Raw genomic sequence first — 56,357 nt, 5'->3', positions numbered from 1 at the left:
CAATGATGATCCGCGGTTTCGGTGGCACTATCGATTCGCTCAATCAAGCCGACTTTACATTCAGCCATTATAACTACGCAGATCTTTATTATGTCTATGCCGATACAGTGAATGAATCGCACACCACTGGCGGCGATTCCGGCGCAGCATGGACCATCAATAAGGACGGCAGTGAGGAAATCTTCGCCATCCATCGTGGCAGTGCAATGAACTCATCTACAAATGAACGCTCTACTTACGGTACTACCATTCAGTCAGTGCAAGACTTCATCACTGAAACCATTGACGGCTGGCATTACCCAACCCTCGTTGATACTGACGCAAATGGCAAAGCGACGATCACCATTCAATCACTGCATCGAGACGACGTTGTGGATACCGCTTGGGGTGACAATGTCACCATTGTCGGTGGCACCTGTTTGGATGGACTCATCAAACCCTTTGATAAATGTACGTATGACATCGAAAGTGACGGGACTCAAGGCGAGCTTTACTTAACCGATGACGAAGTCATTCACATCAACAAACCAATTGAAAATACAGGTGGTGACGGTGGTAACAATAACACTGATAACGATGATAGTGGTGGTTCTATGGGCTTTTGGCCTCTCCTTCTTCTAGGCATTGCGACTTTACGCCGCAAACGCTAATCTCGCCTTCATTCATTTTTGTGTTCAGGTCAGCCTTATCGCTGGCCTTTTGTTTTTACGTTGGCTCAACGCACTCTAGGGCTTATCCCTTAAAGGCTTGAGTCACTTATCCACTGAAAGCGGGCATAAGTTCGGGATAAATCATGAACAACACCACTGAAGCAACGCCTCAAACGGGGCCAATTGACCAACATTTCATTGCTGAGCACATCTATCAGCTCCTGGGAAACTGTCGAGAAGATCCCGATTTGAGCTGGCTTTACCCACTTATTAAAACGGCCATTGCGGAAGCGGCCTTGATCCACACTCACGGCAATCAACGTAAAGCAGCGAACGTACTTGGAATACATCGCTTCACGGTATCAGCGCATTACCGTGCTTATTCGAAATGGAAGGAAGGGCGAAGCCAATAAATTCTCTACTTATTCGTCAGTATATTTAGATGTTATCGGCATAAAGTCTCGAAAAGGGATAGAAAAAGCCATTAATAATCACGTATGATTGCCGTCGGGAGCTTTTGGTTGTCTACCAAAAGTTTGATCTCTGCTGGCGGTAGATAAACAAAAACCCCGAATGAACTATAAATTCAAACGAGGTTTTAGTGTATGTACTTCGCAATACAGATACTAGCCTCTTCACTGACTGGAGGCAAGCGATGCCGGATAAAAAATACGCTCTTTTAGGGCTTATCACCGTATGTATGACTGCGTTGTGCGCGCTATGGATGGTACGCGACTCACTGTGTGAGTTCGAATACCACAACGCAAATACAAACGTTCTGGCAACGCTCGCCTACGAAGTGAAGTAAGCTGGCCAGGAAGGGCGGTAACAGGAAGCCGCTCTTCCTGATTCAGTTTGCTAAGTATAACGTCCATAAGCTCCCATTACTTTTCTTGCCCGTTTCGTTCGACACACAAACTCTTAATCTCCAACTCTAAACACAAACCTTCTGCGCCAATTAAAGCGCTTTTGGCGCCTCTCTGCGCCCTAAATAAATTAAGGAACATCCCATGCTCTCCAGACTTAAAGAAGAGTGGTTAGCGTTAACGCTCATCATTTTTGTCATTTCTGTAACTTCTGCATTTTGCTACACCATTTTATTGGGCTTCACATTATCTATGTCTATTACGTATATGCCGACTTCAACATTTAATGAAGCGAACCGAATCGCACTCAGTTTGTTAATACCATCAGTATTATGGTTATCTAGATGGTCTTGGCGCTGGTGTGGACCGATGGACCTTCGTCCTCAAATAGTTTTCTCTCTGATCAGTTGGATCATACTTTCAATCGAGATGATTAATCTATTACAGATTGCGCATAACGCAGGTTTGAATGAATGGCATATCTCTATCCCCGCAACAATCTTACTTCTCCTTATCGATGGCATACACACGCTTTACAGAAAAAGAAGGTAGTTCAGCCGCCACAAACTGCGCATCGTCATTACGAATTACATTGAGGTCACTATGAATGCAGAGTTAATCATTGGAACCGCATTTCTATTTGTTGGGCACTTCACATATAAACAGGTTTACGTAAAAACCAAACGACTTTCGATACAAAGACACCTATTTGCTTTGCAATGTTCTTTGCGAGATGAATTAGTTCAACAAGAAGAGAATTTAGAAGAGGAAGAGATCAAAACCTTCCTGATGGTTGATAATGGGTTAAATCGGACTTATCAAACCCTCTCCAGCTCAATGCTGGCTCGACATCCCTTGAAAGCATCACATTCAGATAGCAACAGAAAGTCTCATTTTCTAAAACGTTTAGAACAAACACGTTCACCACAACTTACTTCCATCATTCAGAAGGCTGACGAACTGTTACGCCAAGAGTTCAACGTCGATACGCCATTCACAAGGATCATCGTCGATAGTAATGAATACTAACAAGGCGTCTTTGAGTTTTGCATTGAGGAAAAACCAATGTCGATCAAACAGAAGTTGCACCACCTTTTTGTGGAATTGTTCATCGATCCAAAAGAACAAAAGTCTAGGTCGTATCACGACCTAGACCCTAAGATTATCCCGTTAGTGAACGCATTAAATTCGCTTGAAAGCGTCACTACGATTGCTTCTTGCCAGGGACACGCTGCTGGATGGTTAGAAGCACCTTACGTTTATTTCAACGCCTCAGTTCCCATGGTTCAGAAAATCGTGACCATCATTAGACAAGCACACTTAAATGATAAGTTTCATCACGCTTGGAAAATCACAGGCGAGTTTAACGAACAAAATCAACTCACTTTCACGCTGTCATCGCCATACTATGACGAAAACTATCTTAAAAAGAGAGTCGTCGATTTAGCTTGGAATAGAAGAAAAGTAGACGAAGATATCCGCACACTAAGCGACTGTTTCGGAGAGATACGATGAAAACATGCTCCTTTATGTTGGGCGGACTATTATTGAGTTTAGCTTTAGGCTTATACATAACAGGCTATCGCCTTAATCTCACGCATTCATACCCCCTCGGCCTTTATCAGTTTTCCAAAACAAACCAATATCAGCAAGGGGATTTAGTGGTCTTCTGTCCGCCTCCTAGTGCGGTTATTGAGCAAGCGCTTAAACGCGAATACCTAAAATACGGCACCTGTAAAAGTGGCTCGACTCCGCTTATCAAAAAAATCATGGGCATATCGGGCGACCATCTCTCTTTTGATGGCGTTGTCAGAAAGAATGGAAAACCGCTCGCGCGTTTTCTCGTTCATTCTGCAGATAGCCATCATCGCAAGCTCCCACAGCTCAAGGCATTCACGCTCACCGACGATGAGTTTTTTATGATGTCGGACTACGCGCCCAAAAACAGTTTTGACAGCCGTTACTTTGGCGCCATTCAAAAAAACGCAATTCAAGGTAAGGCTGTCCCCATATTCACCTTCTAAGAGTCATCGCCTCATGATGGATATAGACCAATACTCGCATTGTATCTATCAAGTTCATCCAACCACGATAGAACAAGTCATTAAGAACGAATCCAACTTTCGGCCACTGGCCATTAACGTCAACGCCCTTCCCAACCAAAAGCCACCGCGCATTACCCAGCCTAAGACGAAACAGGAAGCTATCCAATTGGCCAACTATTACGTATCGCTCGGGCATTCGGTGGATTTGGGGTTGATGCAAATTAACTCAAAGAACCTGGCTCCTTTTGGGGTCAGCATTGCCGATATGTTCACTCCCTGTAAGAACATTCATGTCGGCTCCAGCATTTTGTTCCAGGGCTATCAGCGCGCCCTCAAAATCAATTCAAAACCAAGCATTGCGCTGCAAATCGCCCTGTCTTACTACAACACCGGCAGTCCGCATCGAGGATTTAGAAATGGGTATGTCAAAAAGTACGTGAAAAATGACATACCCAAGCGCGTATTGACGGCGCCATCCCGTATCCCCACGCAAGGGCTCTACGATTAAACATTATCAACCAATCCTAACCAGGCGCTCATAAGAGCGCCTTTTTTTACAGAGAACACAATGCAATACGTCCTACTACCCGCATCCAACGACCAATATTTTCTAGCCGATTGTAAGGAAATCATCGCGATCAAAGAAGGCGTCATCGATGCACCAGATTTTGATGAATCAAATCTGACCTATCGCCTGATGTACGGCGCCTATAAACCTCAAGCTCACGCGCATTACAGCAATGAAGAAGTCAGAGCACACATAACCGAAGCCATTGACCAATGGCTTATCCACATTGATGGCAAAAACGTCATTGGTCTGGGGATTGAAGGCATTGTGATTTCAGAAAGCGTCATCAAACGCCAATGCACTGAATTACAGCACCCAAGAGCGACTCAAGATGTCGCGTTCGCCGCCCTAGTCAAAGCACCGGCGTCTTTTGAAATTGACGACAAGCGTTATCAGACTCGCACCGCTTATCTGCGTTGGGATGGCATTGACGCCATCACAACGCTGCTGAATCGAAAAGGTTTATTTGCCTTCACCAGTGAAGACAAGCGATTCACACCAGAAGAGCCGTTAACAAAGAAAAACTGGCGTCTCTACATCGATCACTTACGAATGCTCAAAGAAACCCGTAGAGCGCAATAGGACATTAATAATCACTATTGAAAAACCAGATGAGGAAAAACTAATGAAAGATATAAATTCTAGTGCCGCACCAGTTATTACAACGCAAGAAGCAAGTGAGCAGAAAATCCAGTTAGAGCAAGACCAGGGGACACTCCAATTACAAGAGGACGTAAATTGGTGCATAGCTCAAATGGACCATCACTTTATTGCTAGGCCTTATTGGGAAGAGACCACTACCCCGTATTTCACTCGCGGTCATAACATTGATGAGCAGTACTGGAAGACTGTTAATCAGATTGCAACAAAGCAAATCACGAAAACATATCCAACGCTATTGTATTCAGAGGCTTACAGAGAATTCAATCGCATGGCTTTTTTTTCAGTAAACATCATTATAAGCTCGCTCGCCGATATAGGCATTAAAGACAAAATCAATCCTAATGCATTAGAAGAAATACTGAAAATCACGCACCAAGAACTATCAGCACGAGCCCCCCATTCATTATCTAGCCATGATAAATCATTAGAAAAAATACAACGCTGTCTCAACATTTTTTGTGATGCAACAGATACGCCACCGACGAATTTTGTGTATTATTCAAACAACATGAATAACCTCAGAATAGCGGAAGTAGACAAAACTGATGACAATTGCTCTGGAAAAAGACAGCAATGAAATCGTACATGGTAGCGCATTAAGAGCTTTAGATGACGAGCATATACAAAAAAATGATTACATTTGTCCAGATGACAAATGCCTTATGCCTGCAATACCCAGCTCTTATAAAGAAACCAACATACCAGCGTCACATTTTAAGTATAAAGAACATTCACCTGAATGCATTGTTACTTTGCAAAAGAACAGTTCTAAAAAATCGAAAGGTACGAGTAATGAGTATTATTACTCGTACATAGATGTATTAAAAGAACCTTCAGAACGTAAACCAAGATGTGGTATAGCAAAACAAGGGACGTCGAATAAAACAGAATCGACCCAACCCAATATCGAAAAAGGTAAAACCTCTCGATACCTTGAAGCTGTTATAGATTATTACTTAGATGAAACGGAAGAGGCAGCCAATCGAACCCTGAAATTACCAAAACATCCAAAAAAAACTTATAGAGCAACGTTTCAGCTCATTACTGATAACAAACAATATAATTCTGGTCATATTTTTTATAGTAAGCTTAAGTTCAATACGCGACTTGAAGATGCAGATGGGTGTATAACGCTTGCACTCTTGCCTAAAAATAATGGCGAACAATATCTATTAAAAATCAACACTTCAAAATGGAGTAATCAGAAAAAAAACGCATTCAATCTTGCTTGCAGCACAGCGTTTCAAAAAGCAAAAGAGCATTACATTAAGCAGAAAAAAGCCAAAAAGTATCCTACGGAACACCCTTATATATTTTTTGTTGCCCAGAACCCAATAATAAAGGCTAACGAATTTGAGGTAGAGCATTTTGAGTTTGTTTCATTACGATATCTTCCACAACTTCATCTTCCTTTCAATGATCGAGGGATAAAAAAAGTTTACCAAACCATTGAAGTTGCTGAAGTTGCTGAAGTTGCTGAAGTTGCTGAAGTTGCTGAAGTTGCTGAAGTTGCTGAAGTTGCTGAAGTTGCTGAAGTTGCTGAAGTTGCTGAAGTTGCTGTTCAACCAGCATCAACGCACCCCTTGCAGAAAGTCAAAACTTTTATGCGAAAAATCGGCAATTTTATTTTCAAATAAATCAAATTCCACATACTAAGCCCCTAGACTTCCAAGTCAGGGGCTTTTCTTTAAAGACAAAAAACTCAAAATCAACAGACTAATCATTAACACCATCACCACGTAGCCAAATCGAAAAGGTTTGTTTGCCTTCACCAGTGAAGACAAGCGATTCACACCAGAAGAGCCGTTAACGAAGAAAAACTGGCGTCTCAACATCGATCACTTACGAATGTTCAAAGAAGCCCGTAGAGCGCAATAGGTAAATAAAACCTTTGGCTTCTTCTCAATCAACACCTTCGAGTAAATGCTCATCCAACCAACGCTTTGATTGTGTTTTTTTTAACGACGTTCACACACTTAAATGAGATCAAAATAATGACAAATAAAAACCCCGATTATCCTCACCTTATCGAAACATTAGCCAAACAGGCACACCAAGGTTGCGGTTTAAGCTATGAACTTTTCAGTCGCCGCTTTCAATCTTCCATTGATAACCTCATCGAGCGTCTTCCAGAGGAAGAAAAGGGCTCTGTGATTGCTATTGCTGTTAAGCACGGTTACGAACGTGAGCAACCCGATGAAAATTGCAGGAACGACGACGAACGTTGCTGCTCCCATGGTATTGATATTGACTGCTGCCCAGCGGGGTGCGCGGATTATGACTGAGATGGTAAACCTGCCCGTTCAATTAACGGATGAAGAAGAGCAAGAACTTCAAGCATTCGAAACTCAACATCGCATCAAACGCCAAAAGGAAGAAGCGATAACCTTACGCGTTCAAGGATACGACGTCATGCGTCGAGCGCGTTTACCGCTGTATTTTCGCGCTCGTATTCGAGAGATGCGAGTAGGAGATACATTTCTAATGGGGTCGATTCGTCATATCTATGATGAAGAGGACACGGGCATGGATGATTACGAAGGTGTCGCCGAAGTTTACGTTGAACGAGAAGGCAAAGGGCTCTATCAACTTCGTTGTAACTGGAGTCTATTAAGCAAACCATCTCGCCCAATGACGTTTTCTCACGTCACGTTCAAATACGAAAAAGGCGGTGTATTTGCTTTCTTTGGCGAACACGCCAAAGAAGAACTACGCAGGATCTGTTTAATCAGTCGCTTCATTCAACGCCTCATCAAAAGTGCAGTCCCCGAAGACGTAGCTCCGTATAGTCAGCTAGGTATTCCTAACTTTCTGTGTGGCGTCAACATAGATAAAAATAACCTCACAACGCGCTTGTACTGGTCCAAAACACAAGAACGAAAAGTACGTTACAAATTCACCAACGAACAACTACCCAAGCCAATGATGGAGTGCATATTGAATATTGGGTTCTTAACGGGCGCCATTCCACTTGAGGATAAAGCAAAATGAAAGACCATCCTAAACACCTGTTTAGCATTAGCTTTGGCGATAAGGTTATATCAGAGCGTTATAACAATAACGTTATGGATGATCTGTATCGTCATCTCACAAACATCACCAAGATAAACATGACAACCTACCGAGCTGGATGTGCTATTGCAGAACTCATCATTCATTACGATAGCGAGAAAACATTTCTGCTAACGATATGGGAAAGTGAATTAAACTGCCCGCCATTATCTTCTGACGACATTCGTTTAGCTCATAAAGAGATCGCATTACCCGATATAGCGGACATCATGATATTCGTAACAACGTTGGCTCGTCATGCACATCTGTCCCCGCATTTACCATCGGATCAAAATTCAGCAGAAGTTCTCACTTACGTTTGATCCCGTATTTAATCCCGACCGTCTCGTCCTCACCATTTTTTCGAAGCAAAATGCAAAGGCAAAACACCAAGTAGTCACCTCGTCTTTGACTATAAGTCAATAGACTCATTATTAGCACCACAGTCTTCACAAGGTGCACCCAGCGCTTACCCACATATCCATCATGAGGAGGACTGGAAACCTTCAGGATCAATTTCCAGCCGATTGTGGAGATGTGGATAAGCGTATGAACCGTTAGGTTCAATTCATTGGTCTCTCTGACCGTTCAACATACACCCTGCACTTATCCAACTATCCATCATGAGGAAGACTGGAGACCTTTAGGACTTATCTCCAGCCGATTGTGGGGAGATGGGTAAGTGCGTGAGCCGTTAGGCTCAGACATCAACCAAAGGCAACACAAATTATGCAAGACATCATCAAGAAACTCAGCAACCCAAGACAAGCGAAAACGGTGCTCAAACACGCCAGTGTTGAGCAGCTTGAGCGCGTCTTAAATGTCATTACCGAGTTCAAAGAAGAGAAAGAACTGGAAGCTCAAATGCAAGCCGAGCGAGAGCAGCAAGAGCGCCTAGAGCTCGAAGCTCTGCGCGAGCAAATCATTAATAAGGGGCTTAACTTTGACAAGTTGTGTGACCTAATGAAGCCGAAAAAGAAACCTCGTAAGGCAAGCAAAAGCGACACCAACACGCCATCAAACACCTACGTTTATGGTGACAACAAGACGTGGAATGGCGTGGGCGAGGTGCCCGCGGAATTACAAAGTTTGCTCGATGAAGGCTTCGACCTTTCGGACTTTATCGCGCAGCCATAACTTCATTTTTTCACCTTAACACCGCCTTCTCCAAGCTCTCAATGCGCGGTTCACGCGCACCACTCATTGCGCCATTTCAATCCCCTAGGATTGTTAAATAGCGCAATGACGAACACGCAACATGACCATCCTTAAGGATGGGACGTGTTGTCCTTTCGTGAACGTCTCGTGTCAATTTTCCTTTCAAATTTCAATCCCAAAGGATTGTTAAAGAGAAAGGAAAATTCGATGCACGAGGAGTGAGCGCTTAAAAAAGCTCGCAAGCAAAAACGCGAAATGCGTCGCCGCCAAAGTGTGGATTCCGGCGTTCCACGCCCCACTTTGGCAAGACAAATTGAGCGAAACAGCGCGGGCTTTTTTGCTACGTGATGAGACTCAAGCTTCGCTTGAAAGCGAGTCCGTAGCCCTGGCTCCAAAAACATTCAATCGCGCGAGCGCCCCCTCTGCGGGGCTTGATTGATAATGATTTTTGGAGTGCGAAAGATGCACATCGAGAGCATCAAAGTCACTTTTCGCCCCAGCGAAAATGACTGAGACGGGGGAGCCGAAACAAACGCCCGCCCCAGCGAATAGGCGAGACCTCCCCAGAGGTCGGTTTGTTTTGGGGGCTTGCCCCCGAAAACCGTTGAGTAGGCGAGACCAAGCTCGTCTGGGTAGTTGAAAACGAGGCTTTTGAGCAAGCAAGGTACGCAGCGGCCAAAAGACGACAATTTTCACCTTTCAGAGGGGCTTGGTCTCGCGTAGCGAGGCGGTTTTCGGCCTTTAATTAGAAGGATCAGCACAGGGGCGTCCAGCCCCGAGCATGAGCATTCTAATTCATTGAAAAAGCGCAGCTTTTGAGATGATTATCCCTTTCGGGATAACCCCATGCCTTGGAGCGTTCAGCGTAAAGGCTTGGGCATCCATCGGCTACTCATATCGGCTACACCCTGTAGCCGATATGAGTAGCCGATAACTGTAGCCGATGATATTCAACTAAGGAGCATCAATATCATGTTTGATATGATCATCAATCCCATTTTAGATCTGTCTTTACTGGCACTCTCTCAACTGTATTTGCTGACGTTTTACTATGCCAGCGTACTCAGTTTTCTCTCCGGTTTGATCTCCCCAACGATCTACTTTGATAAACCGGAAAAAAACGAAAAAGGCTCCCTATTGCGACGCCTGTTTATCTTCGTTGCGATCTTACTTTTTTTGCTTGGGACACTCGCCAACGTCACCATCCCAACACTGATTGCTGTGGTGCAAACCGCCAGCTACGTACCCATTTCAGAATTGGTGTATCCGTTTATCTCGTACTTCTATATTCCGCTGTTCTTCGTTGGTGCGGGCACCCACATTGCCATTCGCCGAGTCGCGACACCACATCTGAACCAGCTTAAATCTAAGTTCACCAAACGCACACAAATGGCGCGTGATGAACGCACCGACGTGCGCACGGTAAAGCACTTTTTACCGGAAACGCTGGCGTACGATCCCGAAGACTACATTGATCTCAATAAAGGCGTGTTTGTCGGATTGGATCGCGTACATAAACCGCAATACATCCCACTGGCTGACTTCCAAAAACAGCACGCGGACATCATCGGCACCACAGGTGCCGGTAAAGGTGTCGCCTCAGGATTGATCTTGTATCAACTCATCCTTGCTGATGAAGGCGTGTTTGTGATGGACCCTAAAAATGATGAATGGGCACCGCATTTGATGAAGTACGCCTGTGAAAAAGCGGGCAAACCTTTCTACCTGATTGACCTGAATAAAAAAGTGCCTCAACTCGATCTCTTAGCGGATGCAACGCCGGAACAAATCGAAGAGATAATGGTGGCTGGATTCAGCCTTGCCGAGAAAGGCGACGTGGCTGATTTCTATCGTATCGACGACAGAAAAGCGGCCAGAGAAGCCCCAATGAAGGCAACGGAAGAAGAGCGTCAGTCATTCAAAGGACTGTTCAGTTCACTCTATGTTCAAGGTCTTGAAGACACCATCAAAGCGTTCTACGGCAAACTCGAAGAACTCTCGTTAGTCGAGTCCATTAATGCGGTTGGTGGCATGCGACTGCAAGATGTGTTCGACCATGGCGGCTGTTGTTACGTCATTGGCTCAATGCGTAATTCGAAGATATTGATCACGCAGAAGATGATCTTAATCCGTTTATTTCAGCTTGCTGAAATGCGCGATCGTGTAGCGGGTAAGCCGCGTCCCATTGCCATCTTCTTGGATGAATTGAAATACCACATTTCAAAACCAGCGATGGAAGGTTTGGGCGCCGCACGCGACAAAGGCGTGCACATGCTTCTTGCCCACCAATCGATTGCCGATTTAAAAGACTGTCCGGCCGATCTTAACGGTGATGCCGTGGTAGGTGCAGTGGTGGAAAACACCAAGTTCAAATTGGTGTATCGCTTACAAGATCCCGACACCGCCGAATGGGTGTCTAAAATGTCCGGCACCATCTTGGTGGATGACGAAACTCGCTATGTCGAATCCAGCAAAACGCTCAATGAAGTGGTCGATGATAAACGCAACATCAGAATGGCCGAGAGGCAATATGTCGATACCAACATGTTGCTCAACCTGCCCAACTTTGTGAGCTATATCTTCACAATGAATGACGTTCCCAAACCATCCTTGATTGCGCCGATCAAAGTACAAAAACAAACCCTCGTCACGTTTGATGAAACGCAAACTCATACCGCCAGTGACGATGAAAAAGTCGAAGAACAAACCGAAGCTCCAACTTCTGGTGAGCATCAAGAGGCCGAAGAAGAGAACAACATTGAAGCTGAAACCGAATCGATATCAGAAACAGAAACTCTCGACACTAATGAAGAATTTGATCTGGATGCGGTCACTCCTCTGCCCCCTAACAAGAACCCGACAGAGGCAATTCAATCACAAAAGGAAATAGAGGCAGCAGTTAAAACGTTAGAACAACAAATCGAAGGACTCAAAAAATGATAGTCAACACCAGACAATGGCACTCATGGCTTCGCTACATCAAACGAAAAATATTTCTCGGTTCACAACAAGAAGAAAAACGTGTCACGGTGCCTACAACCATTTTGGGTAACAGCCAAGAGTATGCATTAGAAGATATTGAACTGATGGGGATACCGGTTGTTGTCCACCCAATGGACGACAACTGGACGCCAAACAAGAAACCTCAACCTAAACAGGAGGCATTATCCAATGGAACTACGCACTAAACGACTGCTGTCTCTCTGGGATCATAAAACCTACACCAATCGAGCCCGTCCATTAGATAAACCTATTGACGGGCTTTTTGTTTATCAAAGTCTTTTTTCTGTGGAAGCCTTCGCATCACGACCCGCTCAAAACGTCACAACACAACTGGCGAAGGTCACTGCCGAAAGTTTGTTAGAAAAAATACGATCACTACGTGACGACATCAATCAACGACACCGAAACTTCATTAATAACATCGGCGAACTCGACATCAACACACACTCCACTCAAGCGTTCCAAGAGGCAGAAACAGAACAACGGTTATACACACCTGGCAGTGTCATGCTCATGAAAGTATTTATGGCCGCAGACCGTTATTTCGACACGCTTTACAAGGCAAGATTGAACGGCGAGCTCACCGAAACAGAATACGATCGACGACGCAATAAAATGGCGAAACAGATCACTCGAAACCTCAACCAAGTGAATGTTACCTGTCTTTCTTTTCATAAAGTGCGCAAAGAAGCGGAGGCTTCAATATGAGCCAATTGATCACCTCAAAGGCTGACCGCTACCAAAGACATTATGAAAAAATGGCGACTGTGATCCAATTCCTTAAAGAAGAGTCATACACAAACTTCGAAATTTTAATGCTGCTACTGGAGTACAAGGACAAAAATCCCTTATATCGGTTGCTCAATAAACTGGTAGGCCTTGGCTATATCCACAAACATGAGTTTGAATTTCAAACCGGTAAAATTTCAATCTGGGGGATCACCGATTTAGGACTGATACAAAACATTCAGAACATCAACGAAGATTTTCGTGCGTTCGATCCTTACCGCGTAAAATTCGGTACGCTGGAGCACAAGCTCATGAATCAAAAAGCACAGATTTATTTGCAGCGGAATGGCTGGACGAACTGGCGTAACGCCGATCAATATTCGTTTCGAAAAGAATATGATGTCGAACATCGCCCAGATGCCACCATCACAGCACCTAACGGATTTACCATCGCCATTGAAACAGAGCGCACTCTAAAAACGGTCTCTCGTTATCGCTCAATCCTTAAAAGCCACGTTCTCGCGCAAAAGAAAAAATACTGGAGCGCGGTGTTTTATGTGGTACTCAATGACGACATTCGCCAGCTATTAATCAAGCGCTTTGACCGCATTGAATACATTCCTTTCAGCGAATCCAAACACCCGTTTGAACATTACCGTTCAAAGCTCGTGCGTATCTTCACGCTCGACGAACTCAAAACCCTCACCCTTCAATAATTTCATCACTCACACCTCCCTATCGATGCGTCGCATCGAGGGACACTGACATCTGGAGAAAACATCATGCGCGTATTTATTGCAGAAAAGCCGTCGTTGGCGGCGGCTATCTTTAAAGGTCTCGGCGGTGACGTCAACACCGAGAAAAAAGACGGATACTATCAACATGGTCAAGAGGTGGTGACGTGGTGCGTTGGTCACTTACTTGCCCTGTGCGACCCAGAAGATTACAACATTGAACATAAAAAATGGGCCTTGTCGTACCTACCTTTGAGCACACACTACCCGCCAAGAATGAAGCCGCGTCAGGGGGCATCGAAGCAACTCAAAGTCGTGCTGAGCTGGATAGACAAAGCAGACAGCATTGTTCACGCAGGCGACCCCGACCCGGAAGGCTGTTTGTTGGTCGATGAGGTGCTGACCTATGCAAACAACACCAAGCCAGTGCAACGTGTCTTGATTGCCGATTTGAACGATAAGCCGGTGAAAGCGGCGCTGGCAAACTTACAGCCGAATGAACACTTCCAACCACTGACCCAAAAAGCGTTAGCTCGCGCTATCGCCGACCAAACCTTCGGTTATAACCTAACTCGCGCCTATACCCTTAAAGCGAGAGAGAAAGGTTTTGATGAAGTGCTCAATATTGGCCGAGTCATTACGGCTATGATTGGCATGATTAACGAGCGCACCTTGGCAAACCTCAATCACCAGAAAAGCTTTTACTACGAGTTATTTGGTCACTTTGATATGGGTGGCAACATCATCAAAGGCAAGCTCATTCCTGATGAAGCATTCGAGCTTGATGACAAAGGTCGTATGATTTCGTCACTGGAAGTCGCGGCGACCAAAGAAGCGGACACCGGAGCAAATGCGCATATCTCCAGCATTGAACAAAAGACGGAACACCGCCAACCACCAATGCCATTCAATCTGTCAAAGCTGCAAATTGAAGCGTCAAAGCGATGGGGCTATAAACCGAAAGACGTACTAGATACTTTGCAAGGGCTGTATGAGAAGCATAAGCTGCTGACCTATCCGCGCAGTGATAACCAGTACCTTTCCGATGCGCATCTGGAGAACCGCTCCAGTATCTTTGCGGCCATAACAGGGACACTGTCACATCTTGATACCGCCATTGAACACGCCGCGACGACCTCCAGTCACAAAGCCTTTAATGCCAGCAAAATAGAAGCGCACCACGCGATTGTCCCTACCGAGAAAAGCGGCGCGGGTATCGAGCTTAACGACCGTGAGCGAAACCTGTATGAATTGGTGGCCAAACGCTTTATTGCGTTGTTCTACCCTGGCTCCGTACGCGACAAAGTGGCGCTCGATGTGGACTGCACTGGCCGCTGCTACCGTGCCACCCAAACCACACTCAGCAAACAAGGGTGGGAAGTGCTGTTTAAAGGTGAACATCAAGACGAACCGAATCAAAACGCCCTAGACCTCACCTCGATGGTCAAAGGTACGCAAGGCTCGTGTACACAAGTGGATATGGAGCAGCGTGAAACCAAACCACCAAAATACTTTGATGACGCTAGCTTACTCAAAGCCATGACCCAAGCGGCCAAGTTCATTAAAGATCCGGAACTGCGCAAAACACTGGAGGCGAAAGACAAAGACACGGCCGGGGAAAACGGGTCCATCGGGACAGAAGCCACGCGAAGCGGCCATATTGAAAAGGTGGGTAAGCTGACACACCTTGTTCGCTTAGGCAAAGAGAAAGGCTACAAGAACCCGGTCTACAAAACGACGGAAGCGGGACAAGAGTTCTGCGCCCTCCTTCCTGATGAGATCGTACGGCCAGACATTTCCGCTATTTGGGAGGGCAGCTTAGATAAGATTTCGAAGCAGCAGCTCAATATTGAATCGTTCTTAAGTGACGTAAACAAGTATATCCATCTCCAAGTCGAGCACGTCAAAACACACGGTGTGCCTTTCGTGAAGCGCAGCGGCGTGACTTGCCCAACCTGCCAACAAGGCACGCTCATTAAACGCCCTGGCAAACATGGACCATTTCATGCCTGCAATCGCTACCCTGACTGTAAGACGACGTTCCCTGACGACAACGGTAAACCAAACTTCAACCCCAAGCCACGCCAGAGTGTTGTGCCAAGCACAGAAGAGTTCTGCAAACAGTGTGGCAATCCGCTTGTGCGAAGACCAGCCAAGAAAGAAGGATCATTTTGGTGGGGATGCAGTGGCTTTCCGAAATGTAAGGTGCGCTATTTTGACCAAAACGGCAAACCTGACCGTGATCGAGGCGAACTCTAACACTGAACAAACATCACAGCACGTGATGATGTTAACCTTCCTTCAAAGTGCTGATTTATCTTAGCGCCATGGAAGGTGCTAAGATAAATACACCACCTCCCCATTCAGTACGATAGAGCGTTATCCAAATGCGAGACAATCACGATCCTTGGGTGTGCTTAGAGGATGATGAAGATGACTATGTCCTCGAACGATTTGAGTTGCGAGTTCACGGTCGTAAACCACTCGTTCTCAATCGCCCCTCGTTTTCCAAACTCATGTTCGTCACCCAGCAGTATCTCCACACGTCACAGGAAACCACCAAGCGAATATTAAGAGCCACCATCTTAGAAAGTGCTGAGCCCTTCACGGCGGATGAACACTGCCGATTGGTCTCTGCACTCGAAAGGCACTTAGCTGACGTCCATGAATGAAAAAACCCGATAACATCATCATGTTATCGGGCTATTTGGTGTCATCAGTGTGTTTGTGTTTGGCGGTTTTACAACCATTCTTCAGCACATTCATGTGTTATCGCATCAGTGGTTTCAGTGATCGTGGCAGACTGAAACCCGCCGACGATGGGATTTAACGCTAAATTCGCTACTCTCTTCGCCTCATCAAAGCAAGGAAGCACTGCAACGTACTCCTTACCCCAACTCACTTCAAGCGTAACTCGGCAAGCACCTTTATACCCAACCGAAACATGAACTTCTGCATCAAGCCGGTGTTCATCGCCGTTCAATAATGAATTCATCAGCGCGCCCTCGTTAAAGAGCATTAGAAGTGATGCACTGGAATGTTAAACCAACACACCAATGCATCGTAGAACGCCGAAATAACAGGGTGTTCTGCGCGATAGTTTGCCTTCTCAAGCTCCGTTATTTCTAATTCCAAGTCTAATGCTAACTCTGGCACTTGAGCACAAACCCACTCAAGATGCATCGCTTCTTCTGATTGATCATTGTCCTCGTAAGGGGCAACAACCGCAGGGAAGCGCGTTTCGGCTTCTAACGTTCTCGCATACATCTTCTCGATGATCCGTCTCGCGATGTGTTGATCCCATAGCACGTAGTTTTCCAAACGTTGAAATGAAAAAAACACAGAAACCAGAGTGTTCGCTTCGATCTTCATTGCTTCATCGATGAGCGCTAACTTTGATTGATTTTGGTGAAACATAGTGTGTACCTCTAAAAAGAATCGTCATTGTAAGTTGCTTATTCTTCTGGCGTTGCCAGCCGAACTAGCAACGCCGCGGAGTACCCGCTATCTGTAAAGTATTACTGTGTAACAACACGTCACGACAGACGTGATTCAACGTGAGTGTATGGTTGAGCCCCTTTCTGGACGCCCTCCCAAATATCACGCCATACGTTAATAACCGAACCACAACTTAGGCAGTTCAACACCACACTGCCATCACGACCAACCATAATATGATTGTGTGTGGCGCTGTGGCATCGAGCGCATGGGTGCAAACCCGCAAAGCTGACACCGGCACTGGCAAGAGCGCAAAGATTCAGGACCAGCCCCTCTTCATGAAGCGGACTTTGTGTTTCAATCCAGGCTTCATTGACGCCGCACCAAATGTACAAGCGCCCCTCTTCTGTCAGTGACAAGTAGCTATGACGCGCTAAATGATAGTGCGTCGCCACCTTCGATGGGGTGTTTTCAAAGATTTGTTGGGTGTTCACGATAGCATCAAGTTTTAACATTAGACTTCTCCAATAAAGTAAAAAAGAGAAGCCCCACAGGACTTCTCCTGTGGTAAAAAGCGCTTAACGCTTCAATGGCTTAAACCATTAGTTAATCACGCGAGCAATGTTCTCCCACTCAGCGTGTTCTCTGGCGTAATCCATGAGCAAAACTTGATGCTCACTGAGGTTATCCAGCTCCGCTTTGTTGCCCTTTTGATAAGCAGACATGGCGCAGTTGCCCAACATAATTATCCAGATACAAATCCCGGCGGCTTCCTTAGAAAGCGATGCCGACGCACAGTTGTAATCATTATTGACAGCGACAGGCTCCCCCATTTCTGGATAAGCAAACTTCCCGCCATTGCTTAACGTCACAAACTCCCAGTAACCACCAGAATAATCCGGTAAAAACTGATCAGAAAAATGATACACAGCTTGCTCAACCGTGAGGTAGTTTGAGGTCATTGATGGATAAAAATTAGGGCGTTCCTGAGTGGGAACAATTGATGCAGTAATCATGACGATCACCTTTGAATTGATGGATTGACAACAAGCGAGGCTATCAATCATAATCTTGGGCTCTGGCACCACTCGATTATGAATGGTAGCACTGGCCAAGATTTACAACGTCTGATGCGTTGTGCTGCTAGTATAACGAAGTGTGAAAAAGCTCGTCAATCAATGACGGGCTTTTTTCTTATCAAAATCGGCTAACATGCCACTCAATTGAAGCTCTGTCCCTCCTTTTTCTAGGTGGTCTTGATAGCGACGCTGGGCATGAACCTTTTTCACGAGCAGTGCTTGACGCTCTTCGGGTGTGCGTCGAGGGAAATGGCTTTCGGTTTCATGTGCCAAGGCAAACTTGAAGTCCTCATTTTTGCTCAGCAAATAGAGGTCGAACATCATGTCATCGAATGAGCAGTAAACTTGGCTTTCAAAGTTCTCTCTTAGAGACAGGTTTGACTCCCCGTCATCGTAAAAAACAGCCCAGTTTTAATCGCTTCTATTTTTTTCATTGCGCCTCCATTTAAATGCATCCAAACGCATAGATTAACCGATCCAGATTGAACAAAAAAAAGCCCGATCATGCAATAACATGATCGGGCACTTTCGCTATGCCGCTTTAGAAATCTTCATTTCGTTCAGCGACATGAGGTATTGATGCGCTTTACTGGCTTGAGCGGCGGCTTTAAAAACATAACGCTTGTCGTTTTTCAACGCCTCCAACCAGTTTGCGATATAAGATTCGTGTTGAACGTCACCAACTATCCCCAAATCCGCCATGGTAAAAGCGGCCCCGAGTTCAGCGATTAATTCTTCAAAAGCGTAATCCTTGCTACCAAACCGCCCTTTGCTGTCACGATCTAAACGAGATTGATGTCCCGTCCAATGCGTCAACTCATGCATAATGGTGGCATAGAGATCGGCTGTCGAAACGAACCTTTCACGATCAGGGATGACAACTTCATCCGTAGATGGACGATAAAACGCTTTCTGTCCACCATAACGAATAGATACCCCCGTCTGCTGAATGAAGCGCTCAGCTTCATCAATCAATGCTATCTCATCACGTTCAGGGCGCGCCATGGCCACTTCATCGTCTTCAATACCATCAATTTGATCAACGTTAAAAACCTTAAAGGTTCGTAACATCGCGTAGGTATCTTGCTCGTCATTATCATCTTCGTGCCGGTTTTTCTTCTCCACGATTTTGAAAAAGAAAATCGCTGTCCCTTTTTCACCCTTTCTAACCTGGCCGCCAAGCGCTTTCGACTGCTTGTACGTCAGCCATTTGTTGGATGAAAAGCGGTTAAGCTGCGCACTCATCCAAAGTAACATGATATTCAACCCTTTATATTCGGTTTGACTCTGATAGTTACATGGAATGCCTGATGCGTGGGTCACATCCCAAGGGCATGACCAAGGTTTAACCCCTTGCTCTAGCGCCTCGATGACTTGATTGGTGATGTCTTGGTAAAAATCGTTTTTCATTGGTTTTGTAGCCATGTCGCTACTCCTTGAATGAGTAAATTGATAACAATTTGCTTATTCGGCTGGCAACGGCCAGTCGAACTGGCGTTGCCTGCGGAGTCGTTCCGCTACAGAAGGGGGTCACTTAGTCACATAAGAATGTCACCTTGATGACAGGCTTGTGACCTAAGTGGTAAGCGTCTCCAAAAAGTAACAGCCCCATAAAGGAGTAGTATTGGATGTCACTCTGACCAACCGTCTTTAGATTTTCATTGTGGATCACCGTATCACCGGCGTTGATGGTTTTGATGTGCACTTCTTCTAAGCGTATAGCGCTTGATTTTTGGAAGCTCGTACCCAGCTCTAGCATCAGACGTCTCCTTTAAAATAAAACAGGAGAAGCCCCCACAGGCCTTCTCCTGTGGTGATTACAACGCGCTGAGCGCTAATGAATGGATGTGATAAAGTGAGCAATGCTATCCCACTCTACGTGCTCGTTCGCGTATTCCATAAGTCGCGAATGATAATGGCTGAAATTGTCCATTTCGACAAAATGGTCTCGTTCAAGCGCCACCGTTGCACAGGTTCGTAATGTCACCAACCAAATACAAATGCCTGCCGCTTCTTGAGAAAACGCATGCCAGGTATCGTGATTCGGATCGTAGAAAGTGACGGGCGCCTCCATAACCGGATAGGCGAACCGACCACCGTTACTTAGTGTCAGAAATTGCCAATACCTTCCCCCCTTCCTGTAATACCCCTTTAGGTATAGTTCAGAGAAGCGGTGGATCGTTCTTTTCAAAAAACGAAATTGCTTTGTCGTGGATGGATAAAACGTTAAACGTTCTTGCTTGGGTATCATTGCGGCAGTAATCATGACGATCACCTTTGAATTGATGGATTGAAGACAAGCGAGGCCATCAATCATAATCTTGGGCTCTGGCACCACTCGATTATGAATGGTTGCCTTAGCCAAGATTTACAACGTCTGATGCGTTGCGTCTCCAGTATATCGGAGTATAAAAAAGCCCGTCAATTTAATGATGGGCTTTTTTGAGGGGAAAATCAGAAAGAGCGCTGCTGGTCTCTTCCTCAGAGCCTCCGTTTTCAATGTGCTCTTGATAGCGTCGTCGTGCATGAACTTTTTTGATGATGATGTCCTGCCGCTCTTCTGCCGTGCGTCGCGGAAAATGGCTGTCCGTTTCATGCGGTAAAGCGAATTTAAAATCATCATTTTGGCTAAGCACGAGCAAATCCGCCATGTAGTCTTGGTAAGAGGCGTACACCACGCTTTGAAATGACGCGATACATTCTCGGGTCTCTTGACCATCATCAAACATCCATTCATCCGTTATGATTGCTTCGATACGCTTCATGTCTCTTCCTCGTTGTTAGGGTTTCATATATTCCGTTGCCAGTTACTTAAGAGCCATCAGGAACTGGACGGCTCTTAAGTAACTGCCCATGTTCAATGATGATATGACCGCCCCCTCCTTTTAGGCTCAGTCGTCATTGCCCTCTTTATTTCTCGTCGGTGAATGTGCCGAAAACCGTAATTAAGGCATCAACAAACTCACCCGCTTTAACCTCCCCCAGAAAGCACGGCTTGAAATCGTCGGTTGCCATGTATTTTTTCTTGGCTGGCACATAAACCATCGAAGCAGGGTTCGCCGCTAAATAGTCTTGAAATACCTTGCTCACCTTTTGCCGACCTAAGCCCAGGTGACGGTAAATGTCTTTACTGGTAACGTGACCGTTTAGAAGTAGCTTGGCATCAATCAGCTTTAAAACGGCATCATCGAGCAATGGTTTAGACATGCAACTCCCTCTCTGCTCGCGCATTGGCTTGGCGTTTGATCTCTTGGGCTTTCATGACTTTAGCGCCCATGATGACGACTCTCAGAAAGCCTTGTTTGGACTCGGTTTTGTTCCAGTTATCGAGGTTCTGCCGGGTAGTACATGCGTACATCGCTAATTCATCAACGGTATTAAAGCCGGCCATTTTGCTCAGCTCTGACAACTTATAATCGGGTATAAAGCTCAAAGGATACCTCCATCATCGTAAGTAAAAATAATTTACCATTAAATACAAATCAGTAAAACATATTTACGCAACACAAGCAATCCGTATAAATAATTGACGAATCAATCACATTTAGAGTCCTTCGCGGCAGCTTGAACGGCTTTGAGAAATCGTCGAGAAACAAAACGATAGAGAGGGAAGTAGAAAGCTTTAAACAGACTACCGATTCACTGTCAAACCTCTCTTGATAATAAGGCATCACTCAAAAAAAAAGCCACCGTGAGAGCGGTGGCAGTAACAAAATTGACTTGTCGATTTTACACGTTGGAGTGTTGAGTAGTGCTATAAACAAATACTCGTCAGATGTATAAGGCAAATCGGAGTGAAGTAACTTGCCTTCGTTAAATACACTAACGCCCATCGCACCAAGTAGCAATGCTATTGCATATCATTTACAAAGCAATCGTGAGATATGTCGCTCCCCTCACTTTTTGAGGCTTTATTAATCACTGTTCCGTTATTAGCCATGTGACGACATGACATTACTTGCGCCTCACTCCCAAAGATACTTTCTTGATACAGATAAAGACCAGCACAGAGCATAACCGCATTGATAACCGCCAAACACAAGCAGCGTCAAAATAGTAATAGACAAACAAAAGGATAGAGAGGGGCGCTGAAAAGCTTTAGAATGGCGTTGGGTGCTCTTGGTGTTTCTGCCATGAGCATTTCACTTGAGCATATTTGCAAGTGGTAGAAAGAACAAAGCCCCGAATGAACTGTAAATTCAAACGAGGCGATGTACATGTACTTTGCAATACAAATACTAGCCTCTTCATCGAGTGGAGGCAATGAAAAATGCCAAAAAGTAAAACCGCCCTGATGGGCTTAGTGGTCATTTGCATCACAATACTGTGTGGACTTCTGATAGTCCGAGACTCGCTTTGCGAGGTTCGGTATAAAGGAGGCGGCACAGACTTTCTGGCACGCTTCGTTGTCTACGAAACACGTATGAAGTAGCTGGACAGGAAGAGGGGCAACCCTCTTCCTGATTCAGTATTGTAACGAGACAGGCCAACGAGCACCCATATTCTAAAAACTAATCCACAACGTTACCTTGGCTATGCAAATCAAACGAGACTTTGACTACTACCACAACCTTCACAACGTCATTACCCACGCCCTGCTTCATTTGCTGTGTCGGGTGTCCGTATCCACCCGCTTTGTACCAGTCGCGACACGCAATGACATTCTGATCAAATACCTCAAACCAAAGCTCAACGATAAGTCCTTATCGAATATCAAAAAAGACATCAAACTGATGCTCAGCGTAGCGAGAAAACAAGGGGGAAACTTAGAGATGCGATTACATGAACTGAACTCACAAGCAAATCGAACGAAACTTGTTGGCGCTGAAAAGCTGTATAACTTACTGGTTCATTTATATGACGCAGAAGGGATCGAGTCACGATTGTTTGAAGAAGGTAGCGAAGCGGAGCCTGGCATAATCTATATGCTTGAAGAACAAATCGAACACGGCTTTGATCAAGAGCACAAGCAAGTTACCCCACTATCATTATTAATCCAATTAGAGCGCGCGCCAGAGCTCATCGACTCCATCAATAATCACGGCCTGTTCCTTGCAGAAATGAAAGAGTGGAACATCGAGACGCATCAAGCGCATATTCTCGTGCACCCAGTTCACCATCATGTGTAATACTGCGACGAAATGTTGTATTGTTAAATGCAGACCAATTAATGGATATCGATTTTATGCCGAGTTATCACATCACGTACTTCAATGTAAAAGAAAGGAAAATTGATGAAGAAAACATCTTTATGAAAACCCTAGGGGGAGCAAAGCGATCTGCGCTTCACCATTCTCCTGACAATACTCACCACATTGAAATCAAAGACCTAATGGAAAAAACCTTAGCACGCTATAACGAAAGTGACGGCTGGAACGATACTTCCTCAGAAGAATAGCGCCAATAGTTTATTTTTTATCATAGTCTTAGCACCTACTGGAAGCATCTCGCTTAGACTTTACCCACTTTCGGCAAATGCTGTACTGACCTTCATGAGATAATGGAGATAAAAGACGATTTGGTCAACTTACCAAACCATGAACCAATTATCTCAGCTTAAGATAGTACAACTGGGAAGTCATTGCTTCTTTAAGCAGATCAACCAATATTTTCCAGCCATTGAACCAATAGAGCAAAGCATGGAGCAATAAAAAAACTCCACACGCCAATACAATTAACCCACATAAATACTCTAAATTTCTTCGATGTGGTGGTCATCCTATGCTTAATAAATGGGTAAGCGAGCCAGTACCCAAACAATCGAGTTCCAATTGCATAGGACATTTGATAATCCCAGCGCATGTAGCCTTTCTCGTCGTAATACTTATTTAAATTTTTCGCCAATTGTTTATCAATAAAGACAATTCTTTCGATATCACCTAGTGAGACCATTGCGCTCATAATCACACCAGGAATAGACCAAAGGACTAAATATCCACCGAAAGTCATACCTAAAACAATGGCAATCATCTCATACCAACTCATAACACTTCTTCTTCAATATACTCCGACAGTTCAACACTTTTCTCGTACAAGAAGTAAATACTATCACCAACAGTCTTTCCTATAGCCGAGCCCGCAATACCACCAATAGCGCCTCCAGCTACAAAAGCTCCAATAGCAGCAATTGCTAACACAGGAGCAGAGGTAACACCAACAACGCCTAGAACCAAAATAGTGCCAGTGGAAGCCATATTTCCACCCACTGTACCGCCACCAATACCACCAATAAATCCAACTACTTCACGAGTTGTTACTTTGCCACACTCTCCTGAGCTATCAACAGAACAAGCATCATAAATATTCTTGGCGCCACTCGCAGCGCCAAGTACCAATCCTACGTAACCGACTCCACGAGATGTAGCAATACCAATTGCCACATTTGCCATACGCTTGCCTAAATTAGGCACTATACCTTTTGCGATAATCTCATCGGCATTATGAATGATTGAGCGAGTTGACAGTTTGAGGTTGCGTTTAATCTGAGTATAAACAGGGATTTGAATGCTACGCTTGGATAACGCGGCAAAGCTACCATCTAACTTTTTAAATAGCGAAGCTCGCTCTGCGACAAAAGAACCGTAGTTAACACCACCAACGCGACTCGCCATCGCTACCTGTGATACGTAAAGGTGGTTAATTTCAAGAAGCACACCATTGATGTTTTTTAAATGCTGCTCGACACCAACCGCGATAGCACCAACCCCCATTGATGCGTAAGCATATAAGTCACTTGGAAGGCCGTCAGCTTCCAGTTTTTTCATTGCTTCTTCAGCGTAATAATCGAGTAACTCAAAATGGCGGTTAGCAGTAGCAACTTGCTCTTCAGTCAGCTTCGCTAATTCGGTGCTGGCCGCTTTTGCTTCTTCAATAAGAGCATCAAGTCTTTTCTTATCTGCTGTTGCTGTCGGCTCCATCGTTGGCAAAACAACGATTTCGCCTTGTAAGGCAGGCTCGTTGAGATGCTCATTTGATTTTTTGATTAAGTCTTGGATTTCTAAAGGAGTTTCAGAAGTAAACAATTCAGCCCAAAGACGTTGTTGAGGTATGGTCTCTTCCACCTGCATCCAAGCTAGGTCGAATCTCTTTTCTTGTTTTGGTGATTGTGCTTTTTCATACTCAACAACAGAAGCACTTAATGGTGTTAATTGTTCAAACACAGATCGAATTGGCTCTGGTTCTTTAAACTGATAACGGGCCGACTTTGCCGCATGAGCTGAAGCTTTAGCTGTTTGAGCATTCAAAGGAACTCTCAGCCCAAAGGGGAGATCACTTCTGATATCGCCAACACGATCCAAAACGCTATCAGTTCGCGGTAACCCTTGCACCACGAGAACATACATCCCACTAGATAATTCAAACGTAGAGTGAATTCCAAGTTTGCGACAATAAAAATCTAAAGCTTTAGGGTGAACAACAAACTCGATCTCATGTTGCTTAACGTTAAATAATGGTTTCGTTTTATAGATCATGTCTAACGTGCATCCAAAGTAGTAAAGAGGACTTGAGGAACTACATTATATGGAACTGAAAAAGTAACGCTCACCTAAATTCATAGGTATTAGAACGAAAACCATAGGTATTACGTTTGAACAATAAAGTCTGAGCGATTGATGGCACTTAATGAAAAATCTCGTTCATTTCTGGACGGGGTTTGAGTAATGACAGAGGTGGAGAGACTCGAACTCCTAAGCAGTCTGACTGGAGAAGATCAATTGCTATACTATTTTGAAACGACCTCTCACTTTTTCACCATCAAAAGGGCATTTACGTAGAGCCTCACCGCTATCTTTTGCTCTAAGGTCTGCAGACAGGGGATAAGCTTATAGGGTAACTAACTACCTAGAACACAGAAAACCAATGATGTGCTGATGGAGCAGGCATATAGAAGAGGCTGCCTTTGGCAGCCTCTGGGTGACAGGAAAAAACAACTGAAAGCCATCAACCCTTGTTAAATTATTTGAACTCGACCAAAAAGTAACGAATGTCTTGCTAACAACTAAAGCCCGTTTGTAACCAAAGTGTCAATCTCAAGCAATACGTTATCAATTGGTTTGTCTTCACCTTTCAATGCATGAGCATCTTTTGATAGTTCAGACAACTTAGCATGTACTGGATCATTCTCATCATATTGAGGAATGTTTACTGGAGGGCGAATTTTGAACGAACGGCTATCGCTAGAATTCTCCATATATGATTTAACACTTGGAGCGTTCAAAATAGCACATATAAAATGCGCCTCCGCTAGGCTGATGAAAGTCCCATCTTCACGCTGGGAAATACTAACTGCATGGTTCTGAAAAAGAGGCCTTTTCATCTCCCCCCATGGAGTCTCTAACTCGCTAATAACCGCAGCTTGCCATTTCGTATTGTCGCGAAAACATACAAAATGACTGCCATATGTATAAGCACCCACACGCGCTAGAGAATAAAATGCACTTATATTCTTTTCGCCTATGATCTTGTCATTATAATCGGTTTGTTGCTCCAGAGTTTTTTTGTTTTTCAAAAAATATTTCGCCAATAATGGGGATCTTTTTGTAAGTTCACTAGGAGGAAGCGCCTTTCTACTTCCCTCTTCATAAGGAAACGGTACATAGTAAGAGGTTTGTTTAACTGAGAAAGGTTCAATATCCACGCCTTTCACCAATGGATGGACAAACTCTTTCTCCAAAAGAACATTTTGCTTAACTATCTTATGTTTAGATCTTGTTCCCCCCTGGTAGTTGGTAAACTCTAGTTTACCAGAGGTGGTCTTAATGTAATCTAGCAAAAACAGTTCTTGGGGAAAGAATTCTACACCTTCTCTCCCTTTATAACTAGAAACCCCAACAATTGCTTTATACTTTTGAAGTTGCTCTTCATCCTCTGCATAACTAAATATATTATTTAGAGTATGTATCGTTCCTGCTAGCTTAGAGTTAACATCAAAACTAATTGCAACATTTTCATAACTGGTCTCTTGTGCATATGCACTCAAAGGAGGAGATCCTTTCTTTTTATTTATACAATGAACAGGCACTCCAGTCTCATAGTCAACAAACTTCCTTGAATAAACATAAGTGGAAAAATTAATTGTCACAGGTTTGAATGGATGTCCAGATTTACCCCAATCAAATAACTCCTGAAGATACAAATTACCTTTTGATGTCCAAAACTCCCTGAATCCTTCGTAGGTCTGCTGGAAAATTAAATTATGTGGCATTAGAAAAGAGAGAATACCTTCTTGTGCGAGCCAGTTTTCGGCCGCAACATTAGAAATCAAAGCACAGATATTCAGATTTATTCCACCTGTGACTCCATCCCCTGAAAAAAGATGTCTTTCCAAACAAAGCTCTTTAATTCTAGAGCGATATCCAGCAGGTAAATTCTTCCAGTCAATCCATGGAGGATTTCCTACAATTAAATCAAATTGTCCAATATTAGCAGTAGTTAAGAAGTTTGTAACAATCCTAGCCCAAATCCCATTCCACTCTTGATTTTCTAGTTCGATAAACTTCTCAGATAATGTCAAGATACTAGACTTAACTTCTTCAGTTTTATCTTCGTCATCACACAAATTAATTAAAGATTCATATACAGCATCTACATCTAAAGCTTTGATATGATATTCAATGTTAGACATTGTTTTTGAGAATAACGAAGAGTCAGAAACACATGACTTGGGAATAATTATTTCCAGAGGCCCCTTCAGAGTGTTAATAGTATATTTCAAACATTGAACACAATCCAATATGTACTCAGATGGAACATATGAGGAGTCCCCGAGATAAATCGGTATTTCAATATCCAAGTTATCTTCTAGCAAATCTGATATGTTAATAAAATAATTTATTCTTGCAGTTAGTACAGCTAAAGGGTTTAAGTCTATTCCCTTAACAGAACCAAGAACATTTTCTAATTTGTCTTCTTGTGAAGGCTTTGTTGCGTAATTCAGACGAGAAACCAAACCTCCTAAAGTTGAGCGACTGTTATACAATATACTGAGTTTCAGGCATACCAAGCCCTGTAAGTTTGTTCAGTGCTTTGATCATGGCGTAAGTCTCGCCAACCTGAGCGTTGTAATTTCTTAGACTTAATTTCCCACCTAGCAACTGTTTTACTCGGTACATTGCGGTCTCTGACAGAGAGCGCTTATGATAGCCATACCGCTTTTTCCACTTCTTGTTGGAGCCGTAGAGCTTCTGGCAACCTACCGCTAAGTTACGAGGATGCCCTTGTTCCCAGAAGGCTGCTCCTTCTCTTGGCGGGATGAGCGGAACAGCTCGCTTGATCCGTATGGCATCATGGCAATTCCTTGTGTCATAAGCGCCATCGCCTGATATCTCAATGATTTTACGACGTGTTTGCTTGAGTAAGTTGGGGAGCACTTCGGCATCAGTTACGTTAGATAAGCTCAGCTCTGCTGCGACTATTTCGTGGGTGCTTGTATCTACCGCGATATGCAGCTTACGCCAGACTCTTCGCTTCCCATCAGTTCCATGCTTCTTGACCTTCCATTCACCTTCGCCATAAACCTTGAGGCCAGTGGCATCAATGGCCAGATGTTGTATTGCTCCTCTGGTTTTGGTTTTAAATGAAACTTCAACTTCCTTAGCTCGGCGGCTTATACAGGTGTAGTGCGGGCAAACAAGCGGGATGTTAGCCAGCTTAAATACGGAGTCTAGAAAACCTTGCAGCGCTCTCAAGGGCATAGAGAAAACGCGTTTCACCATCAGTGCGGTAGTAATGGCTAAGTCGCTGAATCGGCGAGGTCTACCACGCTTGCCTTGTTTGTTTTGCTTCCACTCAGCTATCGCTTCCTCATCAATCCAAAAGGTCAGAGAACCACGGTTGATTAAGGATTTATTGTACTGCTTCCAGTTAGTTGTTTTGTAACGAGGTTTAGGCATGAGGCTACGACGATTGATGGGCGTAGCCGCTCAGATCGTAGTTTCTTGATTTAGTTCCATCGAATTACGCAACAAAGCCGTTGCTTACTTGAAATTTGGTAAAGACTATCCTGCTGGCGTTATTGTTTATAAGAATATGATTCCGGTGGTTGGTAGTGATCAACTTGTCAAATAAGCATTTAAATTATGAAGGTGATATATGAACGTATTAAAGGTTATAGATAAACATATTAAAAACGATTCAACGGAGCATGATAATTTAGTGACTTTTATTGATGTAAATAGAGAGGTGATACCAAACGCAGATAAGATAATTGATCTTTTGTGTCGCCATGAAACAGAAACAAAACGCTATCATGCAATGTTACGAACTGAAATTGTTGAACTACTAAAAAGAGGAAAATAAAATGAAATTTATAATTTTAATATTAGCATTTTTATTGTCCGCTTGTTCCACTCAGCCAGTGCTTCAAGCGTCCCATTCGAAAGATTTTTATCCGGCAATGGGACACTCTTTTGTTCCTTTGGATACCACAGATTTTGCATACGGCATTACTAATAATCATGGGGCAATCGTTGTTTCTGAGGACGGCGTTTATATGATAGTAGCAGCCCCGCAAGTCGGCTGTATGATGTGTGACGGCGAGTTTAGGTTATGGTTAAGCGTTAACGGAAAGTACGTTGAAAACTCAAATGTACTGCTTAACGTTGACGACTCAATTAAGGATGTAATCATTTCACAAGGCGCAATCCCTCTAAAAGCTGGCGATGTTGTGCAAGTAATGATGTATGGAGACAACGGAATTGGGCTTGAGGCAATCAACCGTGCAAACGAACCCTTAGTGCCAGCGATCATTTTTACCATGTATAAGGTAAGTAACTAATGAAATGGTTAATGCTTATTTTTATTGGTGGTTGCACCGTAAATTTTCAGGTTGAAACTACTTCTACAGCACAAAGTGGAAATGGTGAACTTGCGGAAGTCATTGAAACAAAAGAAACAAGCGAAACGGATGCCCAAGTCTTTCCTGTAAAATGAATTAGTTAACATATATTGATCATAAAAATGCATTCTTTTTTACAAAGTAACATTTCATTTATGTTTGTTTTCTTATTGATGCAACACGTTTAACTTAAACGTGTTGCATAATTTTGTGCAATTTAATAGGAGAACATCATGAGTAACAATATAAAACATGAAACTGACTATTCTCACGATTGGACTGTCGAACCAAACGGAGGCGTCACAGAAGTAGACAGCAAACATACACCTATCATCCCGGAAGTCGGTCGTAGTGTAGACATTGAGAATACGGGACGTGGGGAGCTTACCATTCAATACCAATGGGGTGCGCCATTTATGGCTGGCGGCTGGAAAGTGGCTAAATCACATGTGGTACAACGTGATGAAACTTACCATTTACAACGCCCTGATAATGCATTCTATCATCAGCGTATTGTTGTAATTAACAATGGCGCTAGTCGTGGTTTCTGTACAATCTATTACCACTAAGAAGGTGCTCACATGACTAACGAATACGTTGTAACAATGTCATCTTTGACGGAATTTAACCCTAACAATGCTCGTAAAAGTTATTTATTTGATAACTATGAAGTTGATCCTAACTATGCTTTCAAAGCAATGGTTTCATTTGGTCTTTCAAATATTCCTTACGCGGGTGGTTTTTTATCAACGTTATGGAATATCTTTTGGCCAAATACGCCAAATGAGCCAGATATTGAAAACATTTGGGAACAATTACGTGACAGAATCCAAGATTTAGTAGATGAATCGATTATAGATGCCATCAATGGAATATTGGATAGCAAAATCAAAGAGACACGCGATAAAATTCAAGACATTAATGAGACTATCGAAAACTTCGGTTATGCTGCGGCAAAAGATGATTACATTGGTTTAGTTACTCATTACTTGATTGGACTTGAAGAGAACTTTAAGCGCGAGCTAGACGGTGATGAATGGCTTGGTTATGCGATATTGCCTCTATTAGCAACAACTGTAAGTCTTCAAATTACTTACATGGCTTGTGGTCTGGATTATAAGGATGAATTCGGTTTCACCGATTCTGATGTGCATAAGCTAACACGTAATATTGATAAGCTTTATGATGATGTATCGTCTTACATTACAGAACTCGCTGCGTGGGCTGATAACGACTCTTACAATAATGCAAACCAAGATAACGTGTATGATGAAGTGATGGGTGCTCGTAGTTGGTGTACGGTTCACGGCTTTGAACATATGCTTATTTGGCAAAAAATCAAAGAGTTGAAAAAAGTTGATGTGTTTGTTCACAGTAATTTAATTTCATATTCACCTGCTGTTGGTTTTCCTAGTGGTAATTTCAACTATATTGCTACAGGTACGGAAGATGAAATACCTCAACCATTAAAACCAAATATGTTTGGGGAACGTCGAAATCGTATTGTAAAAATTGAATCATGGAACAGTATTGAAATACATTATTACAATCGCGTAGGTCGACTTAAACTAACTTATGAAAATGGGGAAGTGGTAGAACTAGGCAAGGCTCATAAATATGACGAGCATTACCAATCTATTGAGTTAAACGGCGCTTACATTAAATATGTTGATGTTATTGCCAATGGACCTGAAGCAATTGATCGAATCGTATTTCATTTTTCAGATGATCGAACATTTGTTGTTGGTGAAAACTCAGGCAAGCCAAGTGTGCGTTTGCAACTGGAAGGTCATTTTATTTGTGGCATGCTTGCGGATCAAGAAGGTTCTGACAAAGTTGCCGCGTTTAGCGTGGCTTATGAATTGTTTCATCCCGATGAATTTGGTACAGAAAAGTAGTAAATAGTAAAAACCGTCCATAAGGACGGTTTTTTTTATGCTTCAATATCGAACATGACATTAAGACCGTTAATTCTATGTCTTAGATTGCAACGCCTTGCTTTGAACTTATAACTTAGCGTATCACCGCCTCCAATATTTTTAGCTGTAACCACTAATTTAAATGCAGCGCCATTAAAGAAATTTCCTTGCAGCATGATGTTTTGCTTCTTTCTAGACGCCATATATTTTTGTAAATGTTGATTGTTCATATTCAATTTATAACCGCGTACGTTTGGAAGAAAGATTTCCTCTGTAGCGACTGTGAACGGCATTTCATCATCAAAATTACAATCATTCATATGACCATATCTTGATGAGTGCAAACGACCGAACTCAGTACCGAAATGAGTAGTGAACAAAGCGGGGAACTCAATATTTAAATTTTCCCCTCTTGCGCAAGCTTGGACCGCCGTTAAGATATATGTTGAATCAGCAAAAGCTTTACCACCTGATTCGACAAAATGAGCAATCAAATTTAGAATCGCAATTCTTGATTGGCTACTTGTAGATGAGTTGTAAGGTTCCCATACACAGGGATCAAATCCATCATTTACTAGTAGGACAACTTTTTTAACAAACTCTTTATCGTATGATTTCTTTGTTGCTTTTGGACTATTTGTATGGCTTTGTTGCGTAATTCGATGGAACTAAATCAAGAAACTACGATCTGAGCGGCTACGCCCATCAATCGTCGTAGCCTCATGCCTAAACCTCGTTACAAAACAACTAACTGGAAGCAGTACAATAAATCCTTAATCAACCGTGGTTCTCTGACCTTTTGGATTGATGAGGAAGCGATAGCTGAGTGGAAGCAAAACAAACAAGGCAAGCGTGGTAGACCTCGCCGATTCAGCGACTTAGCCATTACTACCGCACTGATGGTGAAACGCGTTTTCTCTATGCCCTTGAGAGCGCTGCAAGGTTTTCTAGACTCCGTATTTAAGCTGGCTAACATCCCGCTTGTTTGCCCGCACTACACCTGTATAAGCCGCCGAGCTAAGGAAGTTGAAGTTTCATTTAAAACCAAAACCAGAGGAGCAATACAACATCTGGCCATTGATGCCACTGGCCTCAAGGTTTATGGCGAAGGTGAATGGAAGGTCAAGAAGCATGGAACTGATGGGAAGCGAAGAGTCTGGCGTAAGCTGCATATCGCGGTAGATACAAGCACCCACGAAATAGTCGCAGCAGAGCTGAGCTTATCTAACGTAACTGATGCCGAAGTGCTCCCCAACTTACTCAAGCAAACACGTCGTAAAATCATTGAGATATCAGGCGATGGCGCTTATGACACAAGGAATTGCCATGATGCCATACGGATCAAGCGAGCTGTTCCGCTCATCCCGCCAAGAGAAGGAGCAGCCTTCTGGGAACAAGGGCATCCTCGTAACTTAGCGGTAGGTTGCCAGAAGCTCTACGGCTCCAACAAGAAGTGGAAAAAGCGGTATGGCTATCATAAGCGCTCTCTGTCAGAGACCGCAATGTACCGAGTAAAACAGTTGCTAGGTGGGAAATTAAGTCTAAGAAATTACAACGCTCAGGTTGGCGAGACTTACGCCATGATCAAAGCACTGAACAAACTTACAGGGCTTGGTATGCCTGAAACTCAGTATATTGTATAACAGTCGCTCAACTTTAGGAGGTTTGGTTTCTCGTCTGAATTACGCAACAAAGCCTCTTCTAACCTCAATGAAACTGCATTGATACCATCAGTTACAAAACCAAAGTAAGTACTTTGTTCTTTATTGTTTAATCCATTCAAATATTCAAATGTTTGAGAAATAGCATCATCAACATGAGCTTTACTCTTTAATTTTGATGGATGCTTGAACTCAATTACAACACTACCTATTCGACTGTCAATCCTGCCTTTTTTACTTTTTCGACCATTCGCAGTCATTTTTACAGTATCAATAGATTCTTCTTTGGACGGTTTAAACTCTAGACCTAGAACATTTTTTAGTAGCTCCAAATACACCGTATCAAAAGCATAAACGACGTCTGCTTCGCTCTTAGCCGACTTTGCAAGTGCTACTATTTTGGTGGCGGCCGTAGACAAAATGTCTTTGAATGTAGATGTTTGAAGTATGAACTCAGTGGTTTTAGACTTGAGTTCTGATAAGTTTTTTTGATCCATGCTTGAATATCGATGTTTAGGTAACTTTATCGTTGTATTTTACCATAGTTCAGTCCCAACGCTCAGCGAAAACGTCTTGTTGGGGTTTTGTGCCCATTTCAGCAGAAAGTCCAGACTTAGCTCTGAGGCTATGTCCTGTAAGGCCTAGCGAAATTATGATTCTTAATACCAACGATACTTTTGAGTAATTTTTGCACAAAAACCGTTATAACTTTGGAGTGCACCCTAAACTCACACTTTGCGGGAAGTCTTCTTCACTCATTTTGCGAAAACCGGCGGCATAGGCGCCTGAGCGAGCTACGCTCGAAAGCAAAGAGACTTAACCTTCACAGTGTGCTGACAATTCTGCATTACCCTAGTGGTCATGCACCTGCGATCACTCAGACAACTTTTCTCTCGGAATGGCACCTGAGCCATCTACCTCAGTAAACACATATTTGAAATCAGAGATGTCGTTGTCGCTAACGTCACCCGAATGCTCGCTTGTGGCTCAGCGAGCATGGGGTCACGCCTCTATAAGTGCAAAAACTCTGGCTGTACCTACTACACCAAATACCTCAATCAAAGCTGTAAGTCTCGAGCTTGCTGCAGTGGTGGCGTCAAATCCACCGAAAGGTGGATGGTTGCTTAATCGATTATTCAAATGCGCGTCCAACATTTTAACGACTTGGGCGAAACGGCAAGACTTAGTGTACCCAGAGCCAAAACCTCATCGAAAATCAGGATTGTTGCTTCCTACGTTGAAAGACCGGCGTTATCAGCTTCATATCCCCCACCTCTGTCACGCCTGCGTGGATCGCTGAATGACTGTAAAAAATGACAATAAAGATTGATCAATCTCAGAAACGTTTTGGGACAAAAATGGTTCAACAATATCTGCTGGGTATGTGGCTATCCAAACAATATTCTTGATAAAGGCTGGGAAATGGAAAATTCACTCTCCAAATACACCAAATTAGTACAGAAATTTATACAATTACAGTAACATGAATCCGTCATACTGGCAGCAAGGAGTTCATGTGAGCCAACAAGAAGAAAAATACCCGGCCAGCGCCATATCCTCCTGGAGCGGCTTTGTTTACCAAGGAAAAGTCGCACTATATCACTCACTTAAGCTTATTCTCGATGATGATTTGGACTTCGAACTTCAGCTAGACAGTAGCGACGACTTCGCTATTTATAAGGCAGGAAAGCTTCATTCTGCTCATCAAGTTAAAGCCAAGATTAGTAAATATCGCAGTGGCTATGCCAAGGCACTGGAACAGTCCACTTTAATCGAATATGACAAAGCAAAGGGGACTACTCGTTACTTTCATGTATCTGTCCCGCTAGAAAATACAGATGATCACATCGGTAATAACGGAGAAACAGTAAAATTCTACCGCTACGGGAACAACTTTCATTGTGGACTAGGTGAGATCGAAGGACTGACCAAAGCACTGATAAAAAATATATGTGAGAAACAGTCCATCACTGTCAGTGATAATCTCATAAATTTTAACTATTGCTTACTCTCAGAAAAAATAAGTACCAAGGCAATACACAATCACAAACTAAATCAAGAGGACGGTTTTTCAGAAAACAAAGCTGCTTACGAAGGCCGTATCGAGGCAAAAGATATCCTAGAGGAATTGCTGACCGAAAACCCCTATCAGAATCGCGACTACTATGCCGTTGAGTTGAAGGCCAGGCTTCAAACCTACCTAGAAGAACGGCTAGAGCAGGCGCTACCAACAATGAATGACACCACCTATGAAAGAGCCCGGCGTCTGTGCGAGCACATGCGCAATACACATATCAATGAATTAAAAAACTTATGCCAGATGATGAAGCCATCCGAGCGGTTTCAAGATATTCAGAAGAACGATATCAGGCGCTACACCAAGCTCATACAGGCTATTTCAGTGGAGCCCATATTCAACCATCTTCCTCATTACATCGACAGAGAAAATCGGTTCTACGTACCTACAGCGCTTGACGTAGATGCAAGTGAAGAGTGTGAGTCTGACATGAACCATGAAATGAAAAACAACGGTGACCTGCTGAGGCTACTTTTTGAGTACAACCATCTAATTGCCAGCAAAGCGGAAGCTTCATTCACCTTTGATACGAAATTCACAAACTCGGATGACTTCGACGACAAACGGGCCACTGAAAAGCTTGAAAGCAACATTACCAAGTCGCTATGTATTAGCGTGATTACTAAAGACGACGCGGAGGACCGACTGAATGATAAAGCAACTCATTGATGAAGCACTTGTTGATCATGGCTTTGTGAGTAAGCGTGAATTGGACAACACAAGCTTTTATATTCGCGATTCTGGATCTGCGATCAGATTCGCAGTCGTACATAATCTCGATGAACTCATTACACCAACCGAGCTGAACAGCCAGATCAATCAGCTTGCTCCTGAGGATTTTCTCAGAAACCCAAGCTTTAAGAAAAACTGTGACTTAATTTGTATTTATCGCCTTGACGTGCTGGCCGAGTTCAAGGAGCACGAAGAAGGAATTTTCAGTATTGAGGAAGACCCGCATTTTTATAAAAAATATGTCCTCTACTACAGTATTGCTGAAGAAAGCGCTCTCACTGATTTTACCTACGAAAAACTTGTATCCGTGATTTCTGACAAAAAGGAATTTATTGGTTACAAAGAAAATCCTCTAGTAGCTTCACAATATAGCTTCGCTGCCAAGACCTTTATCAAGCTTCCTTTCTTGGAGCTACCTATTCACCAAGGAAACCTCGTGTCCTTGAGGCAGCAAGCAATTGAGGCCGTCGCAGAAGCTGGCCGAAGTGATACGTATGCGACTATTCAACAAGTCACAAACGCAAATGCCGACGAGGTTATTAAGGAAATGATTAAAAATGAACTGGAAAATATCCAAGATTGAAGTCTCTAGCTTCAAAGCATTCAAGCATATCTACTTGGACCTTGGCGAGTCGGCGTTGCTAACTCTCGATGGCCCAAACGGTTATGGCAAAACAAGCATATTCGACGCCATCGAACTACTGCTTACCGGTCAGGTTAGTCGAATACAAAATCTATTCTCTACTTTACTAAGTAATCGCACAAAGAACTACGCAGACAATCTCTTCTGGAATAATCGCTCCGGCGAGAACGATCTCTGTATTAAAATTGAATTCACTAATGATGATCGTAAACTTGTTTTAGCTAGACATTGTCCAACGGTGATATTCAAGAAGCCAGCGAACAATCGTGCAGACAATTATGAAAATTTTAAGCTTTACGAACTACCGACATTCGAATCATTTGACTTCACAAAAGCAAATCTGCGCGACAACAATTTCCTTGACGAAGTTTTCGGTAAAAATTTCAGGGAAAACTTCTCCTTCCTTAACTATCTGGAGCAAGGACAAAACCGATTGTTGCATACTAGGGTAGACCAACGTAAGGATAAGCTAGGAAACCTCTTTAATATCAGCGATATCGAAGCCGAGATCGAAAGCTGCAACAACATATACAGTAAACTTACAAAGCACATCAACGATCCTGAGCGTAAGGCAAAAATCGAGTCACTAAAAGAAGAGATAGCCACCCTAAGAGACACATTACAGGCTGAGGCTGGGATCGTTGGGTACAAAAAGCTCTCGACGACTGATGTTCAGCCTGGATGGGACAAGGAGAACATCTTTTCGACGTATTCAGCGGTAGATCATGCTGCCTATCAAGAATCAGTTCGCAAAATTATTGCCCTTCTACCGCTCAAAGCCACAATAAAAACTAGGGTTCACAACGAGGTAATCGATGCCGACATCAAACGTAACGAAGAATCTCTGAGAAGCTTAGCTCAGTTCGGTAAAGACCTTAACAAGCTTGATGAGCTTGAAGCAATCAAGAAGGGGATTGATGAACTGGAGCGTTCAGCGGCTATCATCAAGCGCGGAGCCTCAATGATCAAGGTCGAAGAAGCTCAATCACTACCAAACTGGGCGGATGGGCGCCTTGAGTCGTTTGAGTTACAAATTGAATCCCGAAACAACCTCCGTGATAAAAGCAGTGCCAATGCGAACGCCATAGCCGAATTAGAACGCCTGAAAACACAGCTGATTGACGAACATAAGAAGTCCTATCCTGATGACCATTTGTGCCCTCTCTGTGGTACGGATTGGGAAGATCACAAATCAATGGTTGGTGCCATTGAAGCAAGAACTAAGCAGATCTCTGAATCACTGAGCAAGGACGGTAAGGAATTAGTTAACCTTATCGCTGCTATGGACGCTGAGCTGAAGCTCATCGACACCCATATCCAAAACAACTTGAAAGTTCTCAAGCCTACATTTGAACCAAATCTTCATGCAGAACTGACCAAAATTAAGCTTCGGCTCCCGGCAATAACCCTGCTAATGGAGAAGTTGAAAAGCGACAATCTTCAATTTACTGACACATTTACGGAAAGTAATGACGTAGTAAATGAGCGACTTGAAAAGCTCAAAGAGATTCTAAGGAATAAAAAACAGACTGAAGTCGATGCTTTAGCGCTGCCAGAAGACTGGCGAGAAACAACAATCAGTGCCTTCAAAGACCTAGAGGACTTCTACATAATAACGGCTGAAGACTTACGGGATAAAGAGCAGTACATATCGATTAAAGCCAACGAGGCGCAAAATGCCAGACTTCAAACCTGTATTTCCGCTCTTAAACTTATCGAAAAAGAAACCTTAGCGGCCCAAAAAGCACAAGAAAAAATAAAAAAGCTCCGCGATACACTGAAGGATACAGAACAAAGGTATACCGACCAGACAATTTCGGCTATTGAGCTCATATTCCATATCTACAGTGGCCGGCTGATCCAAAACTACCAGCGCGGTCTAGGCCTATTTATCGAGAGCCGAGACGGTACGCAGTTAAGGTTTCTGACTGCTGAGAAATCTGAACACGACGCAGTCATGTCCATGAGTTCTGGTCAGGTGTGTGCTCTTGGGCTTGCCTTCTTTCTTTCACTCAATAAAGTCTATGCCAAGGTACCTCTCATATTGATTGATGATCCTTCTCAATCTCTGGATGAAATCAACGTTGCTTCCTTAACCGACTTACTCCGTTGCGAACTTAAACATTGTCAGTTGATTGTCTCCTCACATGAGGATGATATCTCTGCCTATATGCGCTATAGGTTCGATAGAGCAGGCTTGAAAACAAGCTCACTCAACATGCAGTTATTGGCAAAAGAGGCTTTGTAAACGCTGCCTATAGCAAAGTAGCGACCTGAGTATCCGTGATGTTGAAGTGGATGAGTTGGCTGTTCTGAATAGGGAGTAAACAAAACAATGTGGCCTGGTTTTATTAGGTAAAGTATTCCAAAATCAGGTCTCTATTAATCGATGTTCTATCAGTCATAGCTTACTTTGGGGCAAAGGCGCACAACCAGTGTTCCACATTACTTAGACCGAGAGACTAGTTAGAATGTCTTCTGACTGTCGTTGTTAGAGATGTCGCAGGGAGGAATAACTGTGAAGGAATCAAACTTGTACTCATTTTGAACTTTACAGATTAGGCGTTACCCGTTGATTCATCAGTAAATACCCCCATATAGAATGTTATTAGTAGCGTAACTCGAGGGTAAATATTTTGGATGTTTCTCAGGTCAAAATGCCGTTCGCGATCAGCAATCAAACAGGGCATATTATCGGTATCGCCGAGGTTGAGCGTGGCGATGATTGTGATTGTCGATGCCTGTCTTGTGGAACACTGGTAACAGCAAGGCAAGGGAGTAGCAACCAGTGGCACTTCGGCCATCGAACCTGTGAGGTTAGTACCTCAAACGAGTGCCGATTTTCTCCCGTTACGGCGCTCGCACTGATTATTCGTCAAGAACTACCTCAGTTAGTACAATTTGATTTAGACGAATGGACATTTTCCGACACACTATGGGAGTTAGAGGTCATAAAGCATGGATTCCGCTGTGATGCTTATGCTAAAGACGCCGAAACTGGTATATCTGTCCTTGTAGAAATCCCATTTGCAGACGGCAAAATGAACGATGTAGATCAGATCCCGGAAGAAATAGACCTTGTATTACGTGTCGATACTCATTTAATGGCCAATGCGCTCTATGTTAATAAGCCCAAAGATAAGGTCTACCGCGCCGATGAAGTATTCTGTTTGTTGTTAGAGCATTGGGGCAAATGGGTTTCAATGGAGCGATGGCCAGAGCAAAAGTCAGATAATATTGCGCCCGAGGAAGTTACAGACAAATATGAAGCGATAGATAGAGATGAAGGTATAACTGCTTCACACCCGTTACAGAGCTCAACCAAACTATGTATTTACTGCGATGTAGAGCCAGGCTTTCATGCTAAAGGGTTACTTTGTAGGACCTGCGTTAGGCGCTACGTTGGGCCGCGATTCAACTCTATCTCAGAAATGGCCTCTCACTACAAAAAACTCAAGTAACCCTGTTCGAGTATCATACTGGCTACTCTATACATCCACATTCAGCGTTCTGCCTAAATTCGTATTTTGTTGCGAAGAATGTATGCCAACTATGTAGCGTCAATTAACCACCCTTGTTCAGCGACAATTAGAGGTTAAATTTTGCACAGTGGTTTGGTTCTAGATTAAACACAAAATAGAGATGAAACTCTTACTAAGCCAAAACCGATAGAGCCTTGCCCTGTCAAGGATGAGAGCGCAGCGAACACCCCGTAGGGGCTTCCTTTATAGGGCATGGGTCGAAGGACAATTTTAGGTAAGAGGAGCAAATCTAATTGTCGCTACATAGCCAACCAGCTCGTGCAGAGCAATTGTATGTATGTTAGGGTTGCGAGCGCTTGCGCTGGCCTATTAGTAGGCTAGCATTCTTCCTGACATTAACTTCCCATACTTGCATAGGAACGGAAAGCTCCTGCTCTTGCGCTAGACCTCGCGTTATGCAGATCTAGAGCTTGGCAAACCAGCTTGTAGTACTGAGGGTCAATAGCGGCCCCAAAACTCCATGACTCCTCACCATCGTGCATCGTCAAGTCCCCTGTTAGTGTCGGATATTTCGTCCACAGCTTATTAGCGCGAATCCATGCTGACAACTGTCCGCTAGTTGAGAACCCTTGGCTACGAGCAGCCACAATCAGAGCGTTAAGTTCAGAATCACGAGTCTCACGAGCTTTACGAAGAGCCTCTTGCAGAACAGCCTCACGTGCATGCTTTTCTGCTTTAGCCACTTCATAGAGCTTGATGTTCTCCGCCACTTGATTAATGAAATCGGCGTTACCTTCGCGAATATCTTGAGGGATCTCAGATAACTTGCTCCACATCTGCTTAACAGCCTCGCCTTTAGGGGTGATCTCTGTAGTGAACCAAAAGCATAGATCTTCTTGAAGCGTAGTAGTTTTCAGTACGGACTCAAACTGCTTAGCCTGTTTGATATGAAAGAACACTTCTTTAGACCCCATTATTACATAGTGAATGAATTTACATTCAGAGAAAATGAAGCCGAAGCCACGATCGTCTTTGTAGTTTTTGATCTTACCGAATTTAAGCTGCTGCATAATAATTGCGATTTTTCACGTGATAGAAGCCTCAACATATCAAAAGTGGAGGTTTATTGCTCTTGATAGTGCATTAACTGGCCTTCTAGTTTCGCATTCAGCTTCTGAACTTCACCAAGAGAAGCTTGCGTTTCTAGGAGTGCTTCGTTCTTCTTGTTTAGCTCCGAATTTAAGCTTTCAATGCGACTTTCAGCGCGAATATATGCAGCTTTCTCTTCATCGAACTTGCCTTGTAACTGCTCATTAGCAGCCTTTTGATTCGCGATCTGTTCGGTTAACGAACCCAGCTGCCCTTGCAACGAACCCAGCTCTTTCTCCGAATTTTTCAAATTTGCATTCAGTTCAGCCATTTCGTCGGACTTCTCTCCTAACTGCTTAACTAGTTGCTCAACTTGACCTTGTGCTTTCGCTTTATCTGATTCGGCATTATTAAGCTGCTGTTGCATTGATGTGATCTGTTTTTGCATCTCAGCTAAGCGTTCATCACGTTCAGAAACGGTATCAAGCGCCGCTTTCGTTTCACTCTTCGCGACATTCAATGCCGCATTGAGCTGGCTGTTCTCTTTGTGCTCTAGCTTTAACTGCTCTTGTAAGTCCGCATTCGCTTCGAGCGCATCTTCTAGCTGCTCAAACGCTTTATCTTGTTCTTGAATCGATTCTGCTTCGCGCTTTGCTGCATTCGCAGCACGTTCGTTTGCTTCTGCAATGGCTTGGTTAAGACGTTGCTCAACAGTGTAATGAGCGTGGTCGTTGATCTGATGAACAAGCTGTTCAACATCACCAAGCATTAATGACAAACGCTCAGCAATTTCCGGCGGTAACTCCTGATGAACAATGGTTTGCTCATTAGAGTCTGGAAGCATCGGCGCTAGGATTTCACCAGAATCCTCAAGTGCCTTAAACGCAGACATTAAGGCAGACGGACGGCCTGTACCAATCTTGTTGCGCAGTGACGTTCCGTTGATGTTTTTACCTTCAACCAAAAGCGCATTTGCCGCTTCTTTAACTTGCAGATCCGAAAAAGCTCTTTCTCTGGCCATGCTTCATTCCCCTGTCACTTTCAAAGTTTGTTTGTACGTTTGTTATTATACGAACAAACTAACGTACATACAAACAATCTGTACAAAATTAAAACAAACAGAAGCGCCCTACAGTCAAGGGTGCACAAAAGCGCAGAGGTTACCCTCTCATAGCCACGTAAAGAGCCAACCTTGGAGAAAAGTGATCATTTTAAGGATTAAGAGAGAAGATCGCGCCGAAATGAAATCGCATCACAAATGATTAACATTTGGACGAAAACTGTAATTTTCTTTCAGGTAGATAAAGGGAGAAATCAGGGAGGAAAAGAGTGACTTTTGCAATTCTGCTGTCATCGCTGCGTCGAAACAGGCAAAAGCCACTCTAAATTTAGCTATTTAACATATTACATCTAATCAACACCACGGAATACAATGCGGTAAATGTTTTTTACATTAGGTTTAAAAATGTCCGCCACTCTCCCCTTCCAGGTCCGCATGAGCGCTTATACTCTAGCGAGAGACAAAAGATTCAACGACGCTTCTCTGAACCGGTTGGAAAAAGTCGCGCTCGATGAGACTAGCGAGCAACCTGAGTTCATCATCAGTAGCGTTTTGGTTTAGTGTGTGTGGTTAATGCTACAATTCCCTTGCATTGAAACTCCCTTCTAGGGTTTTAGTTTCCCTCTAGGTAGGTTTGGCGATCGCATCGGGATGGGTTATCTAATAAGTTGATTACCATAAATAAGATAATTAGCTTATTTATGGTAATTAAACCATTTCCATAATTCTTCATCTGACATATTTTCACAACGTTCCGCAATAGCTCGAATGAAACTAGAGCGATCTAACGAAAAATCTTCATCTTTAGAATAAGAAATGACATTCAATCTTTTATGAATTTTATCCAATTGTTGAGCTTCAGACTTCGTCAAAGAGACAGTAACAGGCTCCCGCTTTTCTCCTTTTTGTTTTGGGCGTCCTACCGTGCGAGAAACTTTAGAATCAGCACCATCAACAAAGGCATCAGCTTCCTTCACTTTTTTTTCTTGAGCTTTTAAATTAGATCGAGAAAGCATCTAATATCTCCTTAGTTAAGCAACTAATCTCAGACTTTGCTTTATTGTCTTTCCATTCATGAACACCACATGCATGATGAAAAGCATCACGATGTGCTTTTCGGTCTGCAACAACTGTCCTCATCAAATGAAATTCAGGATATTCACTAAGCAACTGCTTTGCAGTTTGTCTTTCAGCATGAGTATTAGTCGGCGCCATATTAATAAAAACAGCAACTTCTAGAGCATCATTAAAATCACGAGCGGATTCAACTGTCTCAGCCATATGCTCTAACAGTTCCAAATCTGCATGACTAGCCTTAGTTGGCATGATCATGAGATCTGCAGCCAGCATTGCACTGCGCATTTCTCGACTATCACGACCAGCAGCATCAACAATAATGAAATCATAATTTTCAATTTCTCTTTGTAGCTGCTTAGTAATATTTCCATCTAAGCGAATACATGGAAACTCCTTTAAAGCTCCCCCAATCTCTATTCGCCTTTGATTCCAACGATAAAGAGTACCTTGCGGATCGGCATCAAGTAGTAAAATTCGACTAGTATCTTCTTGATATTTTTCATGAGCTAAAGCGACGGCAAGGTTGCAAGCCGTATTCGACTTACCAACACCACCCTTTTGATGACCTAGAAGGATAATTTTTTTCATACAGGACTCCATTGAATAACCACATCACAATCCTACTAATTGAAAACAAGAAAAACAAGAAAAACAAGAAAAACAATCAATTTATCATAATTATATTATTTTCATAAATAAGATAATTAATAAAAACAAAATAAATATAACAACCATTAGAGCTTAGGAAGCAAAGTGGTTTGAGGTCTAATAGAACGAAAACGTACGCTAGTAAGGTTAAGGTTCTGATATATATCAGATTAAAATCTGCAATCTCATACTGATTAAAGTATAGTGTTGGGATGTAAAGACGGGAATAAACAGAATGAAAGCACCAACATCCATACATGATGGATTGTTTAAGTCGTTCTTGACTGTGCCAGAGACAGCAAAAGACTTTCTCGATATTCACTTACCAGGACACATCAAACAAATCTGCAACCTCGATACGCTCCAGCTTCAATCAGGTTCATTTTTGGAAGATGAGTTAGTGCCGTATTATTCCGATGTGCTGTACTCAATGGAAACGGACAGTGGGGTAGGGTATGTGTACGCTTTGATAGAGCATCAAAGCAGCCCAGACAAACACATGGGCTTTCGATTGATGCGGTACGCTATTGCCGCGATGCAACAACACCTTGATGCAGGAAATGAGAAGTTACCTTTAGTCGTACCATTGCTGTTTTACCATGGAAAAACCAGTCCTTACCCATACAGCACGAATTGGTTGGATGAATTTGAAAAACCAGAGATAGCTCAGTTGCTTTATGGTCAATCTTTCCCTTTGGTGGATGTCACCGTGATACCGGATGATGACATCATTCGACATAAACGAGTGGCCTTGTTAGAGCTGGTACAGAAACATGTACGACAAAGAGATTTGTTGGATTTTACAGACACACTGGTTACACTGTTATTAGAGCGTTTAATAACCAGCAAACAGTTAGATAGTTTAGTGGAGTATTTGCTTAGAGTAGGGGAAACATCAAATCTGGAAGATTTAATGCGAACTTTAGCGAAGCAAGTTCCAGAGCATGAGGAACGGTTCATGACAGTAGCAGAACAATTAGAAGCGCGTGGCCGCGAACAAGGTTTAAAACAAGGTCTACAGCAAGGTAGACAAGAAGGCGAAAAATTAGGTCGCAAACAAGGTAGTCAAGAAACCCAACTAGCAATAGCAAAAAAAATGCTTTCAGCAGGCATTGATATTGCCTTAGTCGCCCAAACGACAGAACTTACTGAAGATGAGATCTCAAAACTCATCAACTAATGATTTAGTTTCATTCCGACATAATGGCGAAATGTTAATGACATTTCGTCATTTTTTTTAACCGCAAATTGTGACGCCGTAACCATTCATTTCATGAGTCGCTGTGCGACGAATACTAGAACGCGCTCACGAAGTGAGTAAGATGCGTCCTTCCCGAGCTATCAAAAGCTTTCTTTTATTCACAGTGATTCCGGTACAAAAATGGCCCTTTGCCTTGCTAGAATGCGCGAGCGTAGCGAGTAAGACTTTTCACGGAATTATACGTATATGCTCTATAGTTTCCTGTCGTATGACAAAAGAAATGTTCAGCGCAGCCAGCTAGATATTGGGACTTGTTTTATCGTAAGTAATCAAAGCTGGCTGTTGGGGCCCGTCAAAAGCATTTGTTTATTCTGAATTGTACTGCGATGTTAATTGCTTTTGATGGGAGGTTCCTTTGAGCGAAGCGATAGCTTTTTCTTAAATATTTATTCTTATATTTATTCCATATACGTAGTTTACATATTTATTCTCATAAGAACGGTATGTCTCTAGATGACCTTTTACAGGTAAAATTTACAGTGATATTCTATAGGTATCTTTTCTGTGAATACTATTTTTTAGGGTAAAATCGACCATTTGCGTTCACTGTGGGTGGTAACAACGATAGAAATGGGGTGAACACCAGCACAAAACTATGACTTAGATCACATTAAACCTTGTATAGACGTGCTGAATCCTCCGCTTGCGCGGATTCATTGATAAGAGTTAGTGTGGATTGAGGGAGACCTGGGGACTATAAGCCTCGAATACCCGCAAATTTGATTCAGCTACGAGCTCAAACTTATTTGCATTCAAATAGCGTTGTACGACGCCGTTTGCCATGTCTCTAAAACTAATCCAGGCATGACGAAGCCCATTTTTAATTTGACGCTTACGAGTCTCGATGATGGATTCAGCAATGTTTCTGTAACGAACCACTTTCAGATCATTGAAGAACACTTCAGAGAATTGCTTATACGCAGGAGCACCACGAACAGTGCCCTCAACATCACCAATAGGGATGTTAATGGGGTTTTGTGCCCATTTCAGCAGAAAGTCCAGACTTAGCTCTGAGGCTATGTCCTATAAGGTCTAGCGAAATTATAATTCCTAATATCAACGATACTTTGAGTGATTTTTGCACAAAAATCGTGATGACTTTGGAGTGCACTTCTAGATCACAGCCGTTATTAAGTCTAAAAACATCATATGTCATTACTTATTTGTCATCCTTACCAGTGTCATAACCTAAATGGCGTTAGCTATCTCTACTTTGATTCGTAAATTCATAGGTATTAACTGATTATTCTGTTGAAGCTGATTTACTGTAACGCCTTTGCGAATAAGGGATGAAGTAGGCACAATGGACTTATCGCAGAAATGGGCGCAAAACCCCATTATTAACAAATGGTAAGTGTTCATGCTGACTGCGTGACTAAGAAAAAATCAAAATGCTTATCGCGGATTCTGGTCTACTCCCCCTTATCATAGTTTTTCGTTCCATTGCACTTTAGCCCCCAATTTCGCCATTTAGGGGTCCGCTTGGAAAACGGAAAATATCCTACGTTAAGGCTTCTTGTACGACTTTAAATCCACAGGCCTTAATGACCTAAATCTTTTCGGTGATAACTTGGTATTGGTGCGCCATATGTAATCACCACTGAGGTTAATATGTTCCCAACCAAGTGGCGATAGGTGAGCAATCAGATCTCCATCCGCTTCGATACCTTTTCGTTTAAGGGCCTCTATAGCTCTTTCTATATACACCGTATTCCATAATGTAATTGCTGCTGTAAGTAGAGTCAGTCCACTTGCTCGATAGCTTTGATTCTCAAGTCTTCGATCTCTTATTTCCCCAAGCCGATGCATAAAAACAGCTCTAGCAAGAGCATTACGTGATTCACCCTTATTCAAACCAGCTTGTACTCTGCGGCGCAAAGCCGGATCTCGAAGCCAATCAAGCATGAACAACGTTCTTTCTAATCTGCCAATTTCTCTTAATGCTTTAGCTAATCCATTCTGTTTGGGGTAACTAGCCAGTTTTTTCATCATCAGAGAAGCGGTGACTGTCCCTTGCCTAATTGATGTGGCAAGACGCAATACCTCATCCCAATGTGGCTCGATATCTTTTGGTTTCAAACTTGTTGGAGAGATAATGGATTTAAGTCCTGGGTATTGCTCCGGCTTTCCTTCTATATACAAGCGCTTATCATGAAGATCTCTAATTCGTGGGGCAAAGGCAAATCCTAGTAGATGCATTAAAGCAAAGACATGCTCTGTGAAGCCTGCTGTATCGGTGTAATGCTCGGCTATTTCAAGGTCACTTTCGTGATAAAGCAATCCATCAAGCACATGCGTTGAGTCTCTGACTCTACTGATTACCTTCGTGAAAAAAGGACTGTATTGATCTGAAATATGAGTATAAATCTGGACACCAGGCTCTTGGCCGTATTTAAGATTAACTTGACCTGCATAACGCCCATGGTTACCTACTCGAAAGTTTTGCCCATCAGAAGACGACGTTGAACCATCTCCCCAAAAAGTAGCCAGCGGACATTTTTTCTGAGCGTTGACGAGCTCAGCTAACGCTGACGAATACGTTTCATCCCTTATATACCAAGCCTGTATGCCTTCCAATGATGTTTTAGTTGTGCCTGGGCAGGATTCCGCCATTTTTGACAAACCTAAGTTTATGCCATCAGCGAGAATTGTCGTCATTAACAACTTCTTGTTCCTTGGCTTTCCATGCCTATTTTTAAGGTGAGTGAAGTGGTCAGTAAAAGAAGTCCAACGGTCTACTTCATCTAGTATCTCAGTGATTTTAGGGTGTGGCAGCATGCCGTAAACTAAATCAGCATAGGACGATACCTCTGGAGGGACACTGTTATCAAGAGGAGTGACTTTTAACCCTCTATCTGATACCTCAACATCTGGTAATTCACCAATCATAGCTAGCGTGTTGACTTCCTTTAATCTGGATGAAAGCAAGGCTATTCTGGACTGATAATACTCATGGAAATTCGTTGATACCGATAAAGGCAGTTGTTCATTATCTCGAGCTTTTTCAAAGTCTTGATATGGGGTTAGATAATCATCAAAATTTTTATAACGTCTTGAACCACTTACCCATATATCACCTGAACGTAATGCGCCTTTAAGTTCATTTAGAACGCAGAATTCGTAATACTTTCGATCAACTCCGGAAGGTGTCATCACCAGTTTTCTCCAGTTTTCCGGAATGAAGTCCAGTGGAGCTGAAGCGGGAACTTTTCTGAGCTGCTTTCTGTACATGTGTGTGAGTACATCTAAAGCACTCTTTAGTTGCACTGCACAAGGAGCTGCACTGAAATGCAAAGTAGACAACATTCGTGGCGCATATTTTCTTAATGTGCTGTATTTATCTATGATTAAGTGGAGAGGATCATAATTGTCTCTTTTCGCTAGGCTTTGAGTTTCTTCAATACTGGTAACGAACGCTTCCCAAGGAAGAATGTCTTCAATAGCCTCGTAAGGATCTTGACCAGACTGTCGCGCATTCAATAGTGCTTCACCTACTGATATGTATTGGCGTAGTTTATTCCTGATAAGTTTGCCGGATTGTTGAAGCCGCTCTGCTTGTGAATATTTTGCCTTGCTGAAAATACTCCCTAGTATTCGTTCATGTAGCTCAATGATCTCATCAGTTAATGTAGCTCGGGCTTCTTCTAGTACACAGACTAATGTTGCATATCGCCGTTTAGCGGAGAACTTGGCCAGATCTCTGCTACTCATCTTTTTCCCTTCACGTGCCAATTTTAATAAGCGATTTTGATGAACGCTTCTTTCTATCCCTTTTGGTAAAGCTATATTCTGTATGGTCGTTAGTCGATCGATATGTCGTAAGACACTCTTTCCATTTGCTGTCCCTGGCGGCTGCAACAACCACGCTAACCGTGAAGGTCGTCCCCCTTCGGATACGAGAAGATTATCAAGCGCATCTCGATGTTTCTGAGTTAAAGAAGTAGTGAGAGAAGAAAATACCGCTTTATCGGCAAGAGTTGTGGTTTCAGCTAATGTGCGTTCAATAACTTCAATTGTGGGAAAAATTATATGGTTATTATGTAGCCATTCAAGCATCTCTTCAGCAAGAAGAAATGCACGTTCTGTTCGCATTGCGTGGGGTAGAAGATGATTGATACAATCCTGTTTTCTCTGCTTGTTAAAGGGATTCAAACCGAGATAACGATATAGCTCTGCTAAATGTTCCCAGCGAGTTTCTTCTCTTTCTGCGTATTTCCCCCAAAGGTCAGAAGACAAGGACAGTCTCATCGAAACTCTAGATGCAATGCCCCCATGGGGAGGGTGCTGAGTATCAGGAAGAAACCCAGGCCCACGCAAGTAACAAAGCATGATAGCAAAGCCAAATCGGTTTTCTGATTTACGATGCTTGTTTATCAAACTGATATCTTGGTCGCTAAGGAAGCTGATCCGAGTCAAGATAATATCGTCATCAGGTATCACTAGCAGGTTTTCTTTTTCCTCGATACTCAATATTTGTCGTCTCGGCATAACATCTTCCTAACTTATTGGAGCTTGATAGAAAATACATGTACGAAACTGTTCGGTTTCGTACCCCTACCATATAATATGTACTAAACTATACCAAAGTAATTTCGTACACCCTTTGTAATTAGTACTCCCTTTTCGTACAGGAAAATGAACTATGTCACGTGTTTTTGCCTATTGTCGAGTGTCCACTTTAGAGCAAACGATAGAAAACCAACGGCAAGAAATTCAAGCCGCAGGATTCCATATAGAGAAACGCCGTATCATGGAAGAAAGCATCAGCGGCTCTGTTGCGGCAAATGAACGTCCTGAGTTTTCTCGATTACTCGATCGATTAGAACCAGGCGATGTGCTTGTTGTGACCAAATTAGATAGATTGGGGCGCAATGCTATGGACATCCGAAAAACTGTCGAGCATTTAGAAGAATTAGGTGTCCGTATTCATTGCTTGGCTTTAGGGGGCGTAGATCTAACAAGCTCGGCTGGAAAGATGACGATGCAAGTTATTTCCGCTGTGGCTGAGTTTGAGAAAGATCTACTTGTTGAAAGGACTCATGCAGGAATAGCTCGTGCAAAATCTGAAGGTAAGCGGTTTGGTCGCCCTCCATCACTTAACAAAGAGCAACAACAGGAAGTTTGTTTACGAATAAAGAACGGAGAAAGTATTAGTTCTATCGCTCGTGTATTCAATACAACAAGGCAAACCGTTATGAGGGTTCGTACAGCCAATGCCCTAATTTAACTTTGATTAGGGCTCTTTATCAGCGTTTAATGTCTCGATTTTATGTACATCAAATGAATACCGGTGGGGGTTATCTTAGTCAAATCCCGACTGTACACATACCCATATTTTTCTAACAAGTCGATAGAGTGATATGTCCATCCAGCAGCAAACGCCACACCTGCTAATGCAAAATAAAGACTAATTTTGTTAGCTAACTGCATAGCTCTTTGAGAATAAAGCTCATTGATTTTTTTCCCGTATAGCAACGCTTTAGGTGTCATAAAAAGCACACACACTAAAACCCCAAAAACACCAACAGGAACCCACAAAGTAATAATGGAGACTTGCACAGTATCGGCTCGATTCAATAGATCAAGGTAATCCAGATAAACCCCATAAGAAGGATAAAGCCAACACAGCAACATTAATGAAATAAAAAACAAGCCAGCCAAACGGATTTTAGTTTTATATCGCACCTTCTAACCTTTCAACTATCGTTTGAGAAATTTTGTATTCGCCCCAAGCCCATTCAATTAGAACATATGTCGCTGTTACAGCAATTGCACCGATAATTATGGGTTGACCTAAGAAAGCAGCAGCAAATAAGGCGGCTTCACCAACTGCGCTCTGGAGCATAAATTTGAACATGTCAGAGCCAACATTGCCGAACCAATCCACTAGGTGATAATCATCCTTAAATATTAAATCGGTTGTGGCTATGCTGGCCGATACCACAAACGTTAAGGCTCCGGCTCCTTTAAAGTTTGCAGCCCTAGATTGAGGGCTAAAGCCAGCTTGCATCGACTTAAACGAGTTAAGCGGATATTTTTTCCCATCCATATTGATGCGTGTACCATTCACAAACGCATGTTTGAGCCATGATTTCACTGTATTGATACTCATAGCAAGAGCAGCAACGTTTTTACCAGCATCAAGCCAAACGTTATGCAAAATTTTATGAGCATCCTCAAGATCAACAATCATTACATGCTGATGGTTCTTCGCCATTTCTTCTTCAAGAGAGCATTGCAAACCAATAGAATCACTCAACGCCAGCTGAGAGGCTAAACCTTCCGTATGTACGGGGATCCCGTAGATTTCAGCAATACTTTTGCCTTCAGCGTATTGCGAGGAGTGTTTCTGAGCCTCTTGAGAAGCCAATAAACTGTCACTGACATACGCATTTTCCTGTTGCACCGCTCTCTTTTGGCGCAACTCTTCTGCATCACGCTCCGCTAATGCCGCCTTGACTCGCTCGATGCGCCTGTCCACGTCCGGTTCAATCACTTTTCGTCCACCTTGCCAAAGCCCAAGCGATTTGCCGTATTGTAGATGTTTCTCTCTAGTTGCCATATGTACTACTCTCACTCCACTGACAGAGAAGAGAATAACAGCTAAAGCGTCGGGGCAAAAACTTGCTCAAAAGTTATAAATGGGGTTTGAGGTCCAACGGAACGAAAGTGTACGTTTAGAGGGTTATCTATCTGTATTTAATGAAATTTATTATTACCTAGCGCCTTTTCTTTATATGCACTACTATTTATAATAATTGAATAGCTTGAGTGGGAATATGGACATACAAAAGGCATCGAAAGAACTTTTATCCAATGCTCGACTACTTCCTAGACATACATTCACATTGTTCCGTAATGACGTCAGTCAGATCGTAAACCAACTCGACTCCTTGGAACGTTACATACAAAGTAGCGAAAACGCCTCACCTGAAAATGATTCTATTCAACTTCGCTTATCGGAAGTTCATTTCATACTCAGCGAATGCCGATACCATCAATTTTGTACTATCGTCATTTACTTATTGATTATCGTTTCTTTTAGTGCATTCTTATTCTGGATTTAGGCCTTTTTAAACAAAGACTTAGTTTGAGTCACTTTCATTTAACACTTTATATACTGTCGAGCGTGCAATGCCCAGTTGCCGCGCAATGTCAGTCGCTCCTACGCCTTGAGTATACAAATCGTTGAGCCGTTTTCGATCTACTGTTCGTTTACGCCCAAACTTAATCCCTTTCAATTTCGCTTCTATTCGCCCTTCATTGGTTCGTTCTAGTATTCGGTGGCGGTCAGCTTGGGCAACTGCAGATAAGATGGTGACCACCATCTTTCCCATTTCACCTTCAGTACTGATCCCATCATCTAGAAACTTGATGGCAACACCCATCCCATCAAATAATTTGATCAAACTGATCATGTCTGCTGTGTCACGGCCTAGTCGGTCCAGCTTCTTGACCAAGAGAACATCACCTTCTTCCACTTTCATCTGAAGTAATTCAAGCCCCTTTCTCTCATTGTTGCTGCCGGATGCCTTGTCACTAAAAATTCGGCTCGGCTTCACGCCAGCACTTTTTAGAGCCTTGAGCTGAATATCGAGGGATTGTTGACTGGTCGATACACGAGCATACCCAAATAATCTCAAAATCGTCTCCTATATCGAATAGTGGACAATATGTGTCTACTATCTCACTTTGTCGATTAAATAGACACTTATAAGTATCTGTTTTATGGTGTCTGATAAATTATAACATTTCGGACAGTTGCGAGATTGTTAAATTTTCAGTTTGTAGGAAAAGAATATGCCAGTCGATTTTTTGACCGAGGAACAAAAGCAAAACTATGGGTGTTATGCCGCCGAGCCAAATGATGTTCAATTAGCTCGTTACTTCCATCTTGATGAGCGCGATCTGGCGTTTATCCAGCAACGTCGAGGAAAGCACAATCGTTTAGGGATAGCATTACAACTGACCACGGTTCGGTTTCTTGGAACATTCGTTACCGACTTAGAGCCGATTTACCCCAGTGTGAAACAGTTTGTCGCCAAACAAATTGGGATCCGTCATCCGCAAGTGATCATGCGTTACGCTCAGCGTCCCACCACTCACCGAGAACACACCTTTCTAATTAAAGAGCATTACGGCTATCGAGATTTTGGTCGTTTTCCTTGGTCTTTTCGCCTAAAGAGACAACTGTTCGCTCGAGCATGGTTGAGTAATGAACGTCCAGGACTCATGTTTGATTTTGCTACTGCCTGGCTACTTCAAAATAAGGTCTTGCTCCCAGGCGCCACAACATTAGTTCGCTTGATTAGTGAAGTTCGCGAGCGAGCACAGAAAAGACTCTGGAAGAAGTTGGCCGCACTTCCCAACCAATGGCAAAAGGCTCAGTTGCTGGCGCTATTGGAAGTGCCTGAAGGTCAACGCTTATCACAACTTGAATTACTAAGAAAAGGCCCAACCACCATTAGCGGTCCCTCCGTTCTGAGTGCACTCTCTCAATATTCAACCTTGCGTAGTTTAGAGATCTCTAAACTAAATTTTACAGATCTCCCTCTCATACAACTGCGTAACTTGGCTCGCTATGCGGGGATGGTTTCAGTGAAGTATATTTCTCGAATGCCAGAGGAGCGAAAGCTTGCAGTACTGACAGCTTTCGTCAAAGCGCAAGAAATTATTGCTTTGGATGACGCCATTGATGTACTCGACCTCTTGATCACTGATATTACACGCGAAGCCAAAAAAATCGGTCAAAAAAAGCGACTCAGAACCTTAAAAGACCTTGACCGAGCAGCCTTGTTGTTAGCAAGAGCTTGCTCTGTTTTGCTTGACGAAAAAACCGGTGACACGGAACTGAGAACGTCGATATTTAAGCGAGTTTCAGAAGAGAATCTGCTTGAGTCTGTTGAAAAAATCAATGAGCTCGCTCGCCCCCAGAACAATCATTTTTATGACGAAATGGTTGAGCAATATGGGCGCGTTAAACGCTTTTTACCGACGGTTCTAGAGGAGCTTCATTTCTCAGCGGTTGCCGCTGGGGAGAGTACACTGGAAAGCATTCATTACCTTGCCGAGCTGAAAAAGACAAAAAGACGTTTTCTCGACGATGCGCCTGAGCACATCGTTAAGACATCATGGAAAAGGCTTGTATATGACGGGGATGGTCGTATCCAACGCGCCGGTTACTCTTTGTGTTTCTTAGAGCGTCTGCAAGATTCACTCCGCCGCCGAGACGTCTGGGTGACAAAGAGTGACCGTTGGGGTAATCCTAGAGAAAAGCTCTTAAATGGTGAAGCGTGGCAAGCTCAACGAGTGCCCGTTTGTCGAGCTCTTGGCCATCCAACGAACGGTCATGAAGCTATGCGGCAGCTCGCGCGACAATTAGACGATACATGGAGAGAAGTCGCTGACAGATTTGATGAAAACACCGAAGTGAGTATTTGTACCAATGGTAAGCACCCATCATTGACCATTTCGAATTTAGATAAACTTGAAGAGTCTCTGTCATTAAAAACTCTGAATCGCCGAGTAAAGCAGTTGATCCCGCCAGTAGACTTAACGGAGTTATTACTCGAAGTTGATGCTTGGACAGGCTTTACACAGGAATTTACCCACGTTAGGGAGTCCGAGGCAAGAGCGCAGGGGTTACACATCAGTGTATGTGCGGTATTGATGGCTGAAGCTTGCAATATCGGTCTAGAACCATTGATCAAATCGAATGTGCCAGCCCTAACTCGGCACAGATTAAGTTGGGTTAAACAAAATTATTTTCGAGCAGAAACATTAACTAACGCGAATACTAGGTTAGTTAATTTCCATATAAAACAACCATTAACAAATGCTTGGGGTGACGGAAATGTTGCTTCCGCGGATGGAATGCGTTTAATTTCCTCAGCAAAAACAGTGAATGCAGGTCCGAACCGGAAATTCTTTGGTGCTGGACGTGGGATCACTTGGTACAACTTCATCTCAGATAAATATTCTGGTTTTCATGGCATCGTCGTGACAGGAACGTTACGAGACTCACTTTATGTATTGGAAGGAATACTGGAGCAGCAAACAGGGCTCAATCCCATTGAGATCATGACAGATACCGCCGGAGCGAGTGATATTATCTTTGGTTTATTCTGGTTGCTAGGGTTCCAGTTCTCCCCACGGTTGGCGGATGCGGGAGAAGCGGTATTCTGGCGAGTAGATAAGTCTGCTGACTACGGGCCGCTAGATGATCTAGCTCGAAGTTGTACGGATCTTTCAAAAGCTGAAGAGCAGTGGGATGAAATGATGCGAACCGCTGGCTCATTGAAGCTCGGCACTATTCGGGCATCCGAGCTGGTTCGGTCTTTGCTCAAGAGCAGCCGTCCATCAGGTTTAGCTCAAGGCATTATGGACGTTGGCAGAGTGAACAAAACCTTGTACTTGCTTAACTATATAGACGATGAAGATTATCGCCGTAGGATCTTAACACAGCTCAATAGAGGAGAAGGTCGGCACGCCGTCGCTAGAGCGGTTTGCTATGGTCAACGTGGAGAAATTAAAAAGCGCTATCGAGAGGGGCAAGAAGATCAGCTAGGTGCTTTAGGTATCGTTACCAATGCCATCGTGTTATGGAATACTCTCTATATGCAGGAAGCATTAGATTGGATGCGGTCCAATAATGAAGAAATTATAGAAGACGATATATCTCGGCTATCCCCACTAATATACAAACATATCAATATGTTAGGTCATTACACATTTACCTTGCCAGAAGACTTAGAGAAAGGAGAGTTAAGACCTTTAAACCTTAATAATAGTGATAAATATTGAGTCGATATGAGAAAGATAAATTACGTCTTATCAATAACTTAACCCTCTAAACGTACACTTTCGTTCCGTTGGACCTCAAACCCCT

The 56,357-nt window shown here is 43.1% G+C and carries 61 protein-coding genes and 1 pseudogene (1 of these 62 running past the window's edge); 37 read left to right on the top strand and 25 right to left on the bottom strand.

Annotation, left to right across the window (positions count from 1 at the left end; all coding sequences use genetic code 11):
* The 20 genes from ACLIIY_RS29020 to ACLIIY_RS28925 all read left to right on the top strand — a co-directional run.
* Window positions 1-650 carry the 3' portion of a trypsin-like serine protease gene (locus ACLIIY_RS29020; protein ID WP_025791776.1) on the top strand. The gene continues 388 nt to the left of window position 1, outside the view, so the window shows 650 of its 1,038 coding nt (coding positions 389-1,038); the start codon falls outside the window, past its left edge; the stop codon is at window positions 648-650.
* Between the two features lie 143 nt (window positions 651-793).
* On the top strand, window positions 794-1,063 hold the full coding sequence (locus ACLIIY_RS29015; protein ID WP_025789761.1) for a helix-turn-helix domain-containing protein: 270 nt from the start codon (window positions 794-796) through the stop codon (window positions 1,061-1,063).
* 242 nt (window positions 1,064-1,305) lie between these two features.
* Window positions 1,306-1,458 carry a Hok/Gef family protein gene (locus ACLIIY_RS29010; protein ID WP_024700485.1) on the top strand — a complete coding sequence of 51 codons (153 nt, stop codon included), beginning with the start codon at window positions 1,306-1,308 and terminating at the stop codon, window positions 1,456-1,458.
* A gap of 202 nt (window positions 1,459-1,660) precedes the next feature.
* Window positions 1,661-2,068: a hypothetical protein gene (locus ACLIIY_RS29005; protein WP_023624143.1), complete on the top strand. Its 408-nt coding sequence runs from the start codon at window positions 1,661-1,663 to the stop codon at window positions 2,066-2,068.
* A gap of 51 nt (window positions 2,069-2,119) precedes the next feature.
* Window positions 2,120-2,545 (top strand): hypothetical protein, encoded by a 426-nt coding sequence (locus tag ACLIIY_RS29000; protein WP_023624144.1) that lies wholly within the window; start codon window positions 2,120-2,122, stop codon window positions 2,543-2,545.
* A 36-nt stretch (window positions 2,546-2,581) separates the two neighbouring features.
* A complete protein-coding gene (locus ACLIIY_RS28995; RefSeq protein ID WP_023624145.1) occupies window positions 2,582-3,031 on the top strand; it encodes a hypothetical protein in 450 nt (149 codons plus the stop codon).
* The gene (traF, locus tag ACLIIY_RS28990; RefSeq protein ID WP_025789765.1) at window positions 3,028-3,540 is read left to right on the top strand and encodes a conjugative transfer signal peptidase TraF; all 513 of its coding nucleotides are present in this window, start codon (window positions 3,028-3,030) and stop codon (window positions 3,538-3,540) included. The genes ACLIIY_RS28995 and traF overlap by 4 nt, the downstream gene beginning before the upstream one ends.
* Window positions 3,541-3,553: 13 nt before the next feature.
* Window positions 3,554-4,069, top strand: coding sequence for a lytic transglycosylase domain-containing protein (locus ACLIIY_RS28985; protein WP_025791775.1), 516 nt, complete (start codon window positions 3,554-3,556; stop codon window positions 4,067-4,069).
* A gap of 60 nt (window positions 4,070-4,129) precedes the next feature.
* Window positions 4,130-4,711 (top strand): hypothetical protein, encoded by a 582-nt coding sequence (locus ACLIIY_RS28980; protein ID WP_025789782.1) that lies wholly within the window; start codon window positions 4,130-4,132, stop codon window positions 4,709-4,711.
* A gap of 43 nt (window positions 4,712-4,754) precedes the next feature.
* Window positions 4,755-5,369 carry a hypothetical protein gene (locus tag ACLIIY_RS28975; protein ID WP_023622665.1) on the top strand — a complete coding sequence of 205 codons (615 nt, stop codon included), beginning with the start codon at window positions 4,755-4,757 and terminating at the stop codon, window positions 5,367-5,369.
* Entirely contained in the window at window positions 5,338-6,429 is a 1,092-nt protein-coding gene (locus tag ACLIIY_RS28970; RefSeq protein ID WP_269656629.1) for a hypothetical protein, read from the top strand. The genes ACLIIY_RS28975 and ACLIIY_RS28970 overlap by 32 nt, the downstream gene beginning before the upstream one ends.
* Before the next feature lie 357 nt (window positions 6,430-6,786).
* A complete protein-coding gene (locus tag ACLIIY_RS28965; protein WP_023624622.1) occupies window positions 6,787-7,077 on the top strand; it encodes a hypothetical protein in 291 nt (96 codons plus the stop codon).
* Entirely contained in the window at window positions 7,070-7,783 is a 714-nt protein-coding gene (locus tag ACLIIY_RS28960; RefSeq protein WP_025791774.1) for a hypothetical protein, read from the top strand. The genes ACLIIY_RS28965 and ACLIIY_RS28960 overlap by 8 nt, the downstream gene beginning before the upstream one ends.
* The gene (locus ACLIIY_RS28955; protein ID WP_025789704.1) at window positions 7,780-8,166 is read left to right on the top strand and encodes a hypothetical protein; all 387 of its coding nucleotides are present in this window, start codon (window positions 7,780-7,782) and stop codon (window positions 8,164-8,166) included. Before ACLIIY_RS28960 ends, ACLIIY_RS28955 begins: the two co-directional genes overlap by 4 nt.
* 406 nt (window positions 8,167-8,572) lie before the next feature.
* A complete protein-coding gene (locus tag ACLIIY_RS28950; RefSeq protein WP_024700495.1) occupies window positions 8,573-8,980 on the top strand; it encodes an H-NS family histone-like protein in 408 nt (135 codons plus the stop codon).
* 993 nt (window positions 8,981-9,973) lie between these two features.
* Window positions 9,974-11,941 carry a type IV secretory system conjugative DNA transfer family protein gene (locus ACLIIY_RS28945; protein ID WP_032072614.1) on the top strand — a complete coding sequence of 656 codons (1,968 nt, stop codon included), beginning with the start codon at window positions 9,974-9,976 and terminating at the stop codon, window positions 11,939-11,941.
* Window positions 11,938-12,189 carry a hypothetical protein gene (locus ACLIIY_RS28940; RefSeq protein ID WP_025789706.1) on the top strand — a complete coding sequence of 84 codons (252 nt, stop codon included), beginning with the start codon at window positions 11,938-11,940 and terminating at the stop codon, window positions 12,187-12,189. Before ACLIIY_RS28945 ends, ACLIIY_RS28940 begins: the two co-directional genes overlap by 4 nt.
* Complete coding sequence (locus ACLIIY_RS28935) at window positions 12,173-12,712, top strand: hypothetical protein (protein WP_025789707.1); 540 nt, start codon at window positions 12,173-12,175, stop codon at window positions 12,710-12,712. The genes ACLIIY_RS28940 and ACLIIY_RS28935 overlap by 17 nt, the downstream gene beginning before the upstream one ends.
* Window positions 12,709-13,449, top strand: a complete 741-nt coding sequence (mobC, locus tag ACLIIY_RS28930; RefSeq protein WP_023623356.1) for a MobC family replication-relaxation protein — start codon at window positions 12,709-12,711, stop codon at window positions 13,447-13,449. Before ACLIIY_RS28935 ends, mobC begins: the two co-directional genes overlap by 4 nt.
* A 66-nt stretch (window positions 13,450-13,515) precedes the next feature.
* Entirely contained in the window at window positions 13,516-15,726 is a 2,211-nt protein-coding gene (locus ACLIIY_RS28925) for a DNA topoisomerase (RefSeq protein WP_025818807.1), read from the top strand.
* Window positions 15,727-16,207: 481 nt separating this feature from the next.
* Here the strand turns inward: ACLIIY_RS28925 and ACLIIY_RS28920 are convergent, their stop codons facing one another.
* The 11 genes from ACLIIY_RS28920 to ACLIIY_RS28870 all read right to left on the bottom strand — a co-directional run bounded on the left by ACLIIY_RS28920 (window position 16,208) and on the right by ACLIIY_RS28870 (window position 21,417).
* A complete protein-coding gene (locus ACLIIY_RS28920; protein ID WP_129148034.1) occupies window positions 16,208-16,462 on the bottom strand; it encodes a hypothetical protein in 255 nt (84 codons plus the stop codon).
* Between the two features lie 23 nt (window positions 16,463-16,485).
* On the bottom strand, window positions 16,486-16,884 hold the full coding sequence (locus tag ACLIIY_RS28915; protein WP_023623349.1) for a hypothetical protein: 399 nt from the start codon (window positions 16,882-16,884) through the stop codon (window positions 16,486-16,488).
* A gap of 119 nt (window positions 16,885-17,003) precedes the next feature.
* Window positions 17,004-17,420 (bottom strand): hypothetical protein, encoded by a 417-nt coding sequence (locus ACLIIY_RS28910; RefSeq protein ID WP_023623348.1) that lies wholly within the window; start codon window positions 17,418-17,420, stop codon window positions 17,004-17,006.
* 87 nt (window positions 17,421-17,507) lie between these two features.
* Window positions 17,508-17,921: an antirestriction protein gene (locus ACLIIY_RS28905; RefSeq protein WP_025789709.1), complete on the bottom strand. Its 414-nt coding sequence runs from the start codon at window positions 17,919-17,921 to the stop codon at window positions 17,508-17,510.
* A gap of 159 nt (window positions 17,922-18,080) precedes the next feature.
* Window positions 18,081-18,257, bottom strand: a complete 177-nt coding sequence (locus tag ACLIIY_RS28900) for a hypothetical protein (RefSeq protein ID WP_228521634.1) — start codon at window positions 18,255-18,257, stop codon at window positions 18,081-18,083.
* A 258-nt stretch (window positions 18,258-18,515) separates the two neighbouring features.
* Window positions 18,516-19,409, bottom strand: coding sequence for an ArdC family protein (locus tag ACLIIY_RS28895; RefSeq protein WP_023623345.1), 894 nt, complete (start codon window positions 19,407-19,409; stop codon window positions 18,516-18,518).
* A 109-nt stretch (window positions 19,410-19,518) separates the two neighbouring features.
* Window positions 19,519-19,743 carry a hypothetical protein gene (locus ACLIIY_RS28890; RefSeq protein ID WP_023623344.1) on the bottom strand — a complete coding sequence of 75 codons (225 nt, stop codon included), beginning with the start codon at window positions 19,741-19,743 and terminating at the stop codon, window positions 19,519-19,521.
* 75 nt (window positions 19,744-19,818) lie between these two features.
* Window positions 19,819-20,250, bottom strand: a complete 432-nt coding sequence (locus ACLIIY_RS28885; RefSeq protein ID WP_023623343.1) for an antirestriction protein — start codon at window positions 20,248-20,250, stop codon at window positions 19,819-19,821.
* A gap of 160 nt (window positions 20,251-20,410) precedes the next feature.
* Window positions 20,411-20,749, bottom strand: coding sequence for a hypothetical protein (locus tag ACLIIY_RS28880; RefSeq protein ID WP_023623342.1), 339 nt, complete (start codon window positions 20,747-20,749; stop codon window positions 20,411-20,413).
* Window positions 20,750-20,894: 145 nt separating this feature from the next.
* Complete coding sequence (locus tag ACLIIY_RS28875) at window positions 20,895-21,191, bottom strand: hypothetical protein (RefSeq protein WP_023623341.1); 297 nt, start codon at window positions 21,189-21,191, stop codon at window positions 20,895-20,897.
* Complete coding sequence (locus tag ACLIIY_RS28870) at window positions 21,184-21,417, bottom strand: hypothetical protein (RefSeq protein WP_023623340.1); 234 nt, start codon at window positions 21,415-21,417, stop codon at window positions 21,184-21,186. The genes ACLIIY_RS28875 and ACLIIY_RS28870 overlap by 8 nt, the downstream gene beginning before the upstream one ends.
* Window positions 21,418-22,254: 837 nt before the next feature.
* On the opposite strand from ACLIIY_RS28870, the gene ACLIIY_RS28865 reads away from it, so the two are divergent.
* The 3 genes from ACLIIY_RS28865 (at window position 22,255) to ACLIIY_RS28855 (ending at window position 23,382) form a co-directional block, all read left to right on the top strand.
* Complete coding sequence (locus ACLIIY_RS28865) at window positions 22,255-22,416, top strand: Hok/Gef family protein (RefSeq protein WP_077202352.1); 162 nt, start codon at window positions 22,255-22,257, stop codon at window positions 22,414-22,416.
* Between the two features lie 103 nt (window positions 22,417-22,519).
* Window positions 22,520-23,113: a DUF2913 family protein gene (locus tag ACLIIY_RS28860; protein ID WP_023623339.1), complete on the top strand. Its 594-nt coding sequence runs from the start codon at window positions 22,520-22,522 to the stop codon at window positions 23,111-23,113.
* A 41-nt stretch (window positions 23,114-23,154) separates the two neighbouring features.
* The gene (locus ACLIIY_RS28855) at window positions 23,155-23,382 is read left to right on the top strand and encodes a hypothetical protein (protein ID WP_023623338.1); all 228 of its coding nucleotides are present in this window, start codon (window positions 23,155-23,157) and stop codon (window positions 23,380-23,382) included.
* Between the two features lie 200 nt (window positions 23,383-23,582).
* Here ACLIIY_RS28855 and ACLIIY_RS28850 read toward each other — a convergent pair whose 3' ends face one another.
* From ACLIIY_RS28850 to ACLIIY_RS28835, 4 genes are all read right to left on the bottom strand, one after another.
* Window positions 23,583-23,969 (bottom strand): hypothetical protein, encoded by a 387-nt coding sequence (locus ACLIIY_RS28850; RefSeq protein WP_025789712.1) that lies wholly within the window; start codon window positions 23,967-23,969, stop codon window positions 23,583-23,585.
* Entirely contained in the window at window positions 23,966-25,456 is a 1,491-nt protein-coding gene (locus ACLIIY_RS28845) for a hypothetical protein (protein ID WP_025789713.1), read from the bottom strand. The genes ACLIIY_RS28850 and ACLIIY_RS28845 overlap by 4 nt, the downstream gene beginning before the upstream one ends.
* A gap of 527 nt (window positions 25,457-25,983) precedes the next feature.
* Window positions 25,984-27,963, bottom strand: a complete 1,980-nt coding sequence (locus ACLIIY_RS28840; RefSeq protein WP_032072606.1) for an Eco57I restriction-modification methylase domain-containing protein — start codon at window positions 27,961-27,963, stop codon at window positions 25,984-25,986.
* Window positions 27,956-28,876, bottom strand: a complete 921-nt coding sequence (locus tag ACLIIY_RS28835; protein WP_010446562.1) for an IS5-like element ISVa2 family transposase — start codon at window positions 28,874-28,876, stop codon at window positions 27,956-27,958. Before ACLIIY_RS28835 ends, ACLIIY_RS28840 begins: the two co-directional genes overlap by 8 nt.
* Before the next feature lie 199 nt (window positions 28,877-29,075).
* Here ACLIIY_RS28835 and ACLIIY_RS28830 point away from each other — a divergent pair, with 199 nt between their 5' ends.
* The 5 genes from ACLIIY_RS28830 (at window position 29,076) to ACLIIY_RS28810 (ending at window position 31,718) form a co-directional block, all read left to right on the top strand.
* Window positions 29,076-29,282 (top strand): hypothetical protein, encoded by a 207-nt coding sequence (locus ACLIIY_RS28830; protein ID WP_023622802.1) that lies wholly within the window; start codon window positions 29,076-29,078, stop codon window positions 29,280-29,282.
* 1 nt (window position 29,283) lies between these two features.
* The gene (locus ACLIIY_RS28825) at window positions 29,284-29,760 is read left to right on the top strand and encodes a hypothetical protein (protein ID WP_025789542.1); all 477 of its coding nucleotides are present in this window, start codon (window positions 29,284-29,286) and stop codon (window positions 29,758-29,760) included.
* Window positions 29,760-29,915, top strand: coding sequence for a hypothetical protein (locus tag ACLIIY_RS28820; protein WP_032072633.1), 156 nt, complete (start codon window positions 29,760-29,762; stop codon window positions 29,913-29,915). The genes ACLIIY_RS28825 and ACLIIY_RS28820 overlap by 1 nt, the downstream gene beginning before the upstream one ends.
* Before the next feature lie 138 nt (window positions 29,916-30,053).
* On the top strand, window positions 30,054-30,389 hold the full coding sequence (locus ACLIIY_RS28815) for a hypothetical protein (RefSeq protein WP_023622799.1): 336 nt from the start codon (window positions 30,054-30,056) through the stop codon (window positions 30,387-30,389).
* 12 nt (window positions 30,390-30,401) lie between these two features.
* A complete protein-coding gene (locus tag ACLIIY_RS28810) occupies window positions 30,402-31,718 on the top strand; it encodes an insecticidal delta-endotoxin Cry8Ea1 family protein (RefSeq protein WP_025789543.1) in 1,317 nt (438 codons plus the stop codon).
* Between the two features lie 35 nt (window positions 31,719-31,753).
* On the opposite strand, the gene ACLIIY_RS28805 is transcribed toward ACLIIY_RS28810, so the two are convergent.
* On the bottom strand, window positions 31,754-32,233 hold the full coding sequence (locus ACLIIY_RS28805) for a hypothetical protein (RefSeq protein ID WP_023622796.1): 480 nt from the start codon (window positions 32,231-32,233) through the stop codon (window positions 31,754-31,756).
* 228 nt (window positions 32,234-32,461) lie between these two features.
* On the opposite strand from ACLIIY_RS28805, the gene ACLIIY_RS28800 reads away from it, so the two are divergent.
* Window positions 32,462-33,382, top strand: coding sequence for an IS5-like element ISVa2 family transposase (locus ACLIIY_RS28800; protein ID WP_010446562.1), 921 nt, complete (start codon window positions 32,462-32,464; stop codon window positions 33,380-33,382).
* Here the strand turns inward: ACLIIY_RS28800 and ACLIIY_RS28795 are convergent.
* On the bottom strand, window positions 33,367-33,897 hold the full coding sequence (locus ACLIIY_RS28795) for a hypothetical protein (RefSeq protein ID WP_031856358.1): 531 nt from the start codon (window positions 33,895-33,897) through the stop codon (window positions 33,367-33,369). The genes ACLIIY_RS28800 and ACLIIY_RS28795 overlap by 16 nt on opposite strands.
* A 415-nt stretch (window positions 33,898-34,312) precedes the next feature.
* On the opposite strand from ACLIIY_RS28795, the pseudogene ACLIIY_RS28790 reads away from it, so the two are divergent.
* The 5 genes and pseudogenes from ACLIIY_RS28790 to ACLIIY_RS28770 all read left to right on the top strand — a co-directional run.
* Window positions 34,313-34,586 (top strand): annotated as a pseudogene (locus tag ACLIIY_RS28790) (transposase zinc-binding domain-containing protein); the annotation flags it as partial.
* A 330-nt stretch (window positions 34,587-34,916) separates the two neighbouring features.
* The gene (locus ACLIIY_RS28785) at window positions 34,917-36,146 is read left to right on the top strand and encodes an ABC-three component system protein (RefSeq protein ID WP_025788934.1); all 1,230 of its coding nucleotides are present in this window, start codon (window positions 34,917-34,919) and stop codon (window positions 36,144-36,146) included.
* Window positions 36,127-36,792: an ABC-three component system middle component 1 gene (locus ACLIIY_RS28780; protein WP_023624625.1), complete on the top strand. Its 666-nt coding sequence runs from the start codon at window positions 36,127-36,129 to the stop codon at window positions 36,790-36,792. Before ACLIIY_RS28785 ends, ACLIIY_RS28780 begins: the two co-directional genes overlap by 20 nt.
* On the top strand, window positions 36,767-39,100 hold the full coding sequence (locus ACLIIY_RS28775; protein ID WP_025788935.1) for an AAA family ATPase: 2,334 nt from the start codon (window positions 36,767-36,769) through the stop codon (window positions 39,098-39,100). Before ACLIIY_RS28780 ends, ACLIIY_RS28775 begins: the two co-directional genes overlap by 26 nt.
* 388 nt (window positions 39,101-39,488) lie before the next feature.
* Entirely contained in the window at window positions 39,489-40,313 is an 825-nt protein-coding gene (locus tag ACLIIY_RS28770) for a hypothetical protein (RefSeq protein ID WP_023624627.1), read from the top strand.
* A 416-nt stretch (window positions 40,314-40,729) separates the two neighbouring features.
* On the opposite strand, the gene ACLIIY_RS28765 is transcribed toward ACLIIY_RS28770, so the two are convergent.
* The 4 genes from ACLIIY_RS28765 to ACLIIY_RS28750 form a co-directional block, all read right to left on the bottom strand.
* Complete coding sequence (locus tag ACLIIY_RS28765) at window positions 40,730-41,404, bottom strand: cold-shock protein (RefSeq protein ID WP_023624628.1); 675 nt, start codon at window positions 41,402-41,404, stop codon at window positions 40,730-40,732.
* A gap of 53 nt (window positions 41,405-41,457) precedes the next feature.
* Window positions 41,458-42,444 (bottom strand): DNA-binding protein, encoded by a 987-nt coding sequence (locus ACLIIY_RS28760; RefSeq protein ID WP_023624629.1) that lies wholly within the window; start codon window positions 42,442-42,444, stop codon window positions 41,458-41,460.
* Window positions 42,445-43,178: 734 nt separating this feature from the next.
* Entirely contained in the window at window positions 43,179-43,499 is a 321-nt protein-coding gene (locus tag ACLIIY_RS28755; protein WP_025788937.1) for a hypothetical protein, read from the bottom strand.
* The gene (locus ACLIIY_RS28750) at window positions 43,483-44,148 is read right to left on the bottom strand and encodes an AAA family ATPase (protein WP_031419872.1); all 666 of its coding nucleotides are present in this window, start codon (window positions 44,146-44,148) and stop codon (window positions 43,483-43,485) included. The genes ACLIIY_RS28755 and ACLIIY_RS28750 overlap by 17 nt, the downstream gene beginning before the upstream one ends.
* A 295-nt stretch (window positions 44,149-44,443) precedes the next feature.
* Here ACLIIY_RS28750 and ACLIIY_RS28745 point away from each other — a divergent pair, with 295 nt between their 5' ends.
* Window positions 44,444-45,388 (top strand): Rpn family recombination-promoting nuclease/putative transposase, encoded by a 945-nt coding sequence (locus ACLIIY_RS28745; RefSeq protein WP_023624634.1) that lies wholly within the window; start codon window positions 44,444-44,446, stop codon window positions 45,386-45,388.
* Window positions 45,389-46,975: 1,587 nt separating this feature from the next.
* Here ACLIIY_RS28745 and ACLIIY_RS28740 read toward each other — a convergent pair.
* The gene (locus ACLIIY_RS28740; protein WP_024699795.1) at window positions 46,976-49,957 is read right to left on the bottom strand and encodes a Tn3 family transposase; all 2,982 of its coding nucleotides are present in this window, start codon (window positions 49,955-49,957) and stop codon (window positions 46,976-46,978) included.
* 154 nt (window positions 49,958-50,111) lie between these two features.
* Between ACLIIY_RS28740 and ACLIIY_RS28735 the strand changes: the two genes are divergently transcribed.
* Window positions 50,112-50,696 carry a recombinase family protein gene (locus tag ACLIIY_RS28735; protein ID WP_024699794.1) on the top strand — a complete coding sequence of 195 codons (585 nt, stop codon included), beginning with the start codon at window positions 50,112-50,114 and terminating at the stop codon, window positions 50,694-50,696.
* Window positions 50,697-50,722: 26 nt separating this feature from the next.
* Here ACLIIY_RS28735 and ACLIIY_RS28730 read toward each other — a convergent pair whose 3' ends face one another.
* From ACLIIY_RS28730 to ACLIIY_RS28720, 3 genes are all read right to left on the bottom strand, one after another.
* Window positions 50,723-51,154: a hypothetical protein gene (locus ACLIIY_RS28730; RefSeq protein WP_024699793.1), complete on the bottom strand. Its 432-nt coding sequence runs from the start codon at window positions 51,152-51,154 to the stop codon at window positions 50,723-50,725.
* Window positions 51,144-51,938 carry a hypothetical protein gene (locus tag ACLIIY_RS28725; protein ID WP_371807222.1) on the bottom strand — a complete coding sequence of 265 codons (795 nt, stop codon included), beginning with the start codon at window positions 51,936-51,938 and terminating at the stop codon, window positions 51,144-51,146. Before ACLIIY_RS28725 ends, ACLIIY_RS28730 begins: the two co-directional genes overlap by 11 nt.
* A gap of 616 nt (window positions 51,939-52,554) precedes the next feature.
* On the bottom strand, window positions 52,555-53,112 hold the full coding sequence (locus ACLIIY_RS28720) for a recombinase family protein (protein WP_031419876.1): 558 nt from the start codon (window positions 53,110-53,112) through the stop codon (window positions 52,555-52,557).
* A gap of 157 nt (window positions 53,113-53,269) precedes the next feature.
* Here ACLIIY_RS28720 and ACLIIY_RS28715 point away from each other — a divergent pair, with 157 nt between their 5' ends.
* Window positions 53,270-56,272 carry a Tn3 family transposase gene (locus tag ACLIIY_RS28715; RefSeq protein ID WP_085576793.1) on the top strand — a complete coding sequence of 1,001 codons (3,003 nt, stop codon included), beginning with the start codon at window positions 53,270-53,272 and terminating at the stop codon, window positions 56,270-56,272.
* Window positions 56,273-56,357 lie beyond the last annotated feature (85 nt).

The organism is Vibrio sp. K4 (assembly GCF_051122595.1).
Lineage (GTDB): Bacteria > Pseudomonadota > Gammaproteobacteria > Enterobacterales > Vibrionaceae > Vibrio > Vibrio owensii.
This window is presented reverse-complemented; position numbering and strand designations above follow the sequence as displayed.

What these genes read in the sequence shown, in the direction of transcription:
- ACLIIY_RS28925 (WP_025818807.1), top strand. Translation starts at nt 13,516, where the DNA reads ATGCGCGTATTTATTGCAGAAAAGCCGTCGTTGGCGGCGGCTATCTTT.
- ACLIIY_RS28945 (WP_032072614.1), top strand. Translation starts at nt 9,974, where the DNA reads ATGTTTGATATGATCATCAATCCCATTTTAGATCTGTCTTTACTGGCA.
- ACLIIY_RS28755 (WP_025788937.1), bottom strand. Translation starts at nt 43,499, where the DNA reads ATGCTTTCTCGATCTAATTTAAAAGCTCAAGAAAAAAAAGTGAAGGAA.
- ACLIIY_RS28895 (WP_023623345.1), bottom strand. Translation starts at nt 19,409, where the DNA reads ATGGCTACAAAACCAATGAAAAACGATTTTTACCAAGACATCACCAAT.
- ACLIIY_RS28905 (WP_025789709.1), bottom strand. Translation starts at nt 17,921, where the DNA reads ATGATTACTGCATCAATTGTTCCCACTCAGGAACGCCCTAATTTTTAT.
- ACLIIY_RS28915 (WP_023623349.1), bottom strand. Translation starts at nt 16,884, where the DNA reads ATGTTTCACCAAAATCAATCAAAGTTAGCGCTCATCGATGAAGCAATG.
- ACLIIY_RS28875 (WP_023623341.1), bottom strand. Translation starts at nt 21,191, where the DNA reads ATGTCTAAACCATTGCTCGATGATGCCGTTTTAAAGCTGATTGATGCC.
- ACLIIY_RS28940 (WP_025789706.1), top strand. Translation starts at nt 11,938, where the DNA reads ATGATAGTCAACACCAGACAATGGCACTCATGGCTTCGCTACATCAAA.
- ACLIIY_RS28885 (WP_023623343.1), bottom strand. Translation starts at nt 20,250, where the DNA reads ATGATTACTGCCGCAATGATACCCAAGCAAGAACGTTTAACGTTTTAT.
- ACLIIY_RS28815 (WP_023622799.1), top strand. Translation starts at nt 30,054, where the DNA reads ATGAGTAACAATATAAAACATGAAACTGACTATTCTCACGATTGGACT.
- ACLIIY_RS28820 (WP_032072633.1), top strand. Translation starts at nt 29,760, where the DNA reads ATGAAATGGTTAATGCTTATTTTTATTGGTGGTTGCACCGTAAATTTT.
- ACLIIY_RS28950 (WP_024700495.1), top strand. Translation starts at nt 8,573, where the DNA reads ATGCAAGACATCATCAAGAAACTCAGCAACCCAAGACAAGCGAAAACG.
- ACLIIY_RS28835 (WP_010446562.1), bottom strand. Translation starts at nt 28,876, where the DNA reads ATGCCTAAACCTCGTTACAAAACAACTAACTGGAAGCAGTACAATAAA.
- ACLIIY_RS28740 (WP_024699795.1), bottom strand. Translation starts at nt 49,957, where the DNA reads ATGCCGAGACGACAAATATTGAGTATCGAGGAAAAAGAAAACCTGCTA.
- ACLIIY_RS28910 (WP_023623348.1), bottom strand. Translation starts at nt 17,420, where the DNA reads ATGTTAAAACTTGATGCTATCGTGAACACCCAACAAATCTTTGAAAAC.
- mobC (WP_023623356.1), top strand. Translation starts at nt 12,709, where the DNA reads ATGAGCCAATTGATCACCTCAAAGGCTGACCGCTACCAAAGACATTAT.
- ACLIIY_RS28855 (WP_023623338.1), top strand. Translation starts at nt 23,155, where the DNA reads ATGGATATCGATTTTATGCCGAGTTATCACATCACGTACTTCAATGTA.
- ACLIIY_RS28860 (WP_023623339.1), top strand. Translation starts at nt 22,520, where the DNA reads ATGCAAATCAAACGAGACTTTGACTACTACCACAACCTTCACAACGTC.
- ACLIIY_RS28780 (WP_023624625.1), top strand. Translation starts at nt 36,127, where the DNA reads ATGATAAAGCAACTCATTGATGAAGCACTTGTTGATCATGGCTTTGTG.
- ACLIIY_RS28995 (WP_023624145.1), top strand. Translation starts at nt 2,582, where the DNA reads ATGTCGATCAAACAGAAGTTGCACCACCTTTTTGTGGAATTGTTCATC.
- ACLIIY_RS28715 (WP_085576793.1), top strand. Translation starts at nt 53,270, where the DNA reads ATGCCAGTCGATTTTTTGACCGAGGAACAAAAGCAAAACTATGGGTGT.
- ACLIIY_RS28845 (WP_025789713.1), bottom strand. Translation starts at nt 25,456, where the DNA reads ATGATCTATAAAACGAAACCATTATTTAACGTTAAGCAACATGAGATC.
- traF (WP_025789765.1), top strand. Translation starts at nt 3,028, where the DNA reads ATGAAAACATGCTCCTTTATGTTGGGCGGACTATTATTGAGTTTAGCT.
- ACLIIY_RS28955 (WP_025789704.1), top strand. Translation starts at nt 7,780, where the DNA reads ATGAAAGACCATCCTAAACACCTGTTTAGCATTAGCTTTGGCGATAAG.
- ACLIIY_RS28965 (WP_023624622.1), top strand. Translation starts at nt 6,787, where the DNA reads ATGACAAATAAAAACCCCGATTATCCTCACCTTATCGAAACATTAGCC.
- ACLIIY_RS28890 (WP_023623344.1), bottom strand. Translation starts at nt 19,743, where the DNA reads ATGCTAGAGCTGGGTACGAGCTTCCAAAAATCAAGCGCTATACGCTTA.
- ACLIIY_RS28735 (WP_024699794.1), top strand. Translation starts at nt 50,112, where the DNA reads ATGTCACGTGTTTTTGCCTATTGTCGAGTGTCCACTTTAGAGCAAACG.
- ACLIIY_RS29010 (WP_024700485.1), top strand. Translation starts at nt 1,306, where the DNA reads ATGCCGGATAAAAAATACGCTCTTTTAGGGCTTATCACCGTATGTATG.
- ACLIIY_RS28920 (WP_129148034.1), bottom strand. Translation starts at nt 16,462, where the DNA reads ATGAATTCATTATTGAACGGCGATGAACACCGGCTTGATGCAGAAGTT.
- ACLIIY_RS28810 (WP_025789543.1), top strand. Translation starts at nt 30,402, where the DNA reads ATGACTAACGAATACGTTGTAACAATGTCATCTTTGACGGAATTTAAC.
- ACLIIY_RS28880 (WP_023623342.1), bottom strand. Translation starts at nt 20,749, where the DNA reads ATGAAGCGTATCGAAGCAATCATAACGGATGAATGGATGTTTGATGAT.
- ACLIIY_RS28975 (WP_023622665.1), top strand. Translation starts at nt 4,755, where the DNA reads ATGAAAGATATAAATTCTAGTGCCGCACCAGTTATTACAACGCAAGAA.
- ACLIIY_RS28750 (WP_031419872.1), bottom strand. Translation starts at nt 44,148, where the DNA reads ATGAAAAAAATTATCCTTCTAGGTCATCAAAAGGGTGGTGTTGGTAAG.
- ACLIIY_RS28970 (WP_269656629.1), top strand. Translation starts at nt 5,338, where the DNA reads ATGACAATTGCTCTGGAAAAAGACAGCAATGAAATCGTACATGGTAGC.
- ACLIIY_RS29005 (WP_023624143.1), top strand. Translation starts at nt 1,661, where the DNA reads ATGCTCTCCAGACTTAAAGAAGAGTGGTTAGCGTTAACGCTCATCATT.
- ACLIIY_RS28865 (WP_077202352.1), top strand. Translation starts at nt 22,255, where the DNA reads ATGCCAAAAAGTAAAACCGCCCTGATGGGCTTAGTGGTCATTTGCATC.
- ACLIIY_RS28795 (WP_031856358.1), bottom strand. Translation starts at nt 33,897, where the DNA reads ATGGATCAAAAAAACTTATCAGAACTCAAGTCTAAAACCACTGAGTTC.
- ACLIIY_RS29015 (WP_025789761.1), top strand. Translation starts at nt 794, where the DNA reads ATGAACAACACCACTGAAGCAACGCCTCAAACGGGGCCAATTGACCAA.
- ACLIIY_RS28980 (WP_025789782.1), top strand. Translation starts at nt 4,130, where the DNA reads ATGCAATACGTCCTACTACCCGCATCCAACGACCAATATTTTCTAGCC.
- ACLIIY_RS28985 (WP_025791775.1), top strand. Translation starts at nt 3,554, where the DNA reads ATGATGGATATAGACCAATACTCGCATTGTATCTATCAAGTTCATCCA.
- ACLIIY_RS28745 (WP_023624634.1), top strand. Translation starts at nt 44,444, where the DNA reads ATGAAAGCACCAACATCCATACATGATGGATTGTTTAAGTCGTTCTTG.
- ACLIIY_RS28760 (WP_023624629.1), bottom strand. Translation starts at nt 42,444, where the DNA reads ATGGCCAGAGAAAGAGCTTTTTCGGATCTGCAAGTTAAAGAAGCGGCA.
- ACLIIY_RS28935 (WP_025789707.1), top strand. Translation starts at nt 12,173, where the DNA reads ATGGAACTACGCACTAAACGACTGCTGTCTCTCTGGGATCATAAAACC.
- ACLIIY_RS28800 (WP_010446562.1), top strand. Translation starts at nt 32,462, where the DNA reads ATGCCTAAACCTCGTTACAAAACAACTAACTGGAAGCAGTACAATAAA.
- ACLIIY_RS28850 (WP_025789712.1), bottom strand. Translation starts at nt 23,969, where the DNA reads ATGAGTTGGTATGAGATGATTGCCATTGTTTTAGGTATGACTTTCGGT.
- ACLIIY_RS28825 (WP_025789542.1), top strand. Translation starts at nt 29,284, where the DNA reads ATGAAATTTATAATTTTAATATTAGCATTTTTATTGTCCGCTTGTTCC.
- ACLIIY_RS28765 (WP_023624628.1), bottom strand. Translation starts at nt 41,404, where the DNA reads ATGCAGCAGCTTAAATTCGGTAAGATCAAAAACTACAAAGACGATCGT.
- ACLIIY_RS28775 (WP_025788935.1), top strand. Translation starts at nt 36,767, where the DNA reads ATGAACTGGAAAATATCCAAGATTGAAGTCTCTAGCTTCAAAGCATTC.
- ACLIIY_RS28830 (WP_023622802.1), top strand. Translation starts at nt 29,076, where the DNA reads ATGAACGTATTAAAGGTTATAGATAAACATATTAAAAACGATTCAACG.
- ACLIIY_RS28960 (WP_025791774.1), top strand. Translation starts at nt 7,070, where the DNA reads ATGACTGAGATGGTAAACCTGCCCGTTCAATTAACGGATGAAGAAGAG.
- ACLIIY_RS29000 (WP_023624144.1), top strand. Translation starts at nt 2,120, where the DNA reads ATGAATGCAGAGTTAATCATTGGAACCGCATTTCTATTTGTTGGGCAC.